General features: G+C 50.6%; 43 protein-coding genes and 1 pseudogene. 25 read left to right on the plus strand and 19 right to left on the minus strand.

From position 1 onward, the window contains the following. The 11 genes and pseudogenes from IT781_RS12720 to IT781_RS12770 form a co-directional block, all read left to right on the plus strand. Positions 1–501: PKD domain-containing protein (locus IT781_RS12720; RefSeq protein WP_194970540.1), on the plus strand; the 501-nt coding region annotated here is incomplete at its 5' end. Between the two features lie 202 nt (positions 502–703). After that, a pseudogene (locus IT781_RS22365) lies at positions 704–1110 on the plus strand (transposase); the annotation flags it as partial. Between the two features lie 59 nt (positions 1111–1169). Beyond that, a complete protein-coding gene (locus IT781_RS12730) occupies positions 1170–2453 on the plus strand; it encodes a nucleotide sugar dehydrogenase (RefSeq protein WP_194970542.1) in 1284 nt (427 codons plus the stop codon). Positions 2454–3215: 762 nt separating this feature from the next. Next, the gene (locus tag IT781_RS12735) at positions 3216–4139 is read left to right on the plus strand and encodes a glycosyltransferase (RefSeq protein ID WP_194970543.1); all 924 of its coding nucleotides are present in this window, start codon (positions 3216–3218) and stop codon (positions 4137–4139) included. 237 nt (positions 4140–4376) lie between these two features. After that, positions 4377–4559 carry a hypothetical protein gene (locus tag IT781_RS12740; RefSeq protein WP_194970544.1) on the plus strand — a complete coding sequence of 61 codons (183 nt, stop codon included), beginning with the start codon at positions 4377–4379 and terminating at the stop codon, positions 4557–4559. Positions 4560–4614: 55 nt separating this feature from the next. Beyond that, the gene (locus IT781_RS12745) at positions 4615–5004 is read left to right on the plus strand and encodes a VPEID-CTERM sorting domain-containing protein (protein WP_194970545.1); all 390 of its coding nucleotides are present in this window, start codon (positions 4615–4617) and stop codon (positions 5002–5004) included. 65 nt (positions 5005–5069) lie between these two features. Continuing rightward, on the plus strand, positions 5070–6761 hold the full coding sequence (gene xrtE, locus IT781_RS12750; protein ID WP_194970546.1) for an exosortase E/protease, VPEID-CTERM system: 1692 nt from the start codon (positions 5070–5072) through the stop codon (positions 6759–6761). 341 nt (positions 6762–7102) lie between these two features. Next, positions 7103–7348, plus strand: a complete 246-nt coding sequence (locus IT781_RS12755) for a hypothetical protein (RefSeq protein ID WP_194970547.1) — start codon at positions 7103–7105, stop codon at positions 7346–7348. Between the two features lie 33 nt (positions 7349–7381). Further along, a complete protein-coding gene (locus IT781_RS12760) occupies positions 7382–7981 on the plus strand; it encodes a polysaccharide biosynthesis/export family protein (protein ID WP_194970548.1) in 600 nt (199 codons plus the stop codon). Positions 7982–8000: 19 nt separating this feature from the next. Continuing rightward, entirely contained in the window at positions 8001–9275 is a 1275-nt protein-coding gene (locus IT781_RS12765) for a hypothetical protein (protein WP_194970549.1), read from the plus strand. Positions 9276–9743: 468 nt separating this feature from the next. Continuing rightward, positions 9744–9938 carry a hypothetical protein gene (locus tag IT781_RS12770; RefSeq protein ID WP_194970550.1) on the plus strand — a complete coding sequence of 65 codons (195 nt, stop codon included), beginning with the start codon at positions 9744–9746 and terminating at the stop codon, positions 9936–9938. Positions 9939–10481: 543 nt separating this feature from the next. Here the strand turns inward: IT781_RS12770 and IT781_RS12775 are convergent. From IT781_RS12775 to IT781_RS12820, 10 genes are all read right to left on the minus strand, one after another. Further along, the gene (locus tag IT781_RS12775; RefSeq protein ID WP_194970581.1) at positions 10482–11876 is read right to left on the minus strand and encodes a sigma-54 dependent transcriptional regulator; all 1395 of its coding nucleotides are present in this window, start codon (positions 11874–11876) and stop codon (positions 10482–10484) included. Further along, positions 11873–13324, minus strand: a complete 1452-nt coding sequence (locus IT781_RS12780) for a sensor histidine kinase (protein ID WP_194970551.1) — start codon at positions 13322–13324, stop codon at positions 11873–11875. The genes IT781_RS12775 and IT781_RS12780 overlap by 4 nt, the downstream gene beginning before the upstream one ends. A gap of 59 nt (positions 13325–13383) precedes the next feature. Then, complete coding sequence (locus tag IT781_RS12785; RefSeq protein ID WP_228779130.1) at positions 13384–14073, minus strand: DUF2490 domain-containing protein; 690 nt, start codon at positions 14071–14073, stop codon at positions 13384–13386. Between the two features lie 187 nt (positions 14074–14260). After that, positions 14261–14770, minus strand: a complete 510-nt coding sequence (locus IT781_RS12790) for an NADH-quinone oxidoreductase subunit B family protein (protein WP_194970553.1) — start codon at positions 14768–14770, stop codon at positions 14261–14263. 9 nt (positions 14771–14779) lie between these two features. Further along, positions 14780–16363, minus strand: a complete 1584-nt coding sequence (locus IT781_RS12795) for an NADH-quinone oxidoreductase subunit C (protein WP_194970554.1) — start codon at positions 16361–16363, stop codon at positions 14780–14782. Beyond that, positions 16360–17823 (minus strand): hydrogenase 4 subunit F, encoded by a 1464-nt coding sequence (locus IT781_RS12800; protein WP_194970555.1) that lies wholly within the window; start codon positions 17821–17823, stop codon positions 16360–16362. The genes IT781_RS12795 and IT781_RS12800 overlap by 4 nt, the downstream gene beginning before the upstream one ends. Then, positions 17820–18497, minus strand: a complete 678-nt coding sequence (locus IT781_RS12805) for a formate hydrogenlyase (protein ID WP_194970556.1) — start codon at positions 18495–18497, stop codon at positions 17820–17822. Before IT781_RS12805 ends, IT781_RS12800 begins: the two co-directional genes overlap by 4 nt. Next, positions 18497–19441, minus strand: a complete 945-nt coding sequence (locus IT781_RS12810) for a respiratory chain complex I subunit 1 family protein (RefSeq protein WP_194970557.1) — start codon at positions 19439–19441, stop codon at positions 18497–18499. The genes IT781_RS12805 and IT781_RS12810 overlap by 1 nt, the downstream gene beginning before the upstream one ends. After that, on the minus strand, positions 19441–21531 hold the full coding sequence (gene hyfB / locus IT781_RS12815; protein ID WP_194970558.1) for a hydrogenase 4 subunit B: 2091 nt from the start codon (positions 21529–21531) through the stop codon (positions 19441–19443). The genes IT781_RS12810 and hyfB overlap by 1 nt, the downstream gene beginning before the upstream one ends. 74 nt (positions 21532–21605) lie before the next feature. After that, positions 21606–23261 carry a SulP family inorganic anion transporter gene (locus IT781_RS12820; RefSeq protein ID WP_194970559.1) on the minus strand — a complete coding sequence of 552 codons (1656 nt, stop codon included), beginning with the start codon at positions 23259–23261 and terminating at the stop codon, positions 21606–21608. Between the two features lie 458 nt (positions 23262–23719). Here IT781_RS12820 and IT781_RS12825 point away from each other — a divergent pair, with 458 nt between their 5' ends. From IT781_RS12825 to IT781_RS12835, 3 genes are read left to right on the plus strand one after another with little or no spacing between them, the layout of a single operon-like run. Further along, entirely contained in the window at positions 23720–23992 is a 273-nt protein-coding gene (locus IT781_RS12825) for a hypothetical protein (protein WP_194970560.1), read from the plus strand. Further along, positions 23967–24572 carry an isochorismatase family protein gene (locus IT781_RS12830; protein WP_194970561.1) on the plus strand — a complete coding sequence of 202 codons (606 nt, stop codon included), beginning with the start codon at positions 23967–23969 and terminating at the stop codon, positions 24570–24572. The genes IT781_RS12825 and IT781_RS12830 overlap by 26 nt, the downstream gene beginning before the upstream one ends. Further along, positions 24569–25906, plus strand: a complete 1338-nt coding sequence (locus tag IT781_RS12835) for a nicotinate phosphoribosyltransferase (protein ID WP_194970562.1) — start codon at positions 24569–24571, stop codon at positions 25904–25906. Before IT781_RS12830 ends, IT781_RS12835 begins: the two co-directional genes overlap by 4 nt. Positions 25907–25946: 40 nt before the next feature. Here the strand turns inward: IT781_RS12835 and IT781_RS12840 are convergent, their stop codons facing one another. Both IT781_RS12840 and IT781_RS12845 read right to left on the minus strand, forming a co-directional pair. After that, complete coding sequence (locus IT781_RS12840; protein WP_370526996.1) at positions 25947–27140, minus strand: MFS transporter; 1194 nt, start codon at positions 27138–27140, stop codon at positions 25947–25949. An 18-nt stretch (positions 27141–27158) separates the two neighbouring features. Beyond that, positions 27159–28421: a DUF4010 domain-containing protein gene (locus tag IT781_RS12845; protein ID WP_194970563.1), complete on the minus strand. Its 1263-nt coding sequence runs from the start codon at positions 28419–28421 to the stop codon at positions 27159–27161. 415 nt (positions 28422–28836) lie between these two features. Between IT781_RS12845 and IT781_RS12850 the strand changes: the two genes are divergently transcribed. Both IT781_RS12850 and IT781_RS12855 read left to right on the plus strand, forming a co-directional pair. Beyond that, entirely contained in the window at positions 28837–29121 is a 285-nt protein-coding gene (locus IT781_RS12850) for a PA3496 family putative envelope integrity protein (RefSeq protein ID WP_228779131.1), read from the plus strand. Between the two features lie 405 nt (positions 29122–29526). After that, on the plus strand, positions 29527–30228 hold the full coding sequence (locus IT781_RS12855) for a protein-L-isoaspartate(D-aspartate) O-methyltransferase (protein WP_370526997.1): 702 nt from the start codon (positions 29527–29529) through the stop codon (positions 30226–30228). 59 nt (positions 30229–30287) lie between these two features. On the opposite strand, the gene IT781_RS12860 is transcribed toward IT781_RS12855, so the two are convergent. Genes IT781_RS12860 through IT781_RS12870 form a run of 3 tightly spaced genes read right to left on the minus strand, consistent with a single transcriptional unit; the run spans position 30288 to position 32885 of the window. Continuing rightward, the gene (locus IT781_RS12860) at positions 30288–31022 is read right to left on the minus strand and encodes a DUF72 domain-containing protein (protein ID WP_194970565.1); all 735 of its coding nucleotides are present in this window, start codon (positions 31020–31022) and stop codon (positions 30288–30290) included. A 3-nt stretch (positions 31023–31025) separates the two neighbouring features. After that, positions 31026–32456 (minus strand): RtcB family protein, encoded by a 1431-nt coding sequence (locus tag IT781_RS12865; RefSeq protein WP_194970566.1) that lies wholly within the window; start codon positions 32454–32456, stop codon positions 31026–31028. 9 nt (positions 32457–32465) lie between these two features. Continuing rightward, positions 32466–32885, minus strand: a complete 420-nt coding sequence (locus tag IT781_RS12870) for an archease (protein ID WP_194970567.1) — start codon at positions 32883–32885, stop codon at positions 32466–32468. Positions 32886–33218: 333 nt separating this feature from the next. On the opposite strand from IT781_RS12870, the gene IT781_RS12875 reads away from it, so the two are divergent. Together IT781_RS12875 and lon are read left to right on the plus strand one after the other, a co-directional pair. Beyond that, positions 33219–33623: an Hsp20/alpha crystallin family protein gene (locus IT781_RS12875; RefSeq protein ID WP_194970568.1), complete on the plus strand. Its 405-nt coding sequence runs from the start codon at positions 33219–33221 to the stop codon at positions 33621–33623. A 6-nt stretch (positions 33624–33629) separates the two neighbouring features. Beyond that, positions 33630–36071 (plus strand): endopeptidase La, encoded by a 2442-nt coding sequence (gene lon / locus IT781_RS12880; protein WP_194970569.1) that lies wholly within the window; start codon positions 33630–33632, stop codon positions 36069–36071. A 98-nt stretch (positions 36072–36169) separates the two neighbouring features. On the opposite strand, the gene cysN is transcribed toward lon, so the two are convergent. The 3 genes from cysN to mtgA form a co-directional block, all read right to left on the minus strand. Further along, a complete protein-coding gene (gene cysN / locus IT781_RS12885) occupies positions 36170–37798 on the minus strand; it encodes a sulfate adenylyltransferase subunit CysN (RefSeq protein ID WP_194970570.1) in 1629 nt (542 codons plus the stop codon). Positions 37799–37846: 48 nt separating this feature from the next. Beyond that, positions 37847–38755 (minus strand): sulfate adenylyltransferase subunit CysD, encoded by a 909-nt coding sequence (cysD, locus tag IT781_RS12890; protein ID WP_194970571.1) that lies wholly within the window; start codon positions 38753–38755, stop codon positions 37847–37849. A gap of 141 nt (positions 38756–38896) precedes the next feature. After that, complete coding sequence (gene mtgA / locus IT781_RS12895) at positions 38897–39595, minus strand: monofunctional biosynthetic peptidoglycan transglycosylase (RefSeq protein ID WP_228779132.1); 699 nt, start codon at positions 39593–39595, stop codon at positions 38897–38899. A gap of 343 nt (positions 39596–39938) precedes the next feature. On the opposite strand from mtgA, the gene bamE reads away from it, so the two are divergent. Beyond that, complete coding sequence (gene bamE / locus IT781_RS12900; protein WP_194970573.1) at positions 39939–40295, plus strand: outer membrane protein assembly factor BamE; 357 nt, start codon at positions 39939–39941, stop codon at positions 40293–40295. Between the two features lie 50 nt (positions 40296–40345). Here bamE and IT781_RS12905 read toward each other — a convergent pair whose 3' ends face one another. Continuing rightward, positions 40346–41962 (minus strand): NAD(P)/FAD-dependent oxidoreductase, encoded by a 1617-nt coding sequence (locus IT781_RS12905; RefSeq protein WP_194970574.1) that lies wholly within the window; start codon positions 41960–41962, stop codon positions 40346–40348. Between the two features lie 210 nt (positions 41963–42172). On the opposite strand from IT781_RS12905, the gene IT781_RS12910 reads away from it, so the two are divergent. The 6 genes from IT781_RS12910 to IT781_RS12935 all read left to right on the plus strand — a co-directional run bounded on the left by IT781_RS12910 (position 42173) and on the right by IT781_RS12935 (position 49851). Next, positions 42173–44803 carry an ATP-binding protein gene (locus IT781_RS12910; protein ID WP_194970575.1) on the plus strand — a complete coding sequence of 877 codons (2631 nt, stop codon included), beginning with the start codon at positions 42173–42175 and terminating at the stop codon, positions 44801–44803. A gap of 77 nt (positions 44804–44880) precedes the next feature. After that, a complete protein-coding gene (locus tag IT781_RS12915) occupies positions 44881–45678 on the plus strand; it encodes a cytochrome c (RefSeq protein ID WP_194970576.1) in 798 nt (265 codons plus the stop codon). Positions 45679–45851: 173 nt separating this feature from the next. Beyond that, complete coding sequence (locus IT781_RS12920; protein ID WP_194970577.1) at positions 45852–47564, plus strand: proline--tRNA ligase; 1713 nt, start codon at positions 45852–45854, stop codon at positions 47562–47564. Between the two features lie 108 nt (positions 47565–47672). After that, complete coding sequence (locus IT781_RS12925; protein WP_370526998.1) at positions 47673–47828, plus strand: IS1 family transposase; 156 nt, start codon at positions 47673–47675, stop codon at positions 47826–47828. A 103-nt stretch (positions 47829–47931) separates the two neighbouring features. After that, entirely contained in the window at positions 47932–48228 is a 297-nt protein-coding gene (locus IT781_RS12930; RefSeq protein WP_194970579.1) for a hypothetical protein, read from the plus strand. A 309-nt stretch (positions 48229–48537) separates the two neighbouring features. Beyond that, a complete protein-coding gene (locus tag IT781_RS12935; RefSeq protein ID WP_194970580.1) occupies positions 48538–49851 on the plus strand; it encodes an APC family permease in 1314 nt (437 codons plus the stop codon). The last annotated feature ends 196 nt before the right edge of the window (positions 49852–50047 follow it).

Consider the following 50047-nt stretch of genomic DNA (forward strand, 5'->3'; position numbering starts at 1 on the left):
TCCCCCAATGTCGGCGGTTATATCGTCTCCTACGGCCAGAGCAGCGGCAAGTACAGTTCAAACATTGATGCCGGCAACAAGACCTCGCTCACGGTGTGCGGATTGCAAGAAGGTCAAAAGTATTATTTCGCGGTGAAGGCCTATGATGCGACCCGGACCACCGAAAGCAATTATGCCAACGAAGTCAGTAAAATAGTTCCTATCAAGGCGGAGCTAACGGCGGATTTCACTGCCAGTGCAACCAGCGGCGCTCCGGGCTTAGTGGTGAGTTTCACGCCTGTCGGCAGCGGGACAGTCATAAGCTGGAAATGGGATTTCCCAGGTTCAATCACTCCTTCCGTAACGAACACGACTGCTGAAGTCGTCACTGCGACTTACCCTAATCCAGGAATGTATAGCGTAAGTCTGACATTGATCGGACCAAGTGAAAGTGTCACCAAGACTAAGAGAAACTTGGTTACCGTGGAGGCTAAGAGGGGATCTGCGGGAGAAATCAAGTGAATGCCTGACTGAGGCGGTCTAAAAGAATTGATCAGTCCAGTTGAGAGATAGACCTTAACTGGAGTAAAAAACGACGATAAGAACAAAAAGTATTCAAAAGGATTCAGGCTGGTCCCTGGAACAAGGCCAAGCCAAGCTGAAACGGCTCGAAGCCTGTCTATCTAAACCAATAATGCTGAGGAACTGGATCAAGGAACATCATAAGGCGGTCGGCTGGAGCATGAGTTCCCGCATGCAGGCGCAACTGGTGTGCAATGCTTGACGATGGCAATCTGGTAGCGCCGCCCTGAAGCCGGCTTGAGCCATCATGTCGGATCGCCGTGTTCAAAGATGCCGGGAAGACGTTTCGGTCCTTATTGAAGGCCCACGGCTTCCAAGGCAGCATGAGCCGGAAAGGCGATTGCTGGGACAATGCCGTGCTGGAAAGCTTCTTTGGCCGTTTGAAACAGGAACTCGTGCAATAGCGAAATTATCAAACCCGGTATGAAGCGCAGCAGGCTGTTCTATATCTCAGTGTTTTATAACCCTCAGTGGCTACGCCTGTACCCGGGTTACAAAAGTCCCAGCACATATGAAGCAGAAATGAATCAACTACAGAATGTTGCTTAACTGTATTGATCGATTTTACGACCACCTCATAGAGATTTGTACAAAATTGGGAGGTAAGTATGCATAACAGAAAAATATCAGTAATTGGTCTGGGTTATGTCGGATTGCCGGTTGCAGTCGAATTTGGTAAAAATCAGCAGGTTATCGGATTCGATATCAATTCGATACGCATTGAAGAGCTCAAAAAAGGCATTGAGCGCACCAATGAAGTAGATGTGGAAGATCTGACTAGAGCCAATATTTTATATACTTGTAATGCTGAAGACTTAAAAAAGGCGGATTTTCATATAATTGCAGTACCTACGCCGGTCAATAAAGCCAAACAGCCGGATCTGAGGCCGGTAATCAAGGCCTCAAGAACTGTAGGTAAACAACTTAAAAAAGGTGATATTGTTGTTTATGAATCAACAGTCTATCCGGGAGCTACAGAGGAAGATTGCATTCCTGTTCTGGAACAGGAATCGGGATTGATATGGGGTATCGATTTTAATGTCGGGTACTCGCCTGAGCGAATTAATCCCGGCGATAGACAGCATACATTTAAGACTATTACTAAAGTAGTGTCAGGAGATACGCCTGAAACGCTGGAAACTGTAGCGTCTGTTTATGAATCCGTGGTTACGGCTGGTGTACATAAAGCAGCTACCATCAAAGTCGCGGAAGCAGCCAAGGTGATTGAGAATACTCAAAGGGACTTAAATATCTCATTAATGAACGAGCTGGCTTTGATTTTCAATAAAATGGATATTGATACAAGAGATGTTTTGGCCGCGGCATCAACAAAATGGAATTTTTTGCCATTCGATCCCGGACTGGTGGGAGGACACTGTATAGGCGTTGACCCTTATTATCTTACTTATAAATCGGCAACTTTAGGATATACACCACAAGTCATCCTGTCCGGGCGCAGTATTAATGACAGTATGGGAAACTTCATAGCCGCTCAGACGGTAAAGGAATTAATCAAAGCCGAAAAGTGCGTCAGAGGCAGCGTAGTCACTATTTTAGGCTTTACGTTTAAAGAGAATGTTCCCGATATAAGAAACACACGAGTCATTGATATTTATAGAGAATTGCAAACCTACGGCATTAATGTGCAGGTGTTCGATCCCCTGTCGGATTCAAATGAAATAATGGAAGAATATGGGGTTAAATTATCATCAGAAGATGAACTGAAACCCGCTCATGCCGTGCTGTTAGCTGTACCGCATGATTACTTTTTAGATAAGGATTGGTCTTATTTGTTAGGTTTATTACATGATGAGACAGGCATAGTTATAGATATCAAAGCCAAGCTTGAAAGAGAGAGGGTACCAAAAGGCATTAAACTTTGGAGGTTGTAATATTTCATGGTAGAAATTGTTTTAACTGATGAGCTTGACTTTAAAGGATTCAGGCACTTGGTATGCGGCCTCTAAAAATAATAACTGATGTTACGGGTGCCGCTGAAAAAGTTTCTTATCTTGCTATGAAAAAAGCTTGAGTTATGCATCGATTATTTAATCAGCCACACCAGCTATGCGACAGCAATAAGTTTGCCAGCAATGCTGAACGGCGAAGTAAATCATGATCAATTGACGAGGTTTTTATCGGAGCGAGATTATACCTCGAAAGATTTATGGTGGGAGGTCAAATCGATGGTGCGACAGTTTGAGCGCGAGGCCGGCTGTCTAATTTTTGATAATAGGGTTCAGGAGAAAGCATAGACGGATGAGGGCGAGATCATGTGCAGGCATGGTTGGCTGATGGGCTTCGAATAAGAAGTGCTTTTCGTGCGGTGGGTTTGCAAATAAAGACAGTAGCACCGGCTTGCTGAGTCTGGTGTGCAGTGATTTAAGGTGCGATGGCTAACAGGTCGATCTGCCAGCAACGATGGCAAGTTGAAGGATTTCATAAGTCCCTGAAAGCCAATGCGGGTTGGCAAAATCTCCAACTCGCATGGTGATCATGCAGAACAACCCTGTGTTTGGTCATCTATGCCGTGTTCAAGCTGGAATGCTTGAAGATCAGATATAAGGGCAATTAGAAGGCCTATTTTGAATTGCAAAAAATGCAGACTGCATAACATCAGTCGAACAATCAGAAACCTAAAAGAAACCACTATTATGCAAAGTAAAAAATATATTACGGTCATAATTCCTACATTTAATCGTCGTAAGTTTATCGTCGAAGCCGTTACCAGCGTACTAGAGCAAAATATTGATGATCTTGAAATTATTGTTGTGGATGACGGATCAACAGATGGCACACAGGATGTGCTTAAGCCGTACATGAATGTTATTCGTTACATATATCAGGAAAATCGTGGCGTCAGTGCTGCACGGAACCGCGGCGTTCGGGAAAGCAGCGGCGAACTGCTTGCCTTCCTGGACAGTGATGACCTTTGGTCTCCCGGCAAACTCAACGCTCAGATAAATAGGGTGTTAGGTGATGATATTCTGAGCTTTCAAGAGGTGGAATGGTTTGTTGACCATGAAGAGGACCGGGAATTTCTCAACCAATGCAAAAGTGTAACATGGCCGCGTTGCGATACTTCGGGCTATGTGCTCGACCCCGTCCTCGATGTAGCCGCGGGACGATATTTCCACCTAGGAACTTTGCTTTGCAGGAAGAGTACATTTTTGGAAGTAGGGTTCTTTGATGAGAATTTATGCTTTGGAGAGGATGAAGACTGGTTCAGCAGGGCCTCTATGAAAATGCGCTTTCATTATATTTCTGAACCTTTTTTGAAAAGACGCTTTCATGTGAATCAGACCGGGTCTGAGCGGGAAGAATGTCTTCAAAGTTTAATAACAGTCTTTTCCAATATCAAAGCTCGGACCGAAGAAGTCCATCCGAAAGCTCATGCGATTGCCAACAGGCGATTGGCTGCAAAATGGTCCCATTTGGCAAATATTTTAGCTGATCAGGAACGCTATTTAGAGGCAAGTCGTGCGGCTGGAACAGCTTTTGTCCTAGAGCCATTCGATATAAGAAGGCTAATGAAATCGGTATTGCTATTTTGTAATGTTTCAATTAAGTCAAAGTAGATGAAAAATATCTCTTCCTGTTTGCGCCCACTAACTGTACCGGGTCATTAAAATTCTAAAGTCAAGCGGAGGCGGACATATATATTGCTGTTGCTTTTTTGCATTGCCGTAAATCAGGTTATTGCGTAAATTACTTAGGTGTTGATACTCATTGTAAGGTTGAGCAGGATAAAGAATAATGACTTTTGAGCGATATATCATAGTAGTTAGGCGGCTAACCTAGACTGCTAGAAAATAATGGAAAAAATAGTGCATGGTATTGCTCAAAATTTTGAAATGTTGCGGCTCAATTCAGCAGCAGCAATTCAAAAACAAAGGCATGAAATGAACGCGATCATTAGAAAAGATTTAGAAGTGAAACGACCAGGAGCCGAATGCCCTATCGTTAATTCATTCGATGGTTTGTGGCTTTATCTATAAACGAAAGTAGTTTGGTCTTTTATTAATAAATGAGAAAGCAAGCGAAGGAGTTTATATGAATATTCGACAAATGTTATTAGCGGGTATAGCGGTTGTGTTCTTAACTACTGGCAACGCCTGGGCTGACGAAGACAGCAAAACAAACAATGGTAAATCGGATTGGTTCTCTCGATCGACACTTGTACATAAGCTAAGCACTTTGCACCGTAAAATACATGCTTGGCGTAATAAGATGTGGCAGGTTGGGAATTATGAGTCAAAGCAATCTTATGGATCTACACCTTCAGGTGGAGTTACAAATGGTTCTACATCTACAGGTAGCGTAGTAAGAGGCGTTGCTCCAGAAATTGATGCCGCATCCGGAACCAGTGCGATCGCTTTGCTAACCGGTGTTTTATTATTGGCGGGCGAAAGGCCTCGGTCTCGACGGGTTAACATTTCCTGATCTATAGCATTAAAACCGGATCAGCATACTACTTATGCTGATCCGCTCTTTCTCACCTTTGCCGAATGATGACTGAATATGTAACACAATTTTGCACCATAGCAACCTCAAAACGATTAGCAATTCGCTGGTCATTGCTTCTGGCAATTCTGGCATTCGAATTCATGGCGATAACGATCAGGCATGATATGCCGCCACTCCTGGAGACTGAGGTTAGCTGGTCAGTTCGGTTATTCCATTCTTCGAATAAGATTTGGCGGATTGGCCTCTGGATCATCTGCGCCAATCTCCTTATCTTTAGCCCGCGGATTAAGGCCGTGCTTGGCAGTTTACGGGAGCAGTCGAGCGATTATCATTGGTCGATTTGGTTAGCATTCCACATTTTCACTTTTTTTGCGTTCGCAGTTGTTACTGCATTCCTATTTGCAACACCGGTCAATCCCGCTCGGCTCACAGCATTCTGGTTTACAGTTTGGTTTACATTGTTGAGCGCAACTTTGCTGTTATGGCTGCTCGCTTTGGCTCCAGGGCAGTTCTGGCTGCGGCTGATCCGTCAGGAGTATACAGCATTGCTAATGGGAGGCATGCTGGGGATAGGCGCTTGGCAGACCATAAGAGTGCTCAATCGAAGAGAAGGATTCTTAGGTCAAGAAGAATTCTGGAACTCTTTGTCCATACCTACCATGCAGCTCGTCCATGCACTGCTCAGCTGGATTTATGACGACCTCGTCTATCAGCCCCTCGTCTATCAGCCGGAAAAATTCTTGCTAGGTACAACCTCTTTTCAGGTTGAAATCTTTTATCCTTGCTCAGGTTTGGAAGGGATTGCCTTAATTACCTTATTTCTTGCTATTTATCTTTGGCTATTCCGTAAGGCACTACGTTTCCCGCAAGCCTTTTGGCTTTTTCCTCTAGGCATATTATTTATCTGGTTGGCCAATGCCGTACGTATTGCCATGTTGATTGCGATCGGCGCGTCCTTCTCTCCTGAAGTGGCGCTACAAGGCTTTCACGCCCAAGCCGGCTGGATAGCCTTCACTTTAATTGCCATCGGTGCGATTGCTTTGTCTAACAGGATGCAGTTTTTTACCATTGCCAACTCAGGCTTTCCAGTTGTTGGAGCCGACAAATCTCTTGCAGCGGCTCTGCTTGTTCCATTATTGGCTTTGATGGCTGCTTCAATGGTGTCGTCAGCCTTTTCCAGCGGCTTTGATAGACTATATCCTGTCCGCGTGGCAGCTATCGCGGTGGCGCTTTACTACTTCCGCGATGCTTATAAAGGCCTCGGCTGGAGTTGGTCCTGGCAGGCGCTGTTAATCGGCACTGCAGTGTTCCTGATCTGGATGTTGCTGGAGCCCGACGCTGACAGCAGCAAGACTGCATTATCACAGGGATTGGCGGAGCTCACGAGCGGATCGGCTGTGATCTGGCTGGCTTTTCGCGTGATTGGGTCGGCAATCGCGGTGCCCTTGGCTGAGGAGCTTGCCTTCCGCGGTTACTTGATTCGCAAATTAACCGCGAAAGACTTTGAAAATGTACCGCTTGGGCAGTTCTCATGGTTTTCATTCATGGCTACCTCCGTACTTTTCGGATTAATGCATGAACGCTGGGTTGCCGGAATCTTGGCCGGAATGGGTTATGCCCTGGCTCTATATCGTCGCGGGCAGCTTGGCGACGCCGTCATTGCCCATATGACGACCAACGCATTGATTGCCGTTTTTGTCCTCACACAGGCGAAATGGTCTTTATGGTCATAAAAACTGACGAAACCGGAGGCTGCAAAGCGCTGCCGCAGTCTGAATAATATTGCTGATCAGGATTAGCGTTTCATCAGCAAAATTATAAAAAATCGATGGTATTGAAATGATTTATATGATTGGAAAGGGGAGCAGTTCATTGATAGGGGGAAATCGGCTTACACGCATTTTATTCCTTCTGCGGAGTAAATTTTTCCGTAATAAAACCATGACTTCTTCAATCTGCCGACTATTTTCATCAGATTCCGTTTTGTGCCGATTGCCCGCTTTTGGCACTCCGCAGCCCTGCTGCTACAGCTTCACTGGCCAGTTGCCAATTTAAAGAACCGGGTAGAAATGTCATGAAATATTCATTCGATAAGTCACTGGAAAGAAATAACGCCCTTCCTTTGAAAAATGATAAGCTTATGGCTGAAGTTAGAACTGCAATTAAAATGCCCATTGGGAAGTACAGGCGGTGCCTCGAGCCCTGGAAAAGAAAAAATTGTTATGATTGGGTGAGAGGCTTAAATGCTGATTTTTCATTGGTTGGTAGTTTGGGGTTTTTCAAATTCAGTTTAGTGGTCAATACAGTCAATACATATTGATAAGTTAACGTGGTGTTTTTGGAGAGCGAGCAAATGAATACATTCACTTTGAGAAGTTTAATATTTCCAAATTATAGAGGCAGTCTTTTAGCTTTCTTTTTGGGTTGCATGCTTTGGCTGCCTGATCAGGCTTTTGCTCAGGCGGATAGCAATTATCGCCTCAATCCGGGCGATAAGCTGCAAATTACCGTCTGGGAAGAGGAAAAGTTAAAACAGGATGTAGTGGTGCTGCCGGATGGCACAATCTCTTTTCCTCTGGTCGGCCATGTCGCCGCTGCCGGTAAAACGACTGAGGAGTTAGTCAGTTTACTACGGGAACGTCTTAAACAATTTATTCCGGACTCCGAAGTAAACGTCAGGTTACTCGCCGCAACGGGCAACATGATTTATGTAACCGGCGAGGTCGCCCACCCGGGGGCATTCGTGATGACAAGGCCTACGGATGTAATGCAAGCCTTGAGCATGGCCGGTGGCCTGACAGAATTTGCCAAGAAAAACAGCATTATCGTATTGAGGCGTGAAGCAGATGGTCGAGCCAAGTCCTTGCCTTTTGAGTACGGCGATGTTGAAGACGGCGAAAACATAGAATCGAATATTTTATTGCAAAGCGGCGATACTATCGTGGCGCCATGAACAATTTTAAAAGGAAAGCATGTACTACAGACGAAAAATGGCCATGCTCGCGCTGGCCTGCATTGGTTTTGGAAAAGACGTAGCCGCCGCCGAATGGGAAGTGAAAGGGGACTTGGGGCAACAGCTTGAGTACAATGACAATATATCATTGAATACTATTCGCAAGGACTCTGTTGCCGGATACGTTTTGAGGCCCAGCCTGCAAGCCAGCCGAAAAACGGAGGTATTGGATATCGCATTTGAAGGGCTGGGTGATATTCGCCGTTATGACGATTCGAACTGGGATTGCGATAACTATAGTCTAAGTCTTAACAATCAATATAAGACCAAGCGCAGCGTTTATGGTTTAAGTGGCGGATACAGTATCAGCTGTTCCTATGCCCAACAAATTACAGATACAGGGCTGCTTGTGCCTAATAGTCAGTCTGAACAATACCGGATAGAACCTTCGTGGGCCTGGCAGTGGACAGAACGCGACAAGTTGAGCCTGATTGGCTCTTACTCCAAGACAAGCTATAGAAATTCATTTGTCGGCGTTGCCTTCAATAACCAAGGTTCACTGAATTTCAGCGGCAATGAGACTTACGCCGTTAGTCTGGGCGAGAGTCATGAGTGGAGCCGACGCCTTACCCTGACAGGAAATCTCTTTTATTCCAATATCAAATACACTGGATTTGGCATATCGGCTCTAAATGCAACGACTCAAAACCTGTTTGGCTTTGTGCTCGGGGGCAATTACGAAATCGATGAAAATTGGTCATTTAATGTCGGTGGGGGACCTGTATGGGTTGACGGCGTGGGACAGAATTTCGGTGGTGTTTCGCAGGAACAGAATTCCTCAGTATCCCTGGGCAGTAAGGCCAATATTGATGTAACCTATGACGGCAAGCTGACTAAGTTCTCTGCCGGCTATTCCAATTCTATTGATCCTAGCTCCTTGGGGCAAACGTTGCAAAACCACAACGTCTTCGCCAATTATTCTTATCGTTTTACCCAACATCTTTTGCTGGATCTCTCGGGAAATTTCTCAAATAACCAATCAATCGGCGGCGGCCAGTCGACAGGCAGCCAATTTGATCGCACCTACTTCACAACGGTCGCAGGCATTGCCTGGGAGCCCACGAGAAACTGGCAGCTCAAGGGCAGCTATGTTTACAGCTGGCAGGATTACCAGCAGGACCAGAATCTGCAAAATCTCCAGAATTTGCGGAATATCAATGTGGGAACGAGTCATTCCAATGCCGTGATGCTTTTTCTGAATTATTCTTGGGATGGCATTCAGCGTTCCCGTTAGCTTCTTAAGTCAACAAGCAACGGTTATCAAAGCGTTGCGCTCATCAGCCGACCTAAGAGAGAGCGAGGTTGGCGTTTACCCGAATGTCCTGCCGTTCATAGAAGCGTTATTCGGTGCGTTTCGAGTCGGGTTTGACGCCACCTGTACGAGCGATCGTTAACCGTGCAACTGCCGTCGATCTGATTAAAAGGCATCGAACGGGGGCATACATGCAGCAGGCCAGAAAAGAATCGACAACTGGATGAACAATCATTTTTCGCCATTGAGGCACGTGCCGTTGCCGGGTTTGAAAGTCAACACGATCGTACCGATTCAACTAATAAAATCAGTTACGCTCAATTAATAAGTATTAGTGCCTAAGTATTAGTCCTAATTGAATTAAATTCACAGTAAATCATACTGAAGCTCAGAATAGACCGCTGTAAATACTTGCCCGATCCGGGTTACAACCTTGCAGGAGATTAAGACGTGTCATTGATAACCGTTGAAGTTTTAGACAAGGAAACCGGTAAAGTCAGAGCTGTTCCGGTTGCCGTTAATCCTACGTTTTTAAAAGGGGATAATCAGCCCGATATGCTTGACTATATCCAACGCATAATTGACCCGCGGCACAAGCCTGTCCTCAAGCCTTTAAGAATAACACCACGCTATGGACATGGCTAGCTCAAGCGAAGATTAGTCATTAGTTCTGAATTGAACGGCTGCCTTCATTGCAAGGGGGGCAGGTTTTTAGTGCCTAATGAAATCAAAGTTCAGAGTACTCGGCCTTCCAAAATTAGAAAAATATGGAGCAGGATCCAGGAGCTTGAAATTGAGATAATAAAATGGATAAGGCAGCAATTATAAAATTGTTAAAAAGAATTGGCTCATAGCCGATTCCTGGGAATAACTAGCTCCAATAGTGAACTTAACAACGTTTTAATGAAAGGACATTAATCAATTTCGCAGATAAATTAACCCACAGGTAGAGTTAGCCCCAGAGAGTTCCTGAGTTTCAGTGGAAATTTTTCTTCGGAGTCGGATCCTCTAAAACAACGTTGCCGATATTGCCTTCTCGTTTCGGACAGTGACCACGAAGCCACAACCGATATCAATTTAGGGTGCGGCGGGAAACAATTTCCCTGGCTTTTGAAAAATAACATTCGCCTCTGTATAAATGCTGGTTTTATCGCTCAACAGGAAAGTTATTTTTAGCCAAATCTTAAATCAATCCGTCGTTTTAAGATTATATTTGCGCACCCGGTAGCGCAACGTTTCCCGGGTAGTGCCCAATGCCCGCGTTGCAGCGGCCAGATTGTTGTCGGCCCGTTCCAGGGCGGTCTTGATAATGAAGCGATCCATGTCTTCCAGCGCCATGCTGCCGTCCAATGGTAAACAAATCCTGTCTTTCGATCCGGAAGCCGTGTCTTCCGAAGCCGTGCTTTCCTGGCCGGGTAATTGCAGCCACTGGACCGGAAAAACCGGACCGTCTGCAAACAGCACACAGCGTTCGATGACGTTGCGCAGTTCGCGGACATTGCCGGGCCAGTAATGGGCGCGCAATTTATCCCAGACCTGTTCTGGAATCTCTTTGACATGGCGGCCGGCCTTGGCGTTGTATTCGGCGACAAACAGCGGCACCAGCTCATCCAGATCCTCCCTGGCCTCGCGCAAAGGAGGCAGCATCACGCGGAATACGTTCAGGCGGTGGTAAAGATCGCTGCGGAAATTGCCGTCCCGTATCATCTGCTCGAGATCCTGGTTGCTGGCCGCGATAATCTGGACATCGACCGTGATTTCCTTCTCGCCGCCCAAGCGTCGCACTTTATGGTCTTCAATCGCTTTCAGCAGCTTGGCCTGTAAATCAAGCGGCATTTCGCCGATTTCATCCATGAACAGCGTGCCGCCGTCGGCTTGCTCTAGCAGGCCGCGGTGACGTCCCGAGGCGCCGGTAAAGGCTCCAGGTTCGTGACCGAACAATTCCGACTCCAGCAGCTCACGCGGCAGAGCGGCGCAATTGACTTCGATCATCGGGTGCCGCGCCCTGGCGCCGCCATAATGCAGGATACGCGCCACCAGCCCTTTGCCGGTGCCTGTTTCGCCGCCTATGATCAGGGCGCTGAAAGGGACTTTGGTCAGGCGCGTCAGCAATTCCCGGACATTGCGCGCCTGGCGGCTCGATCCGACATAGGCTTCCGGCGAATAGCGCCTATGCTCCTGCCGTGTCTGATCAATAACCCGGCGCTGTATCGCCGCGCTACGGGCTGCGCTGTTGACGACCAGATCGAGGCGATCCAGATCGCAAGGCTTTTCCAGAAAGTCATAAGCGCCCAAACGCAAGGCCCGGACCGAATCCGGCACGCTGCCGTAGCCAGTCAGAAACAGCCATTCGGCATAGCTGATGTTTTTTTTCATCTTTTCCATGAAATCCAGTGCATTGCCGTCCGGCAGATTCATATCGGACAGGATCAGCAAAGGCTCCATCTCATCCCTAAGCAATAATTCCTCGGCTTCGGCCAGCGAGGTCGCCAGCATGACCTCCCAGTCGGATTGCCGATAGTGGCGTGACAGCTCCGAGCCCAACAGTTTTTCGTCCTCGATAATTAGCAGGGTTTCCATCAGGATTGATCTCCGGCAAGGTGACTATTCGGCAGAACGATAGACACACAGGCGCCATGCGGCTGGTAATTGGTGAGTCTGATGCTGCCGCCCATATCTTTGACAAAGCGTTGAACCATAGCCAGGCCCAGTCCGGTTCCGCGCTGGCGACTGGTACGGAACGGGCGAATGCCATAGTTCAGTATATCTTCTGAAAAGCCATGACCGTTGTCGATGACATCGATATGGAGTCCTTGCGCATCCTTGCGCGCTTTGATGCTGACCACGCCCGGTTCGCTTTCCAGCGCCTCGGCCGCATTCAGGATCAGGTTCAGCAGCGCCTGGCGCAGCGCGCTCTCGGGCAACTGCACCGGCAGCGGGCAGGGCGTGTCGATTTCCAGACGCACGGTTTCGGCAATCTGGTAGCGCGTCAACGTGACCAGATCGCGAATCAGCGAGGCCGCATCGAATTCGGTCGCCGGCTCCGGCGAGTGCCGGCTCTGGTCGAGCATCTCGTTGAGCAGCCGGGCCAGACGCTTCAGTTCTTCGCTGATCATATCCAGCCTTTCCTGCTGGTCGGGCGCCTGAATTTCGCGGCGGAGATTACTGAACGCGATCTGAATGCCGGCCAGTGGGTTGCGTATTTCATGCGCCAGTTCCGCCGCCACTTCGCCTATCGCCGCCAGCCGCTCCGCCCGCGCCAGGCTTGATTGCTGTTCCAGCAGGGCCTGCGTGGCCAGTTTGACTTCCTGCTGCAGGGACTGGGCATGCAGGCGTTTGACTTCCTCCAGTTCCGCCAGATGCTTGACCATTTCGTTATAGCTGTTGAATACCGGTAGCAGCAATGGATCAAGGTGATCGGTCGTGATCGGCGTGTAGTTTTCTTCCGTCAGCCGTTGCAGGAGTTGCTTCAAATCATTGAGCGGGTGCAGGATGCGGCTATGTAGAAACAGCACGGCCACTATCAGAGTCCAGGCCAGGATGACCAATGCCAGGTAAAGTTCGGTTTCCGTGGTGCGGCTGATGTTTTCCAGCAAATATTCGCGTTGCAGTGACTCGTTCTCGAGCGTATTGCTCATGACCTTGAGCGCTTTAATCAGACGTGTGTTTTTTTCCAGTTGATCCAGTTCGCCCACATCGATCAACAGATCTCTGACCGTCCCCAGGCTTTGCCGGGTTTTTTCCGATAAATGACGGTTATCGGTCATTAACGCGTCCATTTCCTCCAGGGTTCTGGACAAGGCTTCGGGCGGCACAATCGGCACTGCTCCGGTCAGGTATTCGATCAGCGACTGCTGCAAGCTTACCGATACATTCTGAATGCGATGAGAATAGGTGACATACGATAAAACGGTTTCAAAACGGTGCAGGTTGCGCCAGATCATGCCGCCTAATATGGCCAGCGCCAGCAAAAGCAGTCCCAGAAACGCCAAGCCGCGCAGTTGGACAGGACGATAAAAGAGTGATTTCATTAGGAATAGGATTCAAGGCGCAAGGTAAGGGAGGAAAGCTTCACCTTGCGCCATTTGCATCAATAATTCAAATACAAATTAACAGACAGGATATGACTCATTCTGTCAGGTCCGACGGCCTTGCGGATATATTGGTTCATGTAACCGATTTCCGTTCGGGTGTTTTTGTCAAAATTGTAGCCGATGCCAGCAAATGCTCGGTTCTGGTCAAAGCCATCGTCGTTCCAGTCGGTTCGGTTGATATTGGCGAAATACTCGTCGGTTGCCACCAGGTTGAAATCGGTCGCGAAAGGCAATGGCGTCGATAGTTTCAACAACTGCCTGAAACGCCAGCCGACATCTTCGCCGTTCTGCACAAAGCGCTGCTCGAGGCGGCTGCGGCTGGTGATCGTGCCGAACGAAAATTTCTCGCTCCACAGTAATTGCTGCCAGATACGATGCTCGTCAACCGGCGTGACCGTGAAAGGTTCCTCGGTAGGAATGAAGGCGTAGCCTAGCCAGACACTGGTATTGTCGTTCAGTGCATAACCGAGGCCCGTACGCAGCATGCCCTGCGAGAAGCGCGAAGTATCCTCGCCGAAACGTCCCTGGCCTTCGAGCCAGTATTTGAAGCTCTTCAGTTCGGGATTGAGGACGCCCAAACTGCCCATGGCCGTGATATTGCCCCAGGTCTGGAAATCTTCGGCTGTTTTGGCGGCTATCGGGTTCGAAAGCGTCAGGCCAATCAGCAGCGGTAAAATCAGTCTCATGTTTGATGTCTTCATTATTCTTAATTTCATATTTTTGTTGCAAGGCATAGAGAAGCGGCCCGGATGTTGCCGCGTTGCATCATGGGGATTATACCGAATTGATTGGAAACTCATGCAGGGTACGCACCGCGTACCATTTTGCAAATATTATTCAACTCAATAAAGGTACGCGGTGCGTACCCTACTTTTATCTCTGCATCAGTCCCAGCAAACCTTTCATCAATGCCAACGGTGTCGGCGGACAGCCGGAAATCATCATATCCACCGGGATGACATTAGACACTGCGCCGCAACTGGCGTAGGAAATGCCGAACTCACCACCGCAGGCGGCGCAATCCCCGGCCGCGACAACCCATTTCGGATCGGGTGTTGCCTCATAAGTGCGCAGCAATGCAGTCTGCATGTGCCGTGAAACCGGGCCGGCCACGAGCAGCACATCAGCATGCCGGGGCGAGGCGACGAAATGAATGCCGAAACGTTCTATGTCGTAGAAAGGATTATTGAGCGCATGGATCTCCAGTTCGCAGCCGTTGCAGGAGCCGGCATCGACTTGCCTGATCGCGATACTGCCGGCGAATTTTCGGTCGATATGCCTTTTGATCTCGATGCCGAGCTGTTCGAGCTCATCATCTTTCGGCGCTTTAACCCGTTCGGTGACCACGCCGGTTGTCAGAATTTTTTTAAACAGTCTCAGCATGTGTTTTTCCTACAAATCATGTCCAGAATAGGAACCGTTCACGGATTTGTTGCAGACCGGAAAATCCGGCACGATGTTGTCCAGCACGAGTTTTTCCAGCGCCGGCCAATTCAGCAGGCTAGGGTCGCGCGGATAGAAGCGGGCGACGGTATTGCCGGCGTCAAAACGGACATAAGTGATGATTTCGCCGCGCCAGCCTTCGACGATGCCCAGACCTTCACGACCTTCCGCAGGTGATTGCCATGCGCTGCGCAGTTCGCCCGGCGCCAGCAGATCGATGAATTGCCCTATCAGTTTCAGGGCAACGCTGATTTCCTTGTATCTGACCCAGAAGCGAGAGGCGATATCGCCTTGCGTTTCCACCGGCACCTTGACAGTCAGCCGGTCATAAGGCGCATAAGGCGCATCGCGGCGCACATCGAAATCCTGCCCGCTGGCCCGGCCGACATAGCCCAGCGTGCCGAGAGCGGCGGCGATGTCTTCGGATAGGAAGCCCGCCGTGTAGAGCCTGTCTTCCAGGGATGAATTCAAGTCCAAAGCCGGCAGAATCTCGCTAAATTCGACTTTCAGGTGAGCTATCTCCCGTTTGATCGCGACGCCGGCCTGTTCAGACAGATCACAAGCCACGCCGCTCGGCACAATACGGTCCATCAACAGACGGTGGCCGAACAGTTGCGCATTGGTTCGTAGCCACAGTTCCCGCAGACGCGTGAACTGCATTTGCGCAAAGGCGAAACCGACGTCATTGCAGATAGCGCCCATGTCGCCCAAATGATTGGCGACCCGTTCGCGTTCGGCCAGAATGCCGCGTATTAGGGCCGCACGCGGCGGAATGTCAACACCGGCGGCCTGTTCCATGGCCATGCAGGCCGCCCAGCAATGCCCGACCGTGGTATCACCCGAAATTCGCCCTGCCAGCCGCGCTAGTTGCTCGGGCGTACGACCTTCGGCGATTTTCTCGATGCCCTTGTGCACATAGCCGAGGCGCTCTTCCAGATTCAGGATGGTTTCGCCCACGGCCTGAAAGCGGAAATGGCCAGGCTCGATAATGCCGGCGTGGACAGGCCCGACCGGAATTTCATAAACGCCCGCACCGTAGGCCTTGACGAACGGATAATCCCGGTCAGGTGGCGTAACGGCTTCCGGCTCGCCCTGAACGGGAAAGTCCTTGCGCAACGGATAGCTGTTTTTGGGCCAGGCCTTGTGCCGTATCCAGGGGCGATTGTCGGGATGACCTACGAAATTCAGGCCGAACATATCCTGCGTATGGCGCTCGCTGCGGCTGGCGGCCGGATAAACTGTGGCTTGAGAAGGCAGTTCCGGTTTCGGGTTATGGACCCGGGTCCGGAGCAGGACATAGCGGCCCTGCTTCTCGAAACAGGCATTGATCAGAAACCATTCCTGCTCCTGCTCCGCCCAGCCGGCCGCCCAGCGCAGATTGTGCTGAACGGCCAGCTCCGCAAACCGTTGCCAGTCGCTGCTGACGATCTGCCACAGGCTCAACGGGCCGATGGCGAGCTGTTCAACCGAGAGGCCGGCTTCGTTGGTCTGCTTTAAAAAATCAGTCTTCCAACTGGAATTTGAATAACTCATAACGGCGCACTCCCTGAAATCAATACCGTCGCCTGTGAAAACCAGTCAGCCAGGAAGCCTGGAATCGCCAGGCCCAGCCAGAGCACCAAGCCCAAATGTATCATAACCGGCCACAGATTGGCTTTTATCGGTTGCTGGCCTTCGGGCTTGTCGCCGTAGACGATCGGCTGGATATGCCGGAACAGGCCCGCGAAGGCGATACCAATGCCGAGCAATAATAACGGCGCCAGCCACGGATAACTGTGCATCGTGGCCAGCAGCACCAGAAACTCGCTGGTGAAGACGCCGAAAGGCGGGAAGCCGGCAATCGAAACCGTGCCGATCAGCAGGCCCCAGCCGATTTCCGGCTGGGTTTTGATCAGGCCGCGTATCTTTTCCATGCTTTGCGTGCCGGCGAGCTGCGATGCATGGCCGACCGTCACGAAAATCGCCGACTTGGTCAGGGAATGCACGGTCATATGCAGCAAAGCCGCAAAAGTCGCCAATGGGCCGCCGATGCCGAAAGCAAATGTCATCATGCCCATGTGCTCGATCGAGGAATAACTGAACAGCCTTTTGATGTCTTTTTGCCGGTGCAGGAACAAGGCGCCGATCAGGAAAGACAGCAGGCCGAATCCCATCATCAGGAAGCCGGCCATATCGGAATGGCTAGCGCCGTCAACCAGCATTTTGTTGCGCACGACGGCATAGAGTGCGTCATTTAGTAATAAACCGGAAAGAACCGCCGACATCGGCGTCGGGCCTTCGGAATGGGCGTCGGGCAGCCAGTTATGCAGCGGCACGAGGCCGATCTTGGTGCCGTAGCCGATCAGCAGGAACACGAACGCGATTTTAAGCACTTCGGGGTTCAGCTTGTCGGCGTTTTCATAAAGCACCGACCAGAGCAGGGCGTTTTCTTCGCTGCCTATCTGCTCGGCCGCGTAATACAGCAAAATCGTGCCGAACAGCGCCTGCGCGATGCCGACGCCGCAGAGGATGAAATATTTCCAGGCAGCCTCCACCGATTCGGGCGTGCGGTAAAGACTGACCAGCAGCACCGTCGCCAGTGTCGCGCCTTCCATTGCGACCCACAAAATGCCCATATTGTTGGTCATCAGTACCAGGTACATCGACAGCATGAAGCCCTGGTACATGGCATGGTAAAGCTTCAGGCGCGCATCGTTGAGCCGGCCTATCTCCTTCTCGTGTTCCATATAAGGCGCAGAAAAAATGGCCGTAGTCAGGCCGACGAAAGCGGTCAGCACGATCAGGTAGACGTTGAACGGGTCGATCAGGAACGCCTTGCCTCTTGATAGAATTGTGCCTTCGCGCAGCACATTAATGGCCAGCCAGACAGTGGCAGCCAGATTGACGGCGTTTAATCGGATATTCAACAGGCCTGAGTCGGCCCTGTGCCCCGCCAGTGCAAAAAAGGCCATGCCGAGCAGCGGAATCAAGAGCACCAGATAGGCGGCGATCATTTATCCACCTCGCTCAAGCGGTTCAGCTTGTCGACATCGAGCGAATCGATACTGGTGCGAATATGAAAGAAAAAGATGCCGAACAGCACGGCCGCGATCAGCACATCGAACGCCACGCCCAGTTCGACGACCATCGGCATGCCGTGCGTGGCGACAACGGCGGCAAAAAACAAGCCGTTTTCTATCGACATGAAACCGACCACATGAGCGACAGCCTGCCGGTGCGAGATCATCAACAGCATGCCCAATAACATCACAGACAAACTGACGGCCAGCGCATTCAGCATGACCAGAGAAGACGTTTGTACGATAGGGTGCAGTATGTAATAGCTGAATACCATCAGGCTGGCGCCGCCCAGCATCACTGCGGAGTTATTTTTCAACGCCTCAACATCGCGGTGCATGTCCATTTGCAGCACTAACCGACGCAGCATCCACGGGATAAAAAACACTTTGAGGACCAGCGTCAGCACGGCGGAAATATAAAGATGATGGATATTCACGCTATAGGCCGCCACAGCCGTAGTCAAAGCCAGCAGCAAACCCTGCACGGCGAACACGAAAATCAGCCGCAGTACTCGGCCCTGGCCCAGCATCAGAAAAGACGTGAGCCCGACCAGTGCCGCCAGCGATAAGACGGCCTGCGTATAAAAGTCCAATTGCCCGATATTCATTAGCGAGCTCCCTCCAGAATGATATGGCTCAACATGCCCAGTAAGCCCAGCAAATAAGCAAAGCTGAGATATTCCTGCACGCGAAACAGGCGCATTTTAGCGAATAGTGTTTCCGATAGCGCCAACAGAATCGCCAGCAAGGCCAATTTGCCCAGGATAGCCAATAGACCGTAACTCAAATCCACAGGCGCAATTGTCTTGGCAATGCCCCAGGGAAAAAAAATGTTGGCAATCAGTACGCCGTACAACATCAGCTTCAACTGGCTGGCCCATTCTATTAGTGCCAGGTGGCGGCCGCTGTATTCCAAAATCATAGCTTCATGGATCATGGTCAGTTCCAGGTGCGTCGCCGGGTTATCGACCGGGATGCGCCCGGTTTCGGCAATCGCGACCAGCATCAGCGAAAGCAGCGCGAAGATGAATGAAGGGCGCAAGACCAGCCCTTCATGAAGCACATGACCGATAGCGAACGATAGATTAGTCGTGGATGCGGACATGGTCAGCGCAAAAATACTCATCAGCATGGCCGGCTCCGCCATCGATGATATCGTCATTTCGCGCGATGAGCCCATGCCGCCGAAGGCCGTGCCGATGTCCAGGCCGGCCAATGCCAGAAAAAACCGGGCAAAGGAAAAAAAACCGATCAGCACGATGACATCGGCGTTGGCCGAGGTGGGTAGGTCAACGGCGATCAGCGGCACGATGCTGGCGGCCAGCACCATGGCCGAGAATATGATGTACGGGGAGGTCGCGAAGATCCATGAGGCCTGATCCGAGACCACCGGCTGCTTGCGCGTCAGCTTGAGCAAATCCCGATAAGGCTGGAATAAGGATGGCGCCTTGCGGTTTTGCAAGCGGCATTTGCACTTTTTGATCCAGCCGGCCAGCAGGGGCGCCAGCGCAACAAACAAAATAGTTTGTAAAATTGCCAATAACCAATTCATTAACTGATGATCCATAACATGATGATTAAGGTAACGAACGAATAGCCCAGATAAGTCCTGATATTGCCGGTCTGAATGCGCCCGACCAGCCTGGCCGTCCTGTTGACGGTTCGCTCAATCGGCTGATACAGTCGTGGCCAGCTGTGATCTTGAATTTGCAGGGAATAATGGATAGCCGCGACATCCTGATCCATGGCGCCTTGGCTGTCTTTTTTGATCTGTTCATCGATAATCCAGACCTTGGCGAAAATACGCCTGAACGGCATCGTGAAGGCGCTGGAACTGTACTGCATGCGTGGTGTCAGGCCGCCGAAGCCGCAGTCCCAGGTTTCAGCCCGGCGCATGACCGTTGCAGGGCTGCGGCGCAGATAGCGGAAACAGATGCCGGCTGCGATCAGGGCTCCGACCAGAACCAAAGGCGCCGAATAGGATGCCTGCTCAGCAGAAACCGGTGCCAGATGCAGCCAGCTCAGTTTGGCGCCGTCTGGCAAAGACGCCCCCAGCACTTGCCCGGCAATGTTATTGATCAGGCCGATCATCAGGCCTGGAAAGATGCCGAACAGAAAGCACAGGCTGGCCAGCAGGGCAGTTCCTATTAACATGCCTTTATCAGTAATTTCCTGTGCTTTATCGGAATGCCGCGAGCGGGGCAGCCCCAGAAACATGATGCCGAAGACATTGACGAAGCAGGCCGCCGCCAGGGCTGCGGTCAGTGCCAAAGCGGCGGCTGCGACCGGAATCAGGCTGCGCAAAACGCCATTATCGATGACATCGACCTGCAGTGCTGTTTGGAAAGCCAGCCATTCCGATACGAAGCCGTTAAATAGCGGCAACGACGAAATGCTCATGAAGCCGATCAGAAACAGCATGCTGGTTTTCGGCATACGTTTGATCAGGCCGCCCATCAGGTCGATATTCAATTCATGCGTTTGATGATGAATAATGCCTGCGCCCAGGAACAGCAGGTTCTTGAATAACGCATGGTTGAAAGCGTGAAACAGCGCCGCCAGAAAGCCCAGTGCCGCCAGTTGAGGATAATGCTGCGCCATGAAAATCATCGACAGGCCCAGCACCATAAAGATAATGCCGATATTCTCGACCGAGCTGTAAGCCAGCAGCCGCTTTAAGTTGGTCTGCATCATGGCGTACAAAATGCCGCCGAGGGCTGACAGCGTGCCCACTAGCATCAGCACCAGCCCCCATTGCCAGTGTACCTCGCCGATCAGGTCAAAGCAGAACCGGATCAGGCCGTACAATGCCACTTTCAGCATCACGCCGCTCATCAGGCCCGAAATATGCGACGGCGCCACCGGATGCGCTTCCGGCAGCCAGACGTGCACGGGCACGAGCCCCGCTTTCATGCCAAAGCCCAGCAATGCCAGCACAAACGCGATACTGGCCCAGGCGGTTGACAGCCGGGCCTCGCGCAAGGCATCGAATGTGAAGCCGTCGGCAAAGCTGGCTAGCACGCCGAAGCCCAGAATAATGGCCAGCGCTCCGATTTCCGCCATCAGCAGGTAAAGAAAAGCCGCGCGCCGGTTGGCCGGGTTGTCATGCTGAAACGCCACCAGAAAGTAGCTGGCGACCGACATCAGTTCCCAGGCGATCATGAAAAAGAAGGCGTCATCGGCCAACAGCACCAGCAACATGCCGGCAATGAAAAGGCCGCTGAACAAACTCAGAACGGCAAATGGATGTTTGTCTTCTTCGAAGGCCGAGACATAGCCGGGGCCGTAAATGCTGACGGCACTAACGGCAATGCCGATGATTAAAAAGAAGAAGCCTGAAAGATTGTCGAACCGCACCTGCCAGGGCAGCCAGGGCAGGCCGAGACCAATCTTGTCAGTGAATACTTCATTGCTGATCAACGCGCCCAAACCGGCCAGTACGGCGAAAAATCCCGACAGGCCCAGCAAGCCGAATACAGCTTGTCGCACCAGAATTGGAATACGTGGATCTTCCAGATCATCAATTCCCCAACGCCGACTAAGCGCCAGGAGATTGATATTGCGGCGCTGATGGATCAGCAACGCCGGCAGGCAGGAGACGAAACTGAACAGGATGGAGCAGTAAGCCAGTACAAGAATCATTCAATTCTCCGTAAAGCGATTCAGGGCAGGGCGATCGGTTGATCGCCCATTCTTTGGTGCTAAAAGGCTAAGGCTTAGCTTTTCCTTTCGTCGGCTGTCATTAATCGCGCGGCCAGCGCGTGATCCGAGAATTTTTCCGAAGCCCTGCCTATTTGCCGACAATGGCCGCCGTGCGCTTCGTAGTTGTGCATGTAGTCATGAATGAATTCCATGACGGTATGATCGATCAGATAGCCGTCCGATAGATCAAAGACAACGGTTTTGCCCGGTTCCAGCGTAGCCAGCGCTTTTTTCAGCGGCAGGAAGTTAGAAAAAATCGCCGAACCCGTCAGTTTGACCACAACGGTATCATTATTCGGCCGGTCAATGTCAAAATGAATTTTAAACAGGTTCCTGAGCCAGACCCCGCGCAAAACATGAATGGTCAGTTTGACCAAAATACCGATGGCAACGCCGATCAATAAATCGGTCGCCAGAACTCCGATTATTGTGACCATAAAAATAAAGAACTGTTCTTTTCCGATGCCCATGACTTTGGCGAATTCCTTGGGCGAGGCCAGGCGAAAACCGGTATAGACCAGCAATGCCGCCAATGCCGCTAAGGGAATGCTGTGGATCAGGCGCGGGAAAAGCACGACGAACAGCAACAGCAAGGCGCCATGAAAGAAATTGGCCCAGCCGGTTTTGGCGCCGTTGTTGACGTTGGCAGAGCTGCGCACGATCTCGGCGATCATCGGCATGCCGCCGATCAGGCCGGCGATCAGATTGCCAATGCCCACTGCCGTCAGGTCGCGGTCCAGATCGGAATGGCGTTTATAAGGGTCCAGTTTGTCTACCGCGACAGCACTCAGCAGGCTTTCGAGGCTGCCTACCAGGCTGATGCTGACTACGGCCTCCCAGAATTCAGTCGTCATAAACTTGGAAAAATCGGGAAAGTAAAAGCTGGACATGAAGTTGTCGGATATCGCAACCAGAAACCTTGGCCCGACTGTTGCTTCATGATGGTCTATGAAAGGCGCATCCGGCAAAAACAGATACATATGCTCGTGATTCAAGTCGAAATAACGGCCCAGACCCATGCCGGCCAGCACGACGAGAATGGGCGCCGGAATCATTTTCAGCGTAGGATTTTTCAGCAGCGACCAGATGACCAGAATGATCAGCCCAGTCAAGCCGATCAGGGCAATTTCCGGATTAGGGTGCAGCAAGCTATGCGGAATCTGCGCCATGGTCGAAAACAGACTGCCATCCTCAGGCGTCACGCCGAGCATGACGTGGATCTGTTTGGTCATGATAATGATGCCGATCGCGGCCAGCATGCCGTGCACGACCGATGCCGGAAAAAAAGAACTGAGGCGGCCGGCCTTAAAGACACCCATCAGAATCTGCAGCACGCTGGCAACGACGATCGCCGCCAGCGTATAGCGGTAGCCGGCCATCGCATCGCCTTCTCCCAGCGTTTGCACCGCGCCCAGAACTACGACGATCAAGCCGGCGGCCGGTCCGTTGATTGTCACGTATGAACCGTTGATGCGCGAAACCAGTATGCCGCCGATAATGGCTGTAATAATCCCGGCCGAAGGCGGGAACCCGGATGCCATCGAGATGCCCAGGCATAATGGCAAGGCAATAAGAAATACCAGAAACCCGGACAGCAAATCGCTGCGCCAGTGCTCTTTCAAGCCAGCCAGTCCGGTTTTGGGTAATGCCGATAGCGAAGTCTTGATCATGGTTAAGTCCTCACAATGCTAAAAATTTGTGTATTCAGAACACTGAGAAAGCACTTATCATGCCAATAATATGGTTAAGCTTAACCTTATGATTTATTGGAAAAAATATTGATTTATTAATTCATCCGACGGTGGCGTGATTAAAAAAGCGAAGGTGCAAAACCACCATCATCGGTTTATTTGCACCGATGAGCTGGAAAGCATCCAATGCACTTTTCAAATTGATTAAAGCTAGCGAGCCCGTTTCAATATCCGCAACAAGTCAATATAAGTTTTTGTACTGATTTACCGGATAAATGCTTTTCGATATAAATTCAGCATAAATGAAAATGAGTTTTCAGGATTCTAATCTCACCCAGGGACAGAACAGTGACGGGCGTTATCATGGCTAGAAAAATTCATTGGCATTTTTACTTTGTTAACTCTACTGATAAAGCCACAAACCAAATCGATCGATTATGAATATAAAAAAAATCGTTTTATCCGTTCTGCTGTTATTTGGGGGAATCCTGACTGTCAAATTTGGTGTTGACGCCTTTAGTGTCGACGCGCCTGAAGCCGTTACGCAAGCCCGGACGAACATGCCTCAAAATGTTAATCTGATTGACGATAGAACTTTTGATATGCCCGGTTCGGGTAATTGCGATGGTTGCCATGTCCAACCTAATCGCTCTGCTGAGGCCATGGTGTCGCCGCCGGTGATTTATGACCAGCACATACAGCGGATATGAAAAAATCAGTTTGGCTGAAGGCGATGCCCTGGTCATAGTGGATCTGCAAAACGATTTTTTGCCTGGCGGCAGCCTGCCGGTGCCTGGCGGGGAGCAGGTGATACCGGCCCTGAACGGTTACATTGAGCGATTTGCCCGGCGTGGGCTGCCCATATTCGCAACGCGCGATTGGCATCCGAAAAATCACAGTTCCTTTATTGAACAGGGCGGACCGTGGCCTGAGCACTGCGTTATCGGCACTAAGGGCGCGGAATTCTCGGCCGCCCTGCATCTTCCGGCGTCCGTACAGATTATCTCGGCAGGAACTGAAGTTGAGCGCGACGGCTATTCGGCCTTCGAAACGCCTGTCTGCAAACAGCAGCTCGACAGTGTCGGCGCCAGACGTTTGTTCGTCGGCGGGCTTGCTACCGATTATTGCGTTTTGAATACAGTGCGCGATGCGCTGGCTCTGAACTATCCAGTCTTCTTGCTGACCGATGCCGTGCGGGCCATTAATGTTCAGCCCCAGGATGGTCAAAAGGCCATCGACGAAATGATTCAAAAGGGCGCTAAACTCATTACCTTGTCCATGATTCCATGATCTCCGGCAGTGCATTGCTGACTGATCTCTATCAGTTGACCATGCTGCAGGGTTATTATGAACAGAACAGGGAAGCGCCCGCGGTCTTCGAGCTTTTTGTCCGGAAACTGCCCAAGGCCCGCGGCTATATGGTCGCGGCAGGGCTTGCCCAGGCTTTGATTTATCTCCAGGAACTGCAATTCTCCTCAAATGAAATTGACTGGCTCGCCAGTACCGGACAGTTCAAGCCGGCTGTGCTCGATCGGCTCGCCGCCTTCAGATTTACCGGCGATGTGCATGCAATGCCCGAAGGCACCGTATTTTTTCCACATGAGCCGATTTTGCGCATTACCGCGCCGCTGCCGGAAGCGCAGCTGGTCGAAAGCAGGCTCATCAATCTGCTGCATTTCCAGACCCTGATTGCTTCCAAGGCCGCGCGCTCGGTATTGATTGCGCCGGACAAACTGCTCGTTGATTTCGGCATGCGCCGCGCCCATGGCGGCGAGGCTGCGCTGCTGGCGGCACGGGCCAGTTATCTGGCCGGCTTCGACGGTACCGCGACGGTGAATGCCGGCATGTATTTCGATATTCCGACTTACGGCACGATGGCGCACTCCTTCGTACAGACATACGACAGCGAAAGCGAGGCCTTTATCGATTTCGCAAAAGCCAATCCGGATAATGTCGTGTTGTTGATCGACACCTACGATACCGAGGCGGCCGCGCAGAAAGTCGTCGACCTGGCAGACATCCTGCGCTCGCAAGGCATAAAAATTAAAGGCGTGCGCATCGATAGCGGCGATTTGGCCGAACACGCCAAAAAGGTCAGAAGGATTCTCGACCAAGGCGGTCTTCAGCAGGCCACCATTTTTGCCAGCGGCAGTGTTGATGAATACAAGCTTGAAGCATTGACGGCGCAGCAGGCGCCGATAGACGGTTTCGGCATCGGCACGCATCTGGATACCTCGGCCGATGCGCCTTATTTCGACTGCGCCTATAAATTGCAGGAATATGCAGGCATCGCCAGACGCAAACGCTCGGAAGGCAAGGCAACCTGGCCCGGGCGTAAACAGGTTTATCGTAATTATGATGACAATGGCTTCATGTGCGGCGATACCGTGACGATTGAAAATGCGCCATGCACGGGAGAGCCATTACTGCAACCGGTCATGCAGGCCGGACGAATCGTGACGCCGCAATCTTCGCTGATGGAATCCAAGGAATATGCCAAAAGACAATTAAGCCGGTTGCCAGAGGCATTACGCCAACTTTCTGCCACACCCGAGTATCCGGTAATTATTTCTGCCGAACTGCACGCACTGGCGAAAAGCGTGGATGAACAGACCCTCTTTTAATTCACCTTCCTATACGATAAAGCTGAACATTGTTTCGGGCTTAAGGTGTTGCCCGCTTATAGCTTTTATGAAACATCAGCAGCAACAATGCCAGCATCGAAAACGCTGCACCGGCATAGAATGTCATATCCGCGCCATAACGGTCCCATAACCAGCCGGCAATGACGCTGGCCAGCAGCATAAACAGACCGGTTACGAAATTGAATAGCCCGAATGCCGTGCCTTTCAAATCTTGGGGCGTGGCAGCAGCAATCATGGTCGCCAGAATGCCTTGCGTAAATCCCATGTGCAGCCCCCATAAAGCGACGCCGCACATGACGACCAGAGCCGAATGGGCCCGGGCTAGCGCTAAATCAGCCAAAGCCAGCAAAACGAGACCTGCGGCCAGCAAGTACTTCTTGTTCACATGGTCCGATAAAACCCCGGCAGGATAAGCCGACACGGCATAGAACAGGCTCATCACGACCATGACCATGGGAATCCAGGTGACGGACAGGCCTGTTTGCTCGGCCCGCAATATCAGAAAAGCCTCGCTGAACCGGGCCAGCGTAAAGACGGCGCCTATGACGACAATCCACCAGTAGTGTCTGGAGAAATCCTTAAGAAAAGCCAGCCGCAAAGGCGAGCGGAGTGGGTGCGGCCTAGCTTTTGCAACGGGTTCCTTTACGCCGGCCATAATTAAAACAATCGTGATTGCCGCAGGCACAACGGCAAACCACAATGCCGCCTTCATGTCGTCGTGGTAAAGATACAGCAACACTATGGCTGCAAGAGGGCCGAGAAACGCGCCCACTGTGTCCATGGATTGGCGAAGACCAAAACAGGCGCCGCGAATGTCTGAGGGCGCCACATCGGCAATCAGGGCATCGCGCGGAGCGCCCCGAACGCCCTTGCCGATTCTGTCCAGGAATCGCGCCGTAAAGACCGTTTCCACGGAACTTGCGAGAGGAAACAAGGGTTTGGTAAGCGCCGCCATGCCATAACCGGCCAGGATAAGCCATTTCCGGCGGCCGAAAAAATCACTTAACGCGCCTGAAAATATTTTGACGATCAGCGCAGTCGCCTCGGCAATGCCTTCGATAAAGCCGACGGTCAATGCATTTGCGCCCAGCACAGTAACCAGAAACACCGGCAATATGCTGTGTACCAGTTCTGAAGACAAATCCATGAACAGGCTGACATAACCCAGCGTCCAGACGGTGCGCGGGATTTTTGATGATTTTCTTATAAACACAAATCTATCCTTGTCCCATCAGGCATTGATCTTAAACGCATATAAAATCGATGCCACAAATAAAAATACCAGCCAGGCCGCCGCTGCCGTAACCGAGCGGTTGCGGGCAAGCACGACAGCATAAATCGCCTTCAGCAGATTATTGCTGCCGCTGGCCAGTATCACGGCGGAAACAATGGCCGAAGCGGATACGGTGAATTCGCCGCTCAGCAGCGACAGAATAAAAGGATCGATATCGGTAAAACCGACAACGATAGCCAGAAAATTCAGCCCGCGGCCGCCATAGTTGCTGGTTACGTATTGCGTGATGGCGGCAAACATCATAAACGACAATGCGAACACAATGGCGGTCGATAACTCCAGCGGATGCTCAATAGTGCCCGCAGCGGAGGGCTGCGATAAATCATCCTTGAAGCGGAACAAGGTGAAAACTGTGCAGATAGACAACAGAATGGCTGCAAGAAACGGAGCCAGCAGGCGCTGGCCGGCAGCAGGGGCAAAAAGAAAAATAATGGCCAGCAGCCGGATATACATCATGGCCGTTGCCATAATCAGCGCTGATGAGACAAAAGGAGCGGCCTCCGCCAGATGATGAGCGCGGCGTCCGATAACAACGGTGGCGACGGTGCTGGAATAAAGACCGCTCAAAATGCCGGTTATCATCAGGCTGCGGCTCTTGAAAAAATAAGTATTGATTAGGTAGCTTAAGTAAGAGAATCCGGACACGATGATTACCGCCAGCCAGACCTTGTCATAAGTAACGGGCATCATCGGTGCGATGGGCTCGTTGGGCAGCAGCGGCAGAATGACGCCGGAAATGATCAGGAATTTGGCCAGCGTTACGATTTCCTCATTGGCCAGTTTATCGGAAATACGATGGATCAACGGCTTCTCGCCGAGCATTAAAATCAGCAAGACGATAAAAAGTATCAGAAACCAGCTGGGGAAAAGGCTGACGATAGGCCCTGTCAGATAAATCAGCAGCGCAAGCAAAGCACTGAACAGCGACAGCATCCCTTTCAAGGATAACCGCCAGTAATAGATCAGCAGCATGCTTCCGAGCAGAAGCAGGCCGTAGCCGAACAAGACATGCGTGGCATCGATGGTATACAGAATGAATCCCAACAAGCCGATCAGAACAAAAGTCCGCGTGCTGCCAAAATGGAATTTATACTGATTCATGCGCTGATAACGGCGAAATTCCAGGCCGACTACAAAAGAGAATGCCACAGTCAGGGCAAACTTAATCAAGAGGGGAGGAATGGCATCTGGAAATTCCATGATCTGATCCTTGAGCAGCTATTGCGGTCAAGATGGTACCGGGTCTTGAAATATTGGACTCCGATTGACAGGCATCTATCACCGGACATTTTTTTATTTCCATATTGCTCTTTATGAGATTTAATAACGCATCTGTTCATTTGCGCCTTGAAGATAAAGAGAAGGGTATTGACTTAAGTACATTTACTAATTATGTTGCGCGCACAAATGCGATATAAGTACCGCCACTCGAACGTAAGTACCTCAGAGTCTTCAGTTACGTTATGTTTATATCGCATTGAGTCATTGCCTCAGACTGCAATGATCGGCTCCTGGTCGAGTAACATTTTTAACATGATGTTTGTATAATTTTGCGCTTCAAGCATTGTTGCAGACACTGAATAACAATTTTTTTATGGTCGATTGAAAAATGAATATGAAAGCATCTCAAGCTGAATCAGATAAAGCTCTTTTAGAGGACGCCGCCCAGGATCAATCTGCGCCCGAACCCGAGGCTAGTAGTAGTGACGCCAAAGGTGAAATTGACCTTGATATCGAAGATTTCGATTTAAGCGAAGATTACATCATGATGCCGGCAGAAAATGACAAGGTAGCCAAGAAGATGGCCGCGCGAAGAAAAATTGAAATGTATTGGGAGAAAAAAAGATTGAAAGAACAGCTAGGCGAGTTTGATGATTTTGACCTTGATTTCGATTTTTAACCGTTACTGCATAAGGCAAATTAACTTAGTCTGCTCCTGAACACTAAAAACGAAATTCTCTATGCCTTGCAAATTTCCCTGATCAAGGGAAATTGCTTTCTATAACCAGATCACCTTGAAATTGCATTTCTCATAAGCCGTTTTTTGAATTGTTTCTCTCCATCAAAAACTACTGAATCTAAGATGATCGCATAAGTAGTCATTCCAATTATGTGGCTTTCAATAATGCGGTATAAGCGTCTTTGTTATTTCAGATTTCGATAGCCGGTGCATAAGCTGCGCCATTCTTGTCAAGATACAGCTTAAAATGACCTGGATGGCGCAATATTCCCTCTCAACAGGGCTGCTGGCAGGACGCTATGAACCGACATCGGCGATTGCATTGATGAGTAAAATAGCGAGGGCATGACAATGAGAGAGATGCAGCAAATGCTGTCGGATATTGAATGGGAGGTCAAGTTAACCCGCAATATGATCGGCAAGGCAGCATTGAGCGATCGTGTCATGGCCGCCATAAGGCATGTGCCAAGGCACAAATTCATACCCGATGCCTTGCGCGAGTACGCCTACCAGAATGGCCCCGTACCGATAGGTTTTGGGCAGACGATATCACAGCCCTATATTGTCGCCTTGATGAGCGACTTATTGAATACCAAACCCTCCGACATTGTGCTGGAAATTGGTACAGGCTCGGGCTATCAGGCCGCCATTCTTTCCGAATTGGTCAGGCAGGTCTACAGCATTGAAGTCATTGAGGATCTGGCGACAATGGCGCGCGCCCATCTGCGTGAGCTGGGCTACGATAATGTAGAGATCCGGACCGGTGACGGAAACCTGGGTTGGTCGGAGCATGCGCCTTATGACGGCATCATAGTCACCGCCGCGGCGCCGCATATCCCTCAAGCCCTGATTGATCAATTGCGAACAGGCGCCCGTTTGGTCATCCCTTTGGGCCAGCCTTACAGCGCTCAGGAGCTGATGGTTGTGGAGAAAAAACCGGATGGGAAAATCGAAACTCGGGAAATTCTTGACGTCGCTTTCGTACCGTTAGTCGAAGTGCCGCGCTCTGGCACGTCCCATAAATCAGACAGGCAAAATCCAATGTAGGGTACGCACCGCGTACCATCTATAGTGAATTAAATCGCAAAAGGTACGCGGTGCGTACCCTACATCTTATCTTGAAGCAATTTCTGCAACTCAAGCGCATTGTGGGGTGCGGCGCCCTGAGCCGTATTGTCGAAATAAACATGCACCTGCTTGTCCTGCTTCAGCCACTGCTCTATGCGCTCAGCCCATTGCGCCAATTCAGGCTCGCTGTAACTGGACACGTAGGTTTGCGTATGGCCATGCAGGCGAATGTAAACCAGATCCGTAGTAACGCGATCCCACATAGGCCAAGCTTCGGCATCGGATAGGCAAACGGCAATGCCGGCTTCAGCCAGATAGTGCGCTGTTTCGTCATCGAACCAGGAGGCGTGCCTGAACTCCACAGTATGGCGAACATTCTTCCATTGCAGCAGAGCGGCGATAAACTGCTGCAGCTTGACCAGGTCTTTTTTGACCAGGCCGGGCAGCTGCCATAGTACGACGGCCAGTTTTTCTTTCAGTGCTTCGGCGTGATTTTTTTCAATCAATACCGATGCGGCCGGATCCATTAGTTTCTTGTGATGAGTCAGATAGCGGTTGGCTTTGATAGCAAACCTGAAGTTTTCCGGCGTTTCCTGGGCCCATTTTTGGAAAGTGTCGGGACTTTGCAAACGATAAAAAGTCCCGTTGATTTCCACGGCAGGGAATTGTTGCGCATAGAACTTTAACCGATCCCTGCGAATAATGCCTGCATAGAAACCATCCTGCCAGTCCGGATAATTCCAGCCGCTGGTGCCTACATAAAATCGCGACACACATCAACCCTTCACGCAAATGACAGGCTCCAGCCTGGCTACTTTTTTCGCTAGGCCGGCCCTGTCAGCCACATCGATCACTGCATGGACGTCTTTATAAGCCAGCGGCGCTTCCTCGGCGACGCCGCGCATCGAGGCGCTGCGGATAATGATGCCCTGGTTTGCCAGTTCATCAACCAATGCCCGGCCGTGCCATTGATGGGTCGCTTGGTGACGGCTCATGGCCCGGCCTGCGCCGTGACAGGCCGAACTGAATGAGCGTTGTTCGCTGTCTTTTGTGCCGCAGAGTACATAAGAGCTGGTTCCCATCGAGCCGCCGATCAGCACCGGTTGTCCGACATGGCGGTACTCTGGCGGCAAGTCGGGGTGACCGGGGCCGAAAGCCCGGGTGGCGCCTTTGCGATGAACGAACAGATTTCTTTTCTGCCCATTGAGGGTATGGGGCTCCAGTTTGCAGGTGTTGTGCGAGACATCGTATAACAAATCGATATGGAGGCCGGGAAATACCGACTCCACGGCTTTGCGGGTCAAGTGCGTAATGATCTGGCGATTGGCCAGGGCGCAGTTGATGCCGGCGCGCATGGCCCCCAGATAGTGTTTTCCCAGCGGCGAATCCAGCGGCGCGCAGGCCAGTTCGCGGTCAGGCAATGTAATATGGTATTGAGACGCCGCCATGGCCATATCTTTCAGAAACTCGGTGCCGATTTGATGACCCAGCCCTCTGGAACCGCAATGAATGGTGATGACGATAGCATCGGGTTTCAGGCGAAAAACATTGGCTAGAGATTGATCGTAAATATCAACGACCCGTTGCACTTCGAGATAATGATTGCCGGAGCCTAATGTGCCCATCTCGTCTTTTTGCCGCTCCCGCGCTTTGGCAGACACATATTGGGGCTCGGCGCCAGCCATGCAGCCGCGTTCCTCGATGAATTCCAGATCCCGAGCGACGCCGAATCCCCGCTCAACGGCCCATAAGGCGCCGCCTTTCAGCATGGCGATCATTTCGTCATGATTCAGGTGGATGCGCCCCGTGCTGCCGACACCTGCCGGGACGGTGCGATACAGCTCATCCGCCAACTGCTGCTTGTGTGGCTGTAGATCGGCCATATCAAGGCCGGTCAGCAAAGTGCGTACGCCGCAGGAAATATCAAAGCCAACGCCGCCGGCGGAAACCACGCCGCCCAGTGCCGGGTCGAAGGCGGCGACGCCGCCGATAGGGAAGCCGTAGCCCCAGTGCGCATCAGGCATTGCATAGGCCGCTTCGACGATGCCAGGCAATGAGGCCACGTTGGCGATTTGTTCATGGACTTTCTGGTCCATGTCGCGCAGCAGCTTTTCATCGGCATAAATAATGGCCGGAACGCGCATGGGGCCTTGAGCCGGAATTTCCCAGCAGGTTTCATCGCGTTGTATGAATTGAGAAGTATCCATGAGTATCCTTTAAACGTCGACGACGCATTGGGCAACCCATAGGCCGTCCGGTTGCTGATAAACATGCAGTTCGGTCAGTGTTGCGCCTTTGATTTCCACGGCAGGCTGGTGTTTTCCCCGATCAACGGCTTCCCCGAAGGCCGTCGCCGTCAATTCTCCGTTATTGATGGACACCTGAAACCGGCTGAACAACAGGCCGCGAACGGCCATGGCGTAAATCAGTTCGTTGATCCAGTCCAGAAACAGATACTCGCTGTCGGGCTCTTGGCAGTGAATCGGGATCGCTTCGGAAGGCAGAACCTCAGCGGGATCGGTGATGACTGCCGTCATGGCCAGCGCAGCCTGTTCAAATGCCTGTTCGAGCGTCGGCGCGATGCCGCGTATGCCCATATCGGCTTCGTGTGCAAAATGTTCCCAATAAGGCGCCATGGATTTCTTTTGCTTTCGTCGGTAATTGTCGAAAATATTAATGTTACGACGAAAAATAATGTCCGGATATACAGAGGCTTACCTAAGTATTGATACTGATTACCATCCTGTTATATATCAGATATAACTGAAAACAATTTGATTCAGGCGCTTCAAAGCATACGAATGCCTTGAGTCAAATCTACAATCTTGAAAATTGATGTCAGCAGGGGAATAGATTATTTTTCAGATTGAGCTTCTGAGCCAGTCCTTCTGTCATATCTTAAGTGAAACATGCCAGTATCACGCTGTTTGGCTTCACGATGCCTATAACCGACAATCTGATAAGACATTATGCCATTACGCAATTTTGAACTTTCCATGTGGGCCGAAGCCTGCGAAGTGCTGGAACGAGCTGAACGACTGCACCGGCAGTTTTTCAGGCCCGCCGCGTTGCGCGCCAGACGTCCGGCCTGGGAGCCGCCGATTGATATTTATGAAACCTTGGATGAATTCACAATTATAGTCGCGTTGCCGGGAGTGCAGCCGGAGCATATCAGTGTATCGCTTGAGGATGGTCAATTAATCGTGAGCGGACGGCGCTATTTGCCTGTAGACGTCGGGGCAGAGATTCAGCGGCTGGAGATTCCATACGGTCGGTTTGAGCGGAGCATTGAACTTCCGGAAGGGCGCTTTAATCTAGGTGGGCATGAATTCCTGAACGGTTGTCTGTTGATTATACTGCGGAAAATAGGATGACTTCTTATGCGGATCAAGGACCTTAAAGATTTAATTCTGGGCTCGAAGGGAGAATCTGAAGAGGATTCTTCGGCAACAATCCAACAGGCTCAGGGTGATTCGTCCAACCTATCCGTTCCGAGTGATGCTCTGATTATCGTGCCCATGCTCGGCACCGTACTTTTCCCCCAGGTCGTCCTGCCGTTAGTGATTGGCCGTAAACAATCGATTGCCGCCGTGCAGTATGCGGTTCGTTCCGAGAGGCCGATCGGATTGCTGCTGCGCCGCGACGACAAGGATGAAGATCCTGCGCCCGAAGACCTTTACACAGTCGGCACTGTGGCGGAGATACTGCGCTATCTGACTGCGCCTGACGGCAACCATCATATCGTCTGCCAGGGCATTCAGCGTTTTCGGGTGAAGGAATTCCTGCCGGGCTATCCTTTCCTTGTGGCGCGCTGGGAGGCTCATCAGGAATCTGATGAAACCACTAAAGATATCGATGCGCGCGTCGTAACCCTTAAACATAAAGCACTGGAAGTGCTTAATTTGTCAAAACAAGTACCCGATGAACTGGTCAGCGCCATTCAATTGATCAATTCGGCTCCTATGCTGGCGGATCTGATTTCCAGTTATCTGATCACGAAATCCGACGAGAAACAGCAGATATTAGGACTGTTCGACGTGCAGAAACGCATCGATAAAATCCTGGAGATGCTCAATTACCGGATTGAAGTCTTAAAACTTTCCCATCAAATCAACGAGCAGACTCAGGAAACAATGGGGCAGCGCCAACGCGAGTTTGTCCTGAGAGAGCAACTGAAAGCCATACAGAAGGAGTTGGGCGAGGGTGAGGAAGGCGCGGTCGAGGTTGAAGAGATCAGCAACGCCATCGCAGCAGCGAAAATGCCTGAAGAAGTGGAAAAACATGCCCGCAAGGAATTGAATCGCCTGAAGCAAATGCCGGAAGCCGCCGGCGAGTATTCAATGCTGCGCACCTACCTGGACTGGCTGGTGGAAATACCCTGGTCGGTTTCCAGCACAGGGGATATCGATATCAACAGGGCTCGCGAAATTCTGAATGAAGATCATTATGGTCTGGAAAAGATCAAGCAGCGCATTCTGGAATATTTGGCCGTGCGCAAGCTGAATCCTGAAGGCAAGAGCCCTATCCTTTGTTTTGTAGGGCCTCCGGGCGTCGGCAAAACTTCTCTAGGGCGCAGTATTGCCCGCGCTACCGGGCGCGAATTCGTACGCACCAGTTTAGGCGGCCTGCATGATGAAGCCGAGATAAGAGGGCACCGGCGGACTTATCTGGGGGCGCTGCCGGGCATTATCATTCAGTCGATCCGTAAAGCAGGCATCAACAATCCGGTGTTTATGCTCGATGAAATGGATAAGATCGGCGCGGGCTTTCAGGGTGATCCTTCCGCAGCATTGCTGGAAGTGCTGGACCCGGAACAAAATTCGACTTTCCGCGATAATTACCTGGCGGTCCCGTTTGACTTGAGCCATGTCATGTTTATCGGAACGGCCAATGTTCTGGACAGTATACCCATTCCCTTGCGCGATCGCATGGAAGTGATAGAGCTGTCGGGTTATACGGCTGATGAAAAGGAGCAGATCGCCAAGCGTTATCTGGTCGGCAGGCAGCTGGAAGCGAACGGCTTAAAGCCCGAGCAATGCGCCATTACCGATCAGGCCATACGGACTATCATCCAGGACTACACGCGCGAAGCCGGCTGCCGGAATCTGGAACGCGAAATAGGCGCCGTGTTCCGTCATGTCGCCATGGATATTGCCGAAGGCAAGGTGGCTCAGGAAGTGATCGATGCCGAGCAGATTCCGGCCATTTTGGGGCCGAGAAAATTTGAAAGCGATGTGGCCATGCGCATCAGCGTGCCGGGCGTTGCGACAGGACTTGCCTGGACGCCGGTAGGCGGCGACATCCTTTTTATCGAAGCGACCCGCATTCCCGGCACCGGAAAACTGATTCTGACCGGACAACTGGGCGAGGTGATGAAAGAAAGCGCCCAGGCCGCATTGAGTCTGGTCAAATTCCGGGCGGCTGAATTTGGTTTGGGCGAGGAGCTGTTTAAAAAAACCGATATTCATGTGCATGTGCCCGCAGGCGCCATTCCTAAGGATGGGCCCAGCGCCGGCGTGGCCATATTCGTGGCGTTGTACTCGGCATTTTCCGAACAAATCGTGCAAAAGGACGTGGCGATGACCGGTGAAATCAGTTTGCGCGGGTTGGTTCTGCCAGTCGGCGGCATCAAGGAAAAAGTCATTGCCGCAGCGCGCGCCGGCATCAAAACGGTCATGCTGCCGGCGCGCAATAAAAGAGATTTTGAGGAAATACCGCAAGCGGTCCGGGATCAGCTTGAGTTTGTCTGGCTGGAGACAGTGGATGATGCGCTGGAGGTTGCGGTTGAAAAGACGGGCCGGAGTAATCCTGAACCTACATGATAGGCAGCTGTAGGGTACGCATTGTGTACCTTCTCAAAGTTCTGATGAGACGGTAGCAGAAGAACGGTACGCGGTGCGTACCCTACGGTTGTGCATGATCAATAAATGATTTTCTGAGCTTTTAATGCGGCGTAAATATCATCAATAGACGCTTTATCGCTGTCGAAAGCCATATCCGACAGTTCTGCTTTGCTGTTCACGCATAAACAGATCAATCCGGCATTTTTGACGGCCTGAATGAGCGGTGCAGCCTCCTCGTTTTCCAGAATGGTCGTGGCATGCCCGGTATCGAATAGCCTTCTTTCCAGTTGATAAGCCGCTTCCTTGCCATTGGCGCCAGTTAAGGCGATAGCCGTTGCTGTCTGGCTGAACCGGGCCGCCCGTTCCGCCGCGCTGACCGGCTGTTGAACTTCATCTTCCGTATGGCCGGTGATCATGCCGGCACCCACCGTGCCGTTGGTCAGCCGGTCGATGATAATGAACGAGCCGCTGCCTTTAACGCGTTTGTAGGGATCGAATACTACGGGCGCGTTGACTGAAACCGTGCAGGAGCCGATCTCGTTGAGTTTCAATTCGTTGGCGTCATGGTGTTCCAGCGTATTGACATCGATGCGGTGGTGAATCATCGAGATGGAGCCGGGCACGCTGCGCGTGGCCAGCTTGATGATGTACTGGCGGCCCGGCGTCATGGCCTGCTCGGCCATCCAGACGATGCTCGCCTTGAATTTATCCGCAACCGTGGCAGGCGTTTTTTCAGCGCCGACAATCATGTCGCCGCGGCTGATGTCGATTTCGTCTTCCAGCGTCAGGGTTACGGCCATTGGCGGAAAAGCCTGATCAAGCTCGCCATCATAAGTCACGATGGCCTTGATTTTGCTGCTTTTACCTGACGGCAAGGCAGTAATGCGGTCGCCCTTGCGGAAAACGCCCGATGCTACCGTGCCGCAGAAACCGCGGAAGTCGAGGTTGGGGCGGTTGACATACTGCACGGGGAAGCGTGCATCGTCGAAATTGCGGTCGTTGGCGATTTCAATGGTGTTCAGCGCTTCCATCATCGGTACGCCGGTAAACCAGGGCATATTGTCGCTGCGGTTGACCACGTTGTCGCCGTCCAGCGCCGACAGCGGGATAAAGGTAATATCGTGCAGATCCAGCGATTGAGTAAACGCCAGATAGTCGGCCTTGATTTTATTGAAGGTTTCTTCGCTGTAGTCGACCAGGTCCATTTTGTTGACTGCGACGATGATGTGCCTGATGCCCAGCAGGGAAGCGATAAAGCTGTGGCGCTTGGTCTGGGTCTGCACGCCGTAGCGCGCGTCGATCAGGATGACGGCCAGATCGCAGGTCGAGGCGCCTGTGGCCATGTTGCGCGTGTACTGCTCATGCCCCGGTGTGTCGGCAATGATGAACTTGCGCGTGGCGGTGGAGAAGTAGCGGTAAGCGACATCAATGGTAATGCCCTGTTCACGTTCCGCCTGCAAGCCGTCAACCAGCAAAGCCAGATCGATCTTGCCAGCGCCCGTGGTGCCGGATTTGGCGCTGTCGGCCTGAACCGCGGCCAATTGATCTTCATAGATCATCTTGGAGTCATGCAGCAGGCGGCCGATCAGTGTGCTTTTGCCGTCGTCGACATTGCCGCAAGTCAGGAAGCGCAGCAATTCCTTGCGCTCATGCTGCGCCAGATAAGCATTGATATCGGTACTGATTAAATCTGATTGGTGTGACATAGTATTGTTTCTCTGAATTCCTGTTATTGGTTGCAGTGGCGGGCAATATTAAAAATACCCTTCGCGCTTTTTCTGCTCCATGGAACCGGCCTGATCGTGGTCGATCAGGCGTCCCTGGCGTTCAGAGGTTGTGGTCAATAGCATTTCCTGAATGATTTCAGGCAGCGTAGTCGCGGTTGATTCAACAGCGCCTGTCAGCGGGTAGCAGCCCAAGGTGCGGAAGCGCACCATTTTCATTTCCACTTTGTCGTCCGAGCCGATCGGCATACGGTCGTCGTCGACCATGATCAGCATGCCGTCCTTATTGACAACGGGGCGTTCCTTGGCGAAATACAAGGGCACGATCGGGATGTTTTCCAGATGAATGTATTGCCAGATATCCAGCTCGGTCCAGTTGGAAAGCGGGAATACGCGGATACTTTCGCCTTTATCGATTCTGCCGTTATAGATGTTCCATAATTCCGGACGCTGGTTTTTAGGGTCCCAGCGATGATTTTTATCCCGGAAAGAATAAACGCGTTCTTTCGCGCGGGATTTTTCTTCGTCGCGCCGGGCGCCGCCAAAGGCGGCATCAAAGCGGTATTTGTTCAGTGCCTGCTTGAGTCCTTCGGTTTTCATGACGTCGGTGTGCTTCTTGCTGCCATGAGTAAATGGCCCGATACCCTGGTCGACACCGTCCTGGTTGACATGGACCAGCAATTCAAGACCGAGTTCTTTAACCATGCGGTCGCGAAATTCAATCATTTCCTTGAATTTCCAGGTCGTATCGACATGCATCAAAGGGAAAGGGGGCTTGCCGGGATAAAAAGCCTTCATGGTCAGATGCAACATGACGGCGGAATCCTTGCCGATAGAATACAACATCACCGGGCGTTCAAATTCGGCGGCTACTTCACGAATAATATGAATACTTTCAGCTTCCAGCTGTTTGAGATGGGTCAGTTTATAATCAGTCATTAATAATCCGTCAGGAATGGGAATACCACGGTATAGTTATTGAGACAACTCAATAAGAAACCTTCTATTCTAATTTGATCAGGCAGTTAATGCCAGATTTGCTTGAAATTTATTGTATTGCGCCAGCTATGGTTGATATCGTTACCGGTTTTTGATGTGACGGTAGCCAAGATTTTGCATTTGCCGAAGAATCCAGTGTTGCCGTTTGAGTACATAGTTAGAAGGGCGGTTTGCGTGCAGTATAATCGGATTAGGCAGTGTGGCCGCCAGGAGCGCGGCCTGAGCGCGGCTGAGTTGTTTCGCTGGGATGCCGAAATAGTGGCGGCTGGCGGCTTCTATGCCGAACAAATGATCGCCGAATTCAGCGATATTCAAATACATGACCAATATCCGCTCTTTAGTCCACATTATTTCGATCAATATCGTAAACCAGACTTCCAGTCCTTTGCGCAAAAAACTTTTTGAAGGACTCAGGAATAAATTTTTAGCCACCTGCTGGGAAATGGTGCTCGCCCCTCTCAGTTTGCCGCCTTCCATATAGACATCAATTGAAGACTGTATGGAATCCAGATCAAATCCGGAATGCTGGAAAAAACGCTGATCTTCGGATGCAATCACGGCTGCCGAAGCGTTAGAAGAAATTTTTTCCGAACTGACCCAGGTATAGTCAATGGATTTAAACGTTTGATCATAGGCCAAATCTTCAAAATGCCGGTAGAGCATGAATGCCGATGTGGGAGCAGGGCACCAGCGCAATAATGCGCAGAGTGCGATAGACGTAACCAGAAAAGTCAGCAGCAGATAAAGCGCCGTATTTCGCAGTACGAGCCTTAGCGGCAATGACCGGAAGCCTCTATTTCGCAGGTGTCGGGATTTTTTGGTCAAGTTGCTGAAAATTTTTATGTCTGATAGGGGCCTAATAGCCATTTAAAATGATTTGGAGACTGTCTGGTTAAATGGAAAATTTCAGGATAAGGCGCGTTCTTCCGCGACAATTTTTTCCGTGGGTGAGCAATTTATTGGCAAAGTTTAAATTAAAACCAAGCTTACGCAATAAACTTATATATTTTTATAACGCCAGAATATATCAAAAACATGCATTTATTCGCATAAATAAACAGCAAATTTGACAGATATTTATTTTAATATCAGGATAATGGATTTTAAGATTAATAAAATAATAATGAAAATTGACGTCTTGTATGCAGCGGTTTCTTCCGGATCATTGAGGAAAATAGCCAGAGGTCTGGTTATGGCCCTGTTTCTTTCATCTGTTGCGGGATGCGCCACAGTCGGCCATGAGTTTCCTGCCGGTCAGGTTTCAACTATTAAAATTGGCGAAACCACTCAGAATGATGTGCGCGCCACTTTCGGCAATCCCTGGAGAACCGGCATAGAGGATGGCTTGAGAACCTGGACTTATGGAATTTATCACTACAGCCTGTTCGATGATGCCAGCACGGAAGATCTGCTTATTCGGTTTGACAAGCGCGGTATCGTTACCTCATTTGTATTTAACACGACCAAACGATCAAAATAATCCAAACAGGGTGCCTCATATATTGCTCGCACCCTGTCTCCGACCGTTTTTTAAGCCATCCTTTCCTGGTCCCGGACTATCTCCAAGGCCACTGCTTCGGCTACCTTGATGCCATCCACGGCCGCGGAAAGAATGCCGCCCGCATAGCCCGCACCTTCCCCGGCCGGATACAGTCCTCTGGTATTCAGGCTTTGATAGTCGGCGTTGCGCTTGATGCGCACAGGGGATGATGTTCGCGTTTCAACGCCGGTCAGTACGGCATCGTGCATAGCAAACCCTTTTATTTTTTTATCAAATGCCGGAATGGCTTCGCGTATCGCTTCTATCGCGTAATCGGGCAGGGCAGAACTCAGATCGCATAAGTGCACGCCCGGCGTATAGGAGGGCTGCACGGAACCCAGCGCAACCGAGGGACGCTTGGCCAGGAAGTCGCCTACCAGTTGTCCTGGCGCTTCATAGGTCTTGCCGCCCAGTTCAAAGGCATGGGCTTCCAAGCGGCGCTGGAACTCGATGCCGGCTAAAGGGTGGCCCGGATAATCATCCGGCGTAATACCGGCGACAATGCCGCTGTTGGCATTGCGCTCGTTGCGCGAATATTGGCTCATGCCATTGGTCACCACATGGCCCGTCTCGGATGTGGCAGCTACCACCGTGCCGCCGGGACACATGCAGAAGCTGTAAACAGAGCGCCCATTGCGGCAATGATGGACCAGTTTGTAATCGGCAGCACCCAGTAGCGGATGGCCCGCATTTTTGCCGAAACGGCAGGTATCGATCAACGATTGAGGATGTTCTATGCGAAAGCCGATGGAAAAGGGCTTGGCTTCAATGTAAACGCCGCGGTCATAAAGCATTTTGAAGGTATCCCGTGCACTGTGGCCGACGGCCAGCACGACGTGATCGCAACGAATCGTTTCGCCATTGGCGAGTACGACGCCGCGCACCTGACCGTTGTCGATGTCGATGTCGTCCACGCGGCTTTGGAAGCGTATCTCGCCGCCCAATGACTCGATGGTTGCGCGTATCTGTTCCACCATCGACACCAGCTTGAACGTACCGATGTGCGGCTTGCTGAGGTAGAGAATTTCAGCAGGTGCGCCGGCTTTGACAAACTCGGTCAGCACCTTGCGGCCGTAATGATTGGGGTCTTTGATTTGGGTGTGGAGTTTGCCGTCGGAAAAAGTGCCGGCGCCGCCTTCTCCGAATTGCACGTTCGACTCGGGATTGAACACGCTTTTGCGCCAAAGGCCGAAAGTATCTTTAGTACGTTCGCGCACCTCTTTGCCGCGCTCCAGAAGAATGGGCCGAAAACCCATCTGGGCCAGAATCAAAGCCGCAAACAGTCCGCAGGGCCCGGTACCGATCACGACGGGGCGAGACGGCAGATCCTTGGGCGCATGGGCAACAAAGCGATAAGTTGTGTCCGGCGTTAAGGCGATATGCGGATCGTCGCGCAGGCGCTTCAGTAAGGCTTGCTCATTGTCGGCTTCAACATCGAGGGTATAAATAAGAAAAATCGAATCCCGATTGCGAGCATCAATACCGCGGCGAAATATTCTATAATTGATCAAATGTTCTGCGCTGAGGCCAAGTCGATCGAGAATAGCGGTTTTGATCATGCTTTCCGGATGATCGAGAGGGAGTTTAAGTTCAGTGATTCTCAACATGTAGTTTATTCCAGGATGCCTCTGTAAGAGGTCCTTGTATATTGCGGGTCAATGTGATGGGATAGGACTATTTTACCTTAATGGCCGTTTTCTTGTTAGTAGCTATTTAGGCGCTTTTTATTCAGTTATGCTTTTTAAAAAAATAAGGCATAGTGCAAACAAAACCATATTTACGTTGATAATAACCAGAACATGACCTTCGGTTTTGCAATGATCCGTCTATCAAAATATCTGTTATTAATCGGGCTTATTGCCGGCGCCTACTTTGCCTCTGGCTTACTGGGCCAAATGCTTAAAGTTCCGCCCAGTAATGCCGGCGCGCTGTGGCCGCCTTCCGGCATTTCTCTGGCGGCAATGCTCCTGCTGGGCAAGCGGATTTGGCCTGGTATATTTATAGGCAATTTCTGCATCAGCGCCTGGGCTTTCGGTTTCAGGGAAGAATCGCTGCTTATTTATGCGGTAACCGGCTTAGGGGCAGTGTCCTGCGCCGTTGCCGGCACTTATCTGATAAAACGTTTTGTCGGTTTTCCAAATCTGTTGGTTGAAGATAAAAGCATTCTGCTTTTCATGTTGCTTGGCGGCCCCTTAAGTTGTCTGTTACCGTCAACCATAGCCATGATCGCCATGAGCCTAGCGGGCATCATTTCGGCATCTGAAATTCCCATCAATTGGGTCAGTTGGTGGGTCGGCGATACCATGGGAGTATTGGTATTCACGCCGTTGACGCTGATTGTCTTCGCCCAGCCTGAACATATATGGCGCAAGCGCCTGATTACAGTAGGCGTACCGCTTGTCATTGCGATCACATTAGTTGTTGTATTCTTCTCATATGTGCGAGAGGTCGATCAGCAGCAGCTTCAGGTAAATTTCAAAAATCAGGTCATTACCTTATCGCAAGCCTTAAAAAAACGTATTCATGGCGATCTGCATGCCATTAACAGTGTCCGGAGCTTTTTTGCGGGTTCCGATAATGTTGAAAATCAGGAATTCGCAATGTTTACCAAGCAGGCATTGTCTCCTTTTAAAGAGATAGAATCGCTGACATGGATAAGCCATATGTCGGCAGGCGTCGGCAATATTGAATTCACTTCCATACTTAACAAGCGAATAACCGGCTTTCCAAACACTGATTCGGTATTTCCGGCCAATCCCAGCCACCTGCTAAAAGGTGATTTTACCTCGTCCGAATTTGGATACCTCTTGGTCGATGGTGATAAGGTTAAACTGGTGACGCCTGTTTTTAACAAAGCAAAAGACAATGAAAAGCTGCTACGGGGAGCCATTGTAACCAGTATTTCGATTGATGAACTGGTGCGTGAATCGTTCAATGAATTGAATACAACAGGCAGTTTCTTGACTATCAGTACTTCTAAAGGCGCAGAGAATCAGAAAAAGATCATTTATTCCAATGCTGGAGAGCAGCAGGTTAAAGCTTCCGAACAATACGCATTCTCAGTCGCTGATCAACAATGGCGATTGAGTTTTTACCATGATTTGGTTTTGGAAAATTCTCGCATTTGCTGGCCGATATGGTGGGTTTTATTCAGTGGTTTGCTGTTTGCCAGCTTACTCGGCATCGGCCTTTTGATGCTGACGGGGCGTTATTTTCGGACGGAATCCATCATCGAGGAACGCACAGCGGCGCTACTGCAGGCGAAAAATGCCGCCGAAACGGCCAATAATGCCAAAAATCAGTTTCTGGCCAATATCAGTCATGAGTTGCGCACGCCGTTGAACGGCATACTGGGTTTTACGCAACTGTTGCAGAAGAGATCCTCACTCCCTGAGGACGTTAAAAAGCACGTCAATATCATCAAGCAATGCAGCGATAATCTTCTGACGCTGATTACCGATATTCTCGATATTTCAGCGATTGAGTCCAATAAAATTAAAATCGATATCGGGAATTTTGACTTCGAACACCTGCTGTCCAATCTGGTTGAAGTTTTCAAATTGCAAGCCGATGAAAAAAATCTGGTTTTAATCGTCAACAATGAAGTCACGCACCGGTATTTGAAAGGGGATGAAACGCGTATCCGGCAAATTCTTGTCAATTTGCTCAGCAATGCCATCAAATATACTGATTACGGCAGCGTGAGCATCACGTCAAGCTACTATAACGGCAATTTGATCGTTTCCGTCGGCGATACAGGCTGCGGAATTGCCCAAAAGGATCTGGAACAGATTTTTTCACCTTTTGTGCAGATCAATGCCTCTGATTTTGTCAGGGACGGGGTGGGCCTCGGCTTGGCCATTACCCGCGAACTGGTCGATTTTATGGGCGGCGATATCACCGTCACCAGTCAGCTCGGCAAAGGCAGTATTTTTTCAGTTTCACTGCCGCTGCCGATCAGTGCCAGAAATCAGTATGACGCAATCCCTCAGAAACAGGTCTCAACCGAGAGAAATACTGCCACACGCGTATTGATTGCCGATGACAGCGAGATTAATTTGCTATTGCTGGCCAATATGCTTGAGCAGTATGGCTGTGTCGTCGATTCAGCCATAAACGGCCAGGATGCGTTGCAATTAATCGGCGAACGAGACTATCAGGTGGCGCTTATAGATATCAATATGCCGGTCATGACCGGCCTGGAATTGGTGAAAATTATAAGAAGCCGGCACAATCCGTTAAAAATCGCCGCTATCAGCGCCTATGCCGATGACCATAAGATAATGGAAGCATTGAATGCCGGGTTTGATTTTTATTTAACCAAGCCGCTTGATGAAAGCAAATTGATAAGAATATTAATGAGCGTGCGCCAAGAAGAAAAAATCACTGCTGGTGATCCTAAGCCGGTTAAGAAAAACTCGGTTTTGCCTGGTATAGGGAAAACATAAAAAGCCCTGCGATAAGATTTAACAACCAGGTCATTTGCCAGAAAAACTTGTTAATAAAGACAGAAAGAGACCCTAACATGACACGCATAAGACAATTGCTCAGTTTGGCAGTGCTGCTATTACTGCCCCAATTAAGCCCGGCTGCGGACTGGCCGAATTTCAATCTGCTCAAGGCCGATCTCGCACAGTTGCCCAAACCGGAAACGGTAAAAATCGACCATGATCCTGTCTATAAATCAGCTAAGGAATACGAGGCTTATCCGCTCTCGGAAATCCTGAAAAAAATTCCCGTACCGCCTTCTTTGAAAGCAGATGAACTGGTGGTCGTATTTACAGCCGCCGATGGCTATAACGTGTCCATGGCTTATCAGGATGCCATGGCCGAGCAGGGATTTATTGCTTTCAAGGACAACGCCGCCGAGCCCCAAAAATGGCAGGAATTTAAATTCGGCAAGCAAACTGTCACGCCGGCGCCATTTTATCTGGTTTGGCCGAAAAAAGGACTGGATGAGTGGCGCTATCCCTGGCCATTTCAACTGGTTTCGCTGTCATTGCAACCTGCCAAGACCTATTTCGGTGCCGCTGCGCCCGCCAAGGCTGATGACCGGATCAATAACGGCTTTAAATTGTTCAGCCGCTACTGCATTCGCTGCCATTCGGTGAATCTTGCCGGGGGCGAGGTCGGTCCGGAACTGAATGTGCCGAAAAACGTTACCGAGTATTTTAAGGAGCAGGAGCTGCCTGGGTTCATACGCAATGCGACTGCCTATAGGGCCGGCACGAAAATGCCTTCGTTTGAGAGCCTTATCACGCCAGATGAGGCCCAGAATATCGTGCAGTACCTGAAACAAATGAGGCTGGAAAAAACGCAATAAATGATGGGGTGCACAAGAAATGTCCTCCTCTTGCTATGCTGGCAGGAGATGGCCATTTCAGCAGCATATCCGTTTTTTATGATCAGGCAGGCAAGCGCCGAGATAACGGGATGACTAAACCCGTATTAACTCTGTAAAATAGCAGTTTTCAATTTTCATCGTTCAAGAACAGAATGCGTACTACTCAATTTCCACTCAATACCATTAAAGAAACCCCGGCCGATGCCGAAATCGCCAGCCATCAGCTGATGATGCGCGCCGGACTTATCCGCAAACTGGCCGCCGGGCTTTATACCTGGCTGCCGTTGGGGTTGCGGGTATTACGCAAAGTGGAAAGAATCACGCGTGAGGAAATGGAAAAAGCCGGCGCGCTGGAGGTTCTGATGCCGGCGCTGCAACCGGCCGAATTATGGCAGGAGACCGGACGCTGGGAGCAGTACGGCCCGGAACTGGCGCGCATGAAAGATCGCCACGACCGCGATTTCTGCCTGGGGCCTACGCATGAGGAAATCATCACCGATCTGGCGCGCAACGAAATCAAAAGCTACAAGCAATTGCCCATTACTTATTATCAGGTGCAGACCAAATTCCGCGACGAAATCCGCCCGCGCTTCGGCGTTATGCGCTCACGCGAATTCGTCATGAAGGATGCCTACTCATTCCATCTTGACCAGGCTTCGCTGCAGGAAACCTACGATGTCATGTATAAGGCTTACACCAATATTTTCAATCGTTTCGGCTTGAAGTTCCGCGCCGTGATTGCCGATTCCGGCTCAATCGGCGGCGCTGTCTCGCATGAATTCCATGTGCTGGCCGATTCCGGCGAGGACGCCATCGCCTTCTCGACCGAGAGCGACTACGCGGCCAATGTTGAAAAGGCCGAAGCCGTCATGCCGGCAGGATCGCGCGCCCAGCCGGCCGCCGCATTGACGCTGGTTGATACGCCCGATCAGCACAGCATTGAAGAAGTCAGCCGCTTTTTAAACATTTCGCCGCAGCAGTGCCTGAAAACCTTGATAGTGAGAGGCGAAGAAGAGGGTACACTGGTTGCCTTGCTGTTAAGAGGCGATCACGAACTGAACGTGATCAAGGCCGAAAAAATTGACGGCATTGCCGCACCGCTGAGCTTTGCCAGCGATGAGGAAGTCAGCAGTGCCTGCCGATGCAAGCCCGGTTCCATCGGCCCGATAGGTCTGGATATAAAAATCATAGCTGATCGCAGCGCGGTCCTGATGTCAGATTTCGTCTGTGGCGCCAACCAGGACGGCAAGCATTATCAAGGCGTCAACTGGGAGCGCGATCTGCCGGTGCCCGCAATCGAGGACCTGCGCACGGTCATCGAAGGCGATCCCAGCCCGGACGGCAAGGGTACGATCACGCTGGCGCGCGGCATTGAAGTCGGCCACATCTTCCAGTTGGGCATCAAATACAGCGCTGCAATGAAAGCCGACATCATCAATGAGGCCGGTAAAAACCAGACCATGATCATGGGCTGCTACGGCATCGGCATTTCACGCGTGGTGGCGGCGGCCATCGAGCAAAATCACGACGACAAGGGCATTATCTGGCCGGACAGCCTGGCGCCGTTCCAGGTGGCGCTCTGCCCCATGAACATGCATAAATCCGAGCGTCTGAAGGAAGCCTCCGAAAAGCTGTATCAGGACTTACAGGCGGCCGGCATTGAGGTGTTGTTCGACGACCGTAAAGTCCGCGCCGGTTTCATGTTCTCGGACATGGAGCTGATCGGCATCCCGCACCGCATCGTCGTCGGCGATCGCGGCCTGGATACGGGCACGGTCGAATATAAGGCCAGAACAGAGCAGGACAGCCAGGAAATTCCGTCTACGGAAATTATCGACTTTTTAAAAGCCAAGCTGAATAGATAGGATTGGGTTAAAAATAACTTTTCGATTTGTCGATGAATCATGTAAGGGCGAATTCATTCGCCCTTACACACTATTGCACCCGAAAACCGGGAAATTATTTACGGCCAAATCTATAGTTGGGTAATTAAAAATTTGAATTTCAGAACGTGGGTTAAGCGACTGGCACGAAAAACCATCGGCTTTTCGAAGTTGGAAGTCCTGCATGATACGGTTATCGGATTGCTGATTAACAAGGTTGAGTTTGGCGTGGATATTCATGCCTAATTACAGATTTAACCCATCACCGATTTTTTCAATAGGCAAAATTTTATATTTCCTGCTGCCCTTTCCTGTCGCCTTGCTATCTCTAAGTCTCATGAGCATGTATATGAAATACTACGACATCGGAGTTAATATGGCGGCCAATAATAGTTTTTTGGTTTTCTTTGTAGCACCCATACTACTCATTGTCCTTTACATCACAGCAGCAACCAGCCTGTATTTAGTGAATCGATATTTTAAATCTCAATGGCTGGGGATTTTGCTTGGTAGTGCATTAATATTTATCGTGGGAATTGGCTCATTCTTAATCGAAGTTCAATCTGATTTGGATTATCCAACTGAAAAGCCCAAAAATATGACACTGTTTTTGAAATACTATGTCAGTGAAATGGTTGAACGATAATTAATAAAATGATCTGTCAATACGATAATATGAGCTTACAATCAATTGAAGGCAGACACCCTTGATGTTTAAAAAAACCGTCTAATCGGATAACCGGGGATATCTAGCCCCAGCGGGTAGGATGCGGTGAGATACGAACCTCATTGTTCGCGATTGATGCGCATCCCTGCGTTCAGCGCATCCTACGAGCTCTTTATGGTTCCAAGAAATACCCGGGCTATGGCACTATTTTGAACATTAGACAAAAAAGATAATCCTTGAAACTGCTTCAACTGCGAAATTCAGGTTTACAGTAGGAACCATGAAAAAATGGCAACCCATAAAGCGAGCTTAAAAAAACATATTACTTTGTGGCCGCTCGTTCTTTATGGAGTGGGCGATATTTTGGGGGCGGGCATATATGGATTGGTCGGGAAAGCCGCAGGCCTCATGGGCAACGCAGTCTGGGTGGCTTTTATGGTGAGCATGACCGCCGCCTCGCTTACTGGGCTTTCTTATGCATCGTTAAGCTCGCGCTACCCGCGTGCCGGGGGCGCCGCTTACATTACGCATAAAGCTTTCGGGAGTCATTTCTTGGCTTATGTCGTGGGCCTTGCGGTACTTGCGTCCGGTCTTACTTCGATGGCTACCGCGTGCCGAGTTTTTGCCGGCTATTTTTCAGGACTTTTCCCTCTATTTTCAGAGCCCGTTATTATTATTGGATTAGCGCTCTCTTTAGCCATTATTATTTTTATGGGTATTCGGGAAACGATTTGGACCAATAGTTTTCTAGCCGCAATTGAAATCTGCGGTCTCCTTTTTATTATTTTAATGGGGTTAAGTTTCGTTGGCAGCGTCAATTATCTCGATGCGACTACGGTGCAAAATCCAATCGGCGATCTCTCGATTCCTATTCTTCTAGGCGGAGCCGTTCTTACCTTTTACTCTTTTGTGGGCTTTGAGGATATGCTGAACGTGAGTGAGGAAGTTGTCGAACCTGAGCGGACATTGCCAAAGGGCCTACTTCTGTCGGTGGCAATTTCGTCCCTCATCTACATGTCGATCAGCATTGTCGCAGTCTCGGTCATCCCTGCAACGGAGCTGGCGGCATCGAAACAGCCGCTCGTTGACGTGATCGGCAAGGCAGCCCCTTGGTTTCCGCCGGTGGTTTTTAGTCTGATTGCGCTCATCGCAGTATCGAACACCGCACTTTTAAACTACGTGATGGGTTCGCGCCTTCTTTATGGCATGTCATCCCAAGGGCTTCTACCAAAATTTTTGGCGGATATTCATCCGAAACGGTTAACTCCGCATCGAGCAATTCTAATCTTGCTCGTGGTGCTTCTGATTTTAGCCTTGAGCGGAGACATTTCAGATTTAGCGCGGGCGACCAGTGTTTTACTCCTTATTTGTTTTTCGCTCGTGAACCTCGCCCTCATTGTCTTACAGAAAAAAGACAAAGTGAAGGGCCGCTTCGAAGTACCGGCGTTTGTTCCTGCGGCTGGTTTAGTGGTGTGTATAGCGATGTTGACGCAAGCCAAATCAGAAGAACTTTTAATCGCGGGCGGAATCATTGCCTTTATCGGATTGCTTTATTTTTTCGTTAAACCTTCGGCCGAAGCGATTGCAAAGATGGATCTTTAGCTTGCAGGGTGCAATAGGCATTAGCCGTATTGCACCGGATTATGTGTTGCGGGGCGGGGGTTAGGTAAAGAGTTAAATCACCCTCGGCAAAGCGCGGCAGGATGCGGTAAGGTACGAACCGCATCGTTCGCGATCGATGCACATCACTGCGTTCAGCGCATATATGGACTCCTCCGTTTTGCAAGCTTTTTCTCTT

Origin of the sequence: Methylobacter sp. BlB1, assembly GCF_015476545.1 — a bacterium.
Taxonomy (GTDB): Bacteria; Pseudomonadota; Gammaproteobacteria; order Methylococcales; family Methylomonadaceae; genus Methylobacter.

Excerpts from the sequence above, each read along its gene's own strand:
- IT781_RS12730 (WP_194970542.1), top strand. The coding sequence starts at position 1,170 with ATGCATAACAGAAAAATATCAGTAATTGGTCTGGGTTATGTCGGATTG.
- IT781_RS12735 (WP_194970543.1), top strand. The coding sequence starts at position 3,216 with ATGCAAAGTAAAAAATATATTACGGTCATAATTCCTACATTTAATCGT.
- IT781_RS12740 (WP_194970544.1), top strand. The coding sequence starts at position 4,377 with ATGGAAAAAATAGTGCATGGTATTGCTCAAAATTTTGAAATGTTGCGG.
- IT781_RS12745 (WP_194970545.1), top strand. The coding sequence starts at position 4,615 with ATGAATATTCGACAAATGTTATTAGCGGGTATAGCGGTTGTGTTCTTA.
- xrtE (WP_194970546.1), top strand. The coding sequence starts at position 5,070 with ATGATGACTGAATATGTAACACAATTTTGCACCATAGCAACCTCAAAA.
- IT781_RS12755 (WP_194970547.1), top strand. The coding sequence starts at position 7,103 with ATGAAATATTCATTCGATAAGTCACTGGAAAGAAATAACGCCCTTCCT.
- IT781_RS12760 (WP_194970548.1), top strand. The coding sequence starts at position 7,382 with ATGAATACATTCACTTTGAGAAGTTTAATATTTCCAAATTATAGAGGC.
- IT781_RS12765 (WP_194970549.1), top strand. The coding sequence starts at position 8,001 with ATGTACTACAGACGAAAAATGGCCATGCTCGCGCTGGCCTGCATTGGT.
- IT781_RS12780 (WP_194970551.1), bottom strand. The coding sequence starts at position 13,324 with ATGAAATCACTCTTTTATCGTCCTGTCCAACTGCGCGGCTTGGCGTTT.
- IT781_RS12785 (WP_228779130.1), bottom strand. The coding sequence starts at position 14,073 with ATGAGACTGATTTTACCGCTGCTGATTGGCCTGACGCTTTCGAACCCG.
- IT781_RS12790 (WP_194970553.1), bottom strand. The coding sequence starts at position 14,770 with ATGCTGAGACTGTTTAAAAAAATTCTGACAACCGGCGTGGTCACCGAA.
- IT781_RS12795 (WP_194970554.1), bottom strand. The coding sequence starts at position 16,363 with ATGAGTTATTCAAATTCCAGTTGGAAGACTGATTTTTTAAAGCAGACC.
- IT781_RS12800 (WP_194970555.1), bottom strand. The coding sequence starts at position 17,823 with ATGATCGCCGCCTATCTGGTGCTCTTGATTCCGCTGCTCGGCATGGCC.
- IT781_RS12805 (WP_194970556.1), bottom strand. The coding sequence starts at position 18,497 with ATGAATATCGGGCAATTGGACTTTTATACGCAGGCCGTCTTATCGCTG.
- IT781_RS12810 (WP_194970557.1), bottom strand. The coding sequence starts at position 19,441 with ATGAATTGGTTATTGGCAATTTTACAAACTATTTTGTTTGTTGCGCTG.
- hyfB (WP_194970558.1), bottom strand. The coding sequence starts at position 21,531 with ATGATTCTTGTACTGGCTTACTGCTCCATCCTGTTCAGTTTCGTCTCC.
- IT781_RS12820 (WP_194970559.1), bottom strand. The coding sequence starts at position 23,261 with ATGATCAAGACTTCGCTATCGGCATTACCCAAAACCGGACTGGCTGGC.
- IT781_RS12825 (WP_194970560.1), top strand. The coding sequence starts at position 23,720 with ATGAATATAAAAAAAATCGTTTTATCCGTTCTGCTGTTATTTGGGGGA.
- IT781_RS12830 (WP_194970561.1), top strand. The coding sequence starts at position 23,967 with ATGACCAGCACATACAGCGGATATGAAAAAATCAGTTTGGCTGAAGGC.
- IT781_RS12835 (WP_194970562.1), top strand. The coding sequence starts at position 24,569 with ATGATCTCCGGCAGTGCATTGCTGACTGATCTCTATCAGTTGACCATG.
- IT781_RS12845 (WP_194970563.1), bottom strand. The coding sequence starts at position 28,421 with ATGGAATTTCCAGATGCCATTCCTCCCCTCTTGATTAAGTTTGCCCTG.
- IT781_RS12850 (WP_228779131.1), top strand. The coding sequence starts at position 28,837 with ATGAAAGCATCTCAAGCTGAATCAGATAAAGCTCTTTTAGAGGACGCC.
- IT781_RS12855 (WP_370526997.1), top strand. The coding sequence starts at position 29,527 with ATGACAATGAGAGAGATGCAGCAAATGCTGTCGGATATTGAATGGGAG.
- IT781_RS12865 (WP_194970566.1), bottom strand. The coding sequence starts at position 32,456 with ATGGATACTTCTCAATTCATACAACGCGATGAAACCTGCTGGGAAATT.
- IT781_RS12870 (WP_194970567.1), bottom strand. The coding sequence starts at position 32,885 with ATGGCGCCTTATTGGGAACATTTTGCACACGAAGCCGATATGGGCATA.
- IT781_RS12875 (WP_194970568.1), top strand. The coding sequence starts at position 33,219 with ATGCCATTACGCAATTTTGAACTTTCCATGTGGGCCGAAGCCTGCGAA.
- lon (WP_194970569.1), top strand. The coding sequence starts at position 33,630 with ATGCGGATCAAGGACCTTAAAGATTTAATTCTGGGCTCGAAGGGAGAA.
- cysN (WP_194970570.1), bottom strand. The coding sequence starts at position 37,798 with ATGTCACACCAATCAGATTTAATCAGTACCGATATCAATGCTTATCTG.
- cysD (WP_194970571.1), bottom strand. The coding sequence starts at position 38,755 with ATGACTGATTATAAACTGACCCATCTCAAACAGCTGGAAGCTGAAAGT.
- bamE (WP_194970573.1), top strand. The coding sequence starts at position 39,939 with ATGAAAATTGACGTCTTGTATGCAGCGGTTTCTTCCGGATCATTGAGG.
- IT781_RS12905 (WP_194970574.1), bottom strand. The coding sequence starts at position 41,962 with ATGTTGAGAATCACTGAACTTAAACTCCCTCTCGATCATCCGGAAAGC.
- IT781_RS12910 (WP_194970575.1), top strand. The coding sequence starts at position 42,173 with ATGATCCGTCTATCAAAATATCTGTTATTAATCGGGCTTATTGCCGGC.
- IT781_RS12915 (WP_194970576.1), top strand. The coding sequence starts at position 44,881 with ATGACACGCATAAGACAATTGCTCAGTTTGGCAGTGCTGCTATTACTG.
- IT781_RS12920 (WP_194970577.1), top strand. The coding sequence starts at position 45,852 with ATGCGTACTACTCAATTTCCACTCAATACCATTAAAGAAACCCCGGCC.
- IT781_RS12930 (WP_194970579.1), top strand. The coding sequence starts at position 47,932 with ATGAAATACTACGACATCGGAGTTAATATGGCGGCCAATAATAGTTTT.
- IT781_RS12935 (WP_194970580.1), top strand. The coding sequence starts at position 48,538 with ATGGCAACCCATAAAGCGAGCTTAAAAAAACATATTACTTTGTGGCCG.